Genomic DNA, 57,671 nt, shown 5'->3' on the forward strand with positions numbered 1-57,671 from the left:
GTCGCCGTGCAAAAACCGTTTTCGTCCGTATCATCCCAGTTTTTCATAAAGATTCCGATTACATCGTAGCCCTGCTCCTTCAGCAGAAGGGCCGCCACGGAAGAGTCCACGCCGCCGGACATGCCGACTACGACTCTTGTATCCTCCGGCCGTTTTTCCATTTGCATTCACTCCATTAAAAACGTAAGTCCGCCGTTTTAAGCAAGCCGTTTAACGACGGCGGCAAGCTTTTCGGCGGCTGTTTCGATTTGTTCCGCCGTATTGCCGAGGCCGAAGCTGAGGCGGATTGACGAAGTCAGCCTGCCGCTCTCACTTCCGAACATGGCCGTAAGCACATGGGACGGAAGAACGGATCCCGCTGTACAAGCAGATCCGCTGGAGACGGCAATGCCTTCCATGTCAAGATTGACCAGCAGCGCTTCCACCGGCACACCGGGAAAGTAAAGGTTTAAAATATGAGGCAGGCATTTCTCGGCATCTCCGTTCACCTCCGCTGTGACGCCGGATTTTTCCAGCGTACTCATGATGATGTTCTTAAACTCCTTATACTTCGCTGTTTTCTCTTCCCTCTCACGGTTTGAAAGGACGACCGCTTCTTTTAAGCCGGCGATGCCCGGTACATTTTCCGTTCCCGCGCGGCGCTTTCGTTCCTGCTCTCCCCCGAGAAGAATCGGTGACAGCTTCACCTCTTGATTTACATATAAAAAGCCTGTCCCTTTAGGCCCGTTAAGCTTGTGACCGGAAACAGACAGCATGTCAATTCTGCTTTTTTTCACGTCAATCGGCATATAACCGAATGCCTGGACGGCATCTGTGTGAAAATAGGCCTGATGCCCGCTTAACAGCTCTCCGATTTCGTCAATCGGCTGAATGGTTCCGACTTCGTTATTGCCATACATGACGGTAACAAGGATTGTATCATCACGGAGCGCTTCTTTCACCTGATTTGCACTGATCCGTCCTGAAGGGCCGGGGATGAGGTATGTCACCTCAAAGCCGTCTTCTTCCAGCTTTTCGCAGGCGTGCAACACAGCATGGTGCTCAACAGCGGTCGTAATGATATGCTTTCCTTCATTCTTCCGGGCGGCAACCGTTCCGAAAATCGCTAAATTATCAGCCTCCGTGCCGCCGCTTGTGAAAATAATTTCCTGTTCTTTCGCACTGATTTCGCGCGCGATGTCCGCTCTCGCTTCATCGACCCATTTCCGGGATTCTCTCCCGAATGAATGAATGCTTGACGGATTGCCGAAACTGCCGAAGAAATGGGGCTTCATCTCTTCGAGCACACGCTCATCCATCGGGGAAGTCGCGGCATGATCTAAATAAATCCGTTCCATTGTCTCTACACCTCTGGTTTAAATATAGAACATATAAGCTTCCTGCTCGCCGTCCGTGTAGCTCGCAAGGTCTTCTAACGTCGTGCTGTCCAGCACGTCTTTTACAGCGTCGCGGATGCGGATCCATAACTCCCGCTTGGCAGGCTCTTCATCCTCAAGCACTTCTACCGGGCTGATCGGCCCTTCCAGCACTCTGATAATATCTCCGGCCGTTATCTCTTCAGGCTGGCCCCCGAGCACGTAACCCCCGTAAGCGCCTCTGATGCTTTTTACGAGTCCGGCGTTTCTAAGCGGTGATACAAGCTGTTCCAAGTAATGCTCAGAAAGGCTGTTTGTTTGGGCGATGCTTTTGAGCGACGTCGGACCGTCTCCGTGCTTTTTCGCCAATTCAATCATAATGGTGAGCCCGTATCTTCCCTTTGTCGATATTTTCAATATGAACACCCCAGTCAATTCTAATTGTTAATTTATACAAGTAAATGGATATGAATAATCTGTTTAGTATCTTATAGACCAACTGTTATTATAACATAACTTATCCTAATTTTCATTGAAACACGGGGCCCGCCGCAATTCGCTTTTCTAATCGTCCGTTTTCCGTTACCCTGTATATGTAAGGAGAGATGTTCATGAAACCACTGGCGTATCGGATGCGGCCTGCCAATATCGAAGACATTATCGGCCAGGAACATTTGGTCAAAGAAGATAAAATCATCGGCAGAATGGTGCGTGCAAAGCACTTATCATCCATGATCCTGTACGGACCGCCGGGCATCGGAAAAACATCCATCGCCACAGCGATCGCAGGATCGACAAGCATCGCATTCAGGAAATTGAATGCCGTCATTCATAATAAAAAAGACATGGAGATTGTCGTACAGGAAGCGAAAATGTCAGGCCAGGTCATTTTAATCCTTGACGAAGTGCACAGGCTTGATAAGGGAAAGCAGGATTTTCTGCTGCCCTATTTAGAAAACGGCATGATTATTTTAATCGGCGCGACGACCGCCAACCCTTATCATGCCATTAACCCGGCCATCAGAAGCCGAACCCAGATATTTGAGCTCGAACCGTTAACACCCGATCTGATCAAGCAGGCATTGAAAAGAGCGCTCACAGATGAACACCGGGGACTCGGTTCTTACAGCGTTTCGGTGGACGACGACGCGATGGATCATTTCGCACAAGGGTGCGGGGGAGACGTCCGCTCCGCTTTGAACGCACTGGAGCTTGCCGTGCTCTCCACAAAGGAATCAAGCGACGGCACGATCCGGATTACACGGGAAACGGCGGAAGAATGTCTGCAGAAAAAAAGCTATACTCATGATAAAAACGGCGATGCGCATTATGACGTCTTATCCGCCTTCCAAAAATCGATCCGAGGCTCGGACGCAAACGCCGCCCTTCATTATCTGGCCCGTCTGATCGAAGCCGGCGATCTTGAAAGCATATCAAGAAGGCTTCTCGTGATCGCCTATGAAGATATCGGCCTCGCAAGCCCGCAGGCAGGCCCCCGGGTGCTGAGCGCGATTCAGACCGCAGAACGGATCGGCTTTCCGGAAGCGAGAATTCCGCTGGCCAATGCGGTAATCGAATTATGCCTCTCGCCAAAATCAAACTCCGCCATCTCAGCCGTTGATGAGGCGCTCAAAGACATCAGGACGGGTAAAATCGGCGATGTGCCGAAACATTTAAAAGACGCCCACTATAAAGGGGCCCAAGAGCTCGGACGCGGGATCGGCTATCAATATCCTCACGATTTCGAGAACGGATGGGTCGAACAGCAATATTTGCCCGATCCGTTAAAAAACAAGCAATACTATAAACCGAAACAAACGGGGAAATTTGAAGCCGCCATAAAGCAAGTGTATGAAAAACTGATGAAGCAGAAAAAATAACCGGACAAGGACACCCTATGTGTTCTTGTCTTTTTTGATACCGGCCAAAATCTTTCGTGTAAACGGCGGATTCAAATAAAAAACAGCCTTTCCTGAAGAAGGCTGTTTTTCTTTTTATTTATCTTTAACCCGTTTAATGTCGATGTCCTTTAAGAGCTCCATGACAACATGTCCGCCCATAATCAGACCGGCCACTGACGGAACCCAGGCGTTGGAAGACGGCGGCATTTGCGCTTTGCGGATTTTCGCTTCATCATTCCCGACTTCTTTTCTGACGTCTTCACGGATGACGATCGGGCTTTCATCAGAAAAAATGACCTGTACGCCTTTTTTAATGCCCTCTTTACGAAGCCTTGTGCGGACGACTTTGGCAATCGGATCGGTATGGGTTTTTGAAATATCAGCAATCTGAAAGCGTGTCGGGTCTGTTTTATTCGCCGCTCCCATGCTTGAAATCAGCGGAACATTCCGTTTCAGACATTCTTTCATCAGATGAATTTTATAATGAATCGTATCCGACGCGTCAATGACGTAATCAAGCGGATACTCAAAGAACTGCTCATATGTCTCTTCTGTATAAAACATTTTTAAGGCGACGACATCGCAATCCGGATTAATATCCGCGATCCGCGCTTTCATCAAGTCTGTTTTCGGCTGTCCCACCGTCGACAAGAGCGCATGCAGCTGGCGGTTTACGTTTGTAATGTCAACATCATCTTTATCGACAAGCACGATCCGCCCCACTCCGGACCTCGCCAATGCTTCGGCTGCGAATGAACCGACTCCGCCGACGCCGAGAACGGCCACCGTGCTGTTTTTTAACGTGTCCAGCCCTTCTTTTCCAATCGCTAGCTCATTTCTGGAAAACTGATGTAACAAGAACCTCACTCCACATTCTGGTTTTATAAACTCGGCTTGTCAAAAAGCCGCTGGTTTTAGCGCACAAAAAATAAAGTCCCAATTGTGCCGTTGCAGCTTTCCTTCGTTTTGAACCCGCTCTCAGCAGGTGGGTGCCCTTTTTTAAATCTTGTAAGTCCTCTTAACGAATGAAAAGAGGCATGTACGCCATTTAAAAATACGGGCTCCCAAATCAAAAAAATGTTCGGTCAAAACTAGGTGTACAACTAACACATCAGGACTTTATTTAACTTGTCAAAATCATATCACAGCAGATTTTGATTTTCAAGAAACAAACTGCTGATCTTTACTGTTTCACTTTTCTTTTGACAGAAAGGTGAAGTTCTTCAAGCTGGGCCTCGCTCACTTCGCCGGGCGCTTCCGTAAGAAGGCAGCTTGCGCTTGCCGTTTTCGGGAAAGCGATCGTATCCCTTAAGTTTGTCCGGCCCGCGAGAAGCATAACCAAACGGTCTAAGCCGAGCGCGATTCCGCCGTGCGGAGGTGCGCCGTATTCAAAGGCTTCGAGAAGGTATCCGAACTCCTCCTCCGCTTCTTCTTTTGTAAAGCCGAGAAGCCCGAACATTTTTTCCTGAACGTCTTTTTCAAAAATACGGATTGAGCCTCCGCCGAGTTCATAGCCGTTTAAGACAAGGTCGTAAGCCTGCGCTTTCATATCTTCAGGCGCCGTTTCAATCAGGTCAAGATCTTCACGGACAGGCATTGTAAACGGGTGGTGAGCCGCATAGAAACGGCCTTCTTCCTCGTCATGCTCCAGTAGCGGCCAGTCCACAACCCACAGGAAGTTGAAGAGGCTTTCGTCAATCAGGCCTCGTTCTTTGCCGAGCTTTAAGCGAAGCGCGCCGAGGGATTGAGCCACAACCTCAAACTTATCAGCGCCGAACAGGAGCAGATCGCCTTCAGAAGCATCAAGCGCTTCAGCCAGTTTTGCCTGCTTCTCTTCATCAAAGAATTTCGCAATCGGGCCTTTTACGCCGTCAGCTTCAACTTTCACCCAAGCGAGACCTTTCGCGCCGTAATTTCCGGCAAAAACGCCGAGCGCATCGATATCTTTTCTGGAATAGTCGCCGGCAGCGCCTTTGACATTGATCGCTTTTACAACGCCGCCGTTTGCCACGGCTGATGAGAACACCTTAAATTCAGTATCTTTCACTATGTCTGACACGTCCGTCAGCAGCATGCCGAAGCGGGTGTCGGGCTTGTCGGAACCGTAGCTGTTCATCGCTTCTTCATATGTCATTCGCGGAAGCGGAAGCGGTACTTCAACACCTTTTGTTTCAAGCATGACTTTCGCCATCATCTCTTCCGCCAGAGCCATGATGTCCTCTTGACTCATAAAGGACATTTCAATATCAATCTGCGTAAATTCCGGCTGGCGGTCGGCACGCAAGTCTTCATCGCGGAAGCAGCGGGCCACTTGATAATACCGTTCAAAGCCCGACACCATCAGAAGCTGTTTAAAAATCTGCGGCGATTGCGGAAGGGCGTAAAATTCTCCTTCATGCACCCGGCTCGGCACTAAGTAATCACGGGCGCCTTCGGGAGAGCTTTTTGTTAAAATCGGTGTTTCAATATCAAGAAATCCGTTTTCATCCAAGAAATGGCGGATGGATTTTGTGACTTGATGCCGCATTTGCAATGTTTGAAACATCGCCGGGCGGCGCAAATCCAAATAGCGGTGTTTTAACCGGACGTCTTCAGAAACGTCAGCCGCCTGGTCACTGATCGGAAACGGAGGCGTTTTCGCCGTACTGAGCACCGTCACCGCTTCAGCTTTGATTTCAATTTTACCGGTTTTCAGGTTGGGATTCACCGTGCCTTCTTCACGGGCAGAAACCGTGCCTTCGATATCAAGCACATATTCGTTTCTGATTGCTTCCGCTGCGGCAAGGGCTTCCTTCGATACGTCAGGGTTGAACACGACTTGCACAATACCCGAGCGGTCACGCAAATCAATGAAAATCAAGCCGCCGAGATCGCGCCGCTTCTGCACCCACCCTTTCAGTTTGACGGTTTCGCCAATCGCTTTTTCAGTTATCTCGCCACAATAATATGTTCTTCCAAACATAGCGTTCCTCTCCTTCACTGCTTTTGATCTGCCTTTAACACTTGTATCAGCTCGTCTAACACCACTTCACGCTGCTCTCCTGTTTCCGCATCTTTTACATTGATTTTATTCTGGGCAAGCTCATCTTCCCCTAAAATCGCAATAAAACGTGCGCCGAGACGGTCAGCCGTTTTGAATTGGCCCTTCATCTTTTTATTTTCATAATCGATTTCACTTGAGATGCCCGCTTCTCTCAGTTTGTACACGAGGGAAACGGAATAATCCTTCGCTTTTTCTCCGAGCGTCACGATGTAGCAGTCAATCCCCTGATTGACGGGAAGCTCTGTTTTCTCAGCGTCAATGGCTGCCAGCAGACGTTCGATGCTCATCGCAAATCCGATACCCGGCGCTTCAGGTCCGCCGATCTGTTCAACAAGCCCGTCATAGCGGCCCCCGCCGGCAAGTGTTGTAATCGCTCCGAATCCTTCGGCATTGCTCATAATTTCAAAAGCGGTATGGTTATAATAATCAAGCCCTCTGACAAGGTTCGGATCTATTTCGAACGGGATGCCGAGATCGTTTAAGTATTGTTTTACTTTCTCAAAATAAGCGGCTGATTCTAAATTTAAGTAATCAAGAATGGACGGAGCCGTTTTCATCAGTTCATGCTCTCTGTCTTTCTTGCAGTCAAGAATTCTGAGCGGGTTCGTGTGCAGACGCGACTGGCAGTCTGAGCAAAATTCTCCGATGCGCGGTTCAAAATGTTTGACGAGCGCTTCCCGATAGGATTTGCGGCTCTCCTGGTCACCAAGGCTGTTCAGCACAAGCTTGACATGTTTCAAACCGGCTTTACGGTAAATACTCATCGCAAGCGCAATGACTTCTGCATCCACGGCCGGATCTTTGGAGCCGATCGCTTCAATTCCGAATTGATAGAATTGGCGGAAACGCCCCGTCTGCGGACGTTCGTAACGGAACATCGGTCCGACATAATAAAGCTTCGTCGGCTGCACCGGGTTCGCAAATAATTTATTTTCATTGAACGCGCGGACTGCGGCAGCCGTTCCTTCCGGCCGAAGCGTCAGGCTTCTCCCTTTACGGTCTTCAAACGTGTACATTTCTTTCTGCACGATATCTGTAGACTCACCGACGCCTCTTGCGAACAATTCCGTATGTTCGAAGATCGGCGTGCGGATTTCTTTATATTGATAAGTGCGGCACGTCTCCCTCATAATTTGTTCGACGAACTGCCATCTGTCTGATTCACCCGGCAGTATGTCCTGTGTGCCTCTTGGAATGTGATATGCCATGTTACAGGCCTCCTTAATGTCTTTCTTCAAATAAAAAAACTCCCGCTCCTACTATACATGTATAGTAGGGACGAGAGTTATACCCGTGGTGCCACCCTAGTTGGAATGCCGAAGCATCCCCGCTCTGACCTTTAACGCAGGTTCACGTCCGCTGCCTAATGACTTGCTAAAGCGTTCAGCAGGGAACCTCCGGAGTGTTGTTTCGAGAAAGATGCAGTGCGGATCCGCTTTCAGCCCGGGACGGTTCCTCTCTTCTCCATGCATTCTGACCTACTCTTCTCCATTATCGGTTCAAAATCGTTATCATGACTTATGTACATCAATTTCTATTATAATAATGGGATTGCACTCCCCTGTCAAGTTTTATTCCGTCTGTTTTTCCTTGCGACCGCTTCTTTCGATAAGAGACCGAACTCCGTCGCCGTCTCTTCAAGAAACCCCGCCTTTTCTCTATCGCTCTGATCACTGAAATGCAGATTTCCTTCCGCATCGTGCAGCGCGCGTCCCATTTTTGGTTGATATTTCATGATTTGCACACCTTTTCGCTGTATTTATGACTAGTATAAACAAACCATTTTATTTTTATTTAACATTCAGCAAGGAAAATACGATATTATACAAGAATGTATTTTAGTTAGTTCAGAAAGGAGGACAGCCATGAAGAAGAGAACTCTTGCTCTTATTTTATGCGGCGTCATCATCACAGCGCTTCTTCCGTCATTCCACACCGCAATCGCCGCAGAGGGAGAAGCGGTCATCGCGACAGACAAGATCAATGTCAGAGGCGGTCCCGGCCTGAGCTATGGAATTAAGGCTGAAGTAAAAAAAGGGGAAAGATACCCGATCGCTAAAGAAGAGGGAGACTGGGTGCAGCTTCAGCTGAGCCCCGGTAAAACCGGATGGGTCGTTTCCTGGCTGATATCAAAAACAGCCGGGGGAGCAGACAATTCATCCGCAACAAGCGGAACGGTCACTTCCACCGATCCTGACCTCCGCATCAGAAAAGGCCCGGGGACATCATATGAAGTCATCGGCAAACTTCCGCAAGGCGCACATGCATCCGTGCTGGACAAGAACAGCGGATGGGTGAACATTTCTTATCAAGGCACAACCGGATGGGTTTCTTCCGAATACGTCACCGCGGACAGCGGCGGATCGGATACGAAAGCAACTTCGGCCCGAAGCGGGTCAAAAAACGGGACGGTCGGCGTTTCTTCATTGAATGTCAGAAGTGCAGCGTCACACGATTCAGCGATTATGACTAAATTATCACGCGGAACAAAGGTTTCCATTTTAAGTGAAGACCACGGCTGGCTGAAAATTGAAGCAAACGGGCAAAAAGGCTGGGCAGCAAGCCACTACATCATAAAGGATTCTGACTCATCGGACAGCGCATCCGGCTCGGGAGACGGTTCTGCGGGCTCAGGCTCCTCGAAAAAAGCGTATATTGTGTACGGCGGCACCAACTTAAGGAGCTCGGCCTCGACTTCCGCTTCTATCGTAAAAAGAGCAGATAAAGGCGCAGCCTACCCGATTGTCGGCTCAAGCGGCAAATGGTATGAAGTCCGGCTTGAAAACGGACAAACTGCATATGTGGCAAACTGGGTCGTACAAACGTCAAAAAGCGGTGAGGAAACAGGCGAAGCACCTTCTCCCAACACGTCAGGCGGCAGCGGCTCACTTAAAAACAAAACGATCGTCGTTGATCCCGGACACGGAGGAAAAGACAGCGGAACGATCGGCTACTCCGGAAAGTTTGAAAAAAACGTAACGATTAAAACCGCTAAGCTGCTGGCCCAAAAATTGCGGGCATCCGGTGCAAACGTGTATATCACCAGACAGGATGATACTTTTATCAGCCTGCAGGCCAGGGTTTCAACCTCTCATTACCGGAATGCGGATGCCTTTATCAGCATTCACTATGACAGCTATGCCGATACGTCAACGCGGGGAAGCACGGCTTATTATTACAGTCCGTCTAAGGATCGCCAGCTTGCCTCAGACGTCCATTCTGAAGTAGTGAAGCGTTCCCCTATCCCGGATCGCGGCGTTCTGTTTGGCGATTATTACGTCCTGAGGGAAAATAAACGGCCTGCCATGTTGTATGAGCTCGGCTATCTCAGCCAACCGCAAGAAGAAACAATCATACATAGCGGCTCTTATCAGGAAAAAGTGACAGACGGAATTGAAAGCGGATTGGAACATTATTTTCAATCATAAAAAAAAAGCTGCCGAACGGCAGCTTTTTTATTGTTTAGAATCCATAATCAATGTAATCGGCCCGGAATTCGTCAGCTGAACATCCATCATGGCTCCGAATATTCCGGTTTCCACTTTGACTCCTTTTTCCCGAAGGAGCTCGTTCCACTTTTCATAAAGGAGCACTGCCTGATCCGGTTTAGCCGCATTCATAAAATTCGGGCGTCTCCCTTTCTTCGTTTCGCCGTAAAGCGTAAACTGGGAAACGGATAAAATCTCCCCGCCCGTATCCAAAAGCGATAAATTCATCTTGCCGGTTTCATCATCAAAAATCCGGAGATTCACGATTTTATCCGCCAAGTAAGCGGCATCTTCTTCTGTATCTTCATGAGTGATGCCGACAAGCGCCATAATGCCGGGTCCGATCCGGCCGGCGACAGCGCCGTCAACCGTCACACTTGCTTCTGTTACACGCTGAACAACTAATTTCATAGCAAGCTCCTTTTAGTTCATTACCCGCCGGACTGAATAGATGTCTCTGATCTGCTTAATCCGCTCGACCACTTTATGCAGATGGTTGATGTTTTGAATAAAAATCGCCATATGAATCGTAGCGACTTTATTGCGGTCGGATTTGCCGGAGACAGAGGAGATGTTGGTTTTCGTCTCATTTACGGCTTGGAGCACCTCATTTAAAAGCCCGAGACGGTCATACCCCAAAATCTCAATCTCAACGTTATATTCTTTGCGTCTTTGAACCTGTGATTCATGCTCCCATTCAACAGGGATCAGACGTTCCTGCGCTTCATTCGTTTTGACGTTCGGACAGTCATCCCGGTGAACGGATACACCGCGCCCTTTTGTAATAAAACCGACGATATGGTCGCCAGGAACCGGGTTGCAGCATTTCGACAAGCGGACGAGAAGGTTGTCAATGCCTTTTACGCGCACACCCGCTTCCCGTTTTCTCCCTTGCGGATAATGTTTCGGCTCGGAAGTGACTTCCTGAACGATTTTTTCCTGCTCTTCCTGGTCACGCAGCTTCCGCTCTTTTTCGGTGAGCCTGTTGGCCACCTGAAGAGCGGTAATGCCGTTATACCCGACCGCCGCATACATATCCTCTTCATTAGAGAAATTGAACTTGTCGGCAACTTTTTGAAGATTTTCGAGTGTTAAAACATCTTTCACTTCAAAATCAAGATTTTTAATTTCTTTCTCGACAAGCTCACGACCTTTTTCGACGTTTTCTTCACGGCGCTGTTTCTTAAAGAATTGGCGGATTTTGTGTTTCGCCTGGGACGTCTGCGCCAGTTTGACCCAGTCTTGACTCGGACCGTATGAATGCTTGGACGTCAGAATCTCGACGATGTCGCCCGTCCGGAGCTTATGGTCAAGCGTCACCATTTTTCCGTTCACTTTCGCCCCGATTGTTTTGTTGCCGATCTCCGAGTGGATTCTGTAGGAAAAATCAATCGGCACAGAGCCTGACGGCAGTTCAATGACATCGCCTTTTGGCGTAAATACGTATACCATGTCAGAAAACAGATCGATTTTCAGCGATTCCATAAATTCTTCCGCATCGGTAGACTCGTTTTGGAATTCAAGAATTTCACGGAACCAGGACAGTTTTTTCTCAAATGTCGCTTCTTCGTTTGCAGCCTTGCCTTCTTTATATGCCCAGTGTGCGGCCACCCCGTATTCAGCGATCTCATGCATCTCAAACGTTCTGATCTGCACTTCCAGCGGATCGCCTTTAGGCCCGATTACGGTCGTATGCAGCGACTGATACATATTCGGCTTAGGCATTGCAATATAATCTTTGAATCTGCCCGGCATCGGCTTCCAGCACGTATGAATAATGCCGAGTACGGCGTAGCAGTCTTTAATGCTTCCGACAAGAATACGGACGGCGAGCAGATCATATATTTCATTGAACTGTTTATTTTGCAGCGCCATCTTGCGGTAAATGCTGTAGATGTGCTTCGGACGTCCTGAAAAGTCCGCTTTGATATTCACTTCTTCGACGCGTTTTTTCACTTCATTGACAACCTCTTCGACATAAAGTTCGCGTTCCGCGCGCTTTTTCTTCATGAGGTTGACGATTCTGTAATATTGCTGAGGATTCAAATAACGGAGAGCGGTGTCTTCCAGCTCCCATTTGATTTTAGAAATCCCGAGCCGATGGGCCAGCGGAGCGAAAATTTCCAGCGTTTCGTTTGAAATTCTCCGTTGCTTTTCCTGCGGAAGATGCTTTAACGTCCGCATATTGTGAAGGCGATCCGCCAGCTTGATCAATATGACTCTGATATCCTGAGCCATAGCGACAAACATTTTTCGATGGTTTTCCGCCTGCTGCTCCTCTTGAGATTTATACTTAATTTTACCGAGCTTCGTCACGCCGTCGACAAGCATCGCCACTTCTTCAGAAAATGCTTCCTTCAGGTCGTCGAGGGTGACATCCGTGTCCTCTACCACGTCATGCAGAAATCCGCCCGCAATTGTGGAAGGGTCCATTTCCAGATCGACGAGGATCCCCGCCACCTGAATCGGATGAATGATGTACGGCTCACCTGATTTGCGGTACTGTTCGCGATGCGCGTTTTGCGCATACAGGTAAGCTTTCTCAACAAACGCAATCTGCTCCTCCGGCAGATAAGTGCGCGCTTTATCTATTACTTGCTCGGCAGTCAATACTTGTTCGTTCGCCATGGAATCACCTTTTTTAAATGTAAACTGTATTAGTTTATTATCAAGAAAAAAACGAGAGATGTAAAGGGCAGAAGTTCAAAACACCTAAAGAATCTGTCAGGATGATGAAATAATAGGAAAAAAGCACCCTGACACGAGTGCTTTTTTCCATATGCGGTTAATATTTCATTAATGTTAAAATATCGTAATCGTCAAGCTTGTCTCTGCCGTCAAGGTAAGAAAGCTCGATTAAGAACGCAATACCGGCTACAACGCCGCCCAGTTCTTCGACAAGCTTAATCGTTGCTTCGATCGTGCCCCCTGTTGCCAGCAAATCATCAGTAATCAGCACGCGCTGTCCCGGCAGAATCGCATCTTTATGAATTGTCAGTACGTCTTTTCCGTACTCCAAACCGTAATCGACTTTAATGACCTCACGCGGAAGTTTTCCTTCTTTCCGAACCGGCGCAAAGCCGACTCCGAGAGCGTATGCAACCGGACAGCCGATAATAAAGCCGCGCGCTTCAGGCCCGACAACTAAATCAATTTCTTTTTCTTTTGCATATTCAACAATTTGGTCAGTGGCGTAACGGTATACGTCGCCTTTGTCCATCAATGTCGTAATATCTTTAAATTGTACGCCTTCTTTCGGGTAATCGGGCACAATTGTTACGTATTTTTTAAGATCCATCTGTTCTATGTCCTCCTCGTACTTTCATAAGCTTCTGAACCTTGGTTCATTAGCTTATTCAGCCATTCCTTCAGCTCATGGGCTGCGGAATAATTGAGCTTCTGGTCTAATTCCATCAGCTGCTGTTTTACCTGATAGGTTTGCGAATCTGCCAGGTCGCGTTTTTTCGCGCCGCTCACGACAGACAGCACACCATCTTCTATTTTAACAAAACCGAGATCAAAAAACACCTTTGTCATGAAATTGATTGTGTCAATTGACCATCCTCTGTGTCTCGCAAGCTCTGAACCATGCTTGCCGAAGTCAAAAGCGCCCCTTTTCAAGAGAAATGCATAAAACCACTTGAAATCATTCCGCGATGGAAATGAGGACAGGAAATGTTCTTCATGATTGATAAAAACAAAATAAATCCGTTCCGGCTTCTTTCCGTCAAGCAAATGCTGCAGACGATCCGCTGACGGCGGCACATCCAGAAAAACGGCATATTTTCCGTCAAGCTGGAGAGCTTTCGCCTCGGATTCCGAAGTGATCCCGGCAAGCTCGCCCGACAGCTCTTTTTCACGGAGCTTCTGAGCGGTTTTTTCGTTAAAGCTGATGAGCACCCGTTTTTCCTTCGGCAGCGCGGTGACCGTGTCTTCCCACGTCCGCTTGCCCCTGATATCAAAAAGCTGCCATTCCGGCACCGCAGCATCTTTAATCATCAGCTGGGGCTTCTTTCTGTTGTTCCATTCATTAATGGACATCTCGCCGACAATGGAAATCGTTGATCCGGGGACAACTCCGGCTTCAAGCTCTCCTTTGTTAAAGCCGACGCAGTCAAGGACGGCGGAATCACTTTTCACCGTCATTTTCACGTGGTTTTTATTCGCTCCGATCAGGCGCACATCATCAAGCACGGCATTTTTCACCATCACATGCGGTTTAGGGTTAAGCATGCCGAACGGCGACAGCATATTCAATTCTGTAATGCTTTCAACGGTTATGTCTTCTACGCCGCAGACAAGATCAACCTCCTGAACGGGAATAAAATCCTCTTCCGTAAGGGTTTCTTCAGCCATTTGATTCAACCTGTCCCTTAATTCCGCCACATCTTCAGCCTTCAACGTCATTCCTGCCGCCATCGGATGCCCGCCGAAATGAGGAAGAATGTCTCTGCACTGTGAAAGGCTCGTAAACAGGTTGAAGCCTCTGATGCTTCGCGCCGACCCTTTAGCGATTCCCTGCTCCTCATCTATCCCAAGCACAACAGCGGGCCGGTAAAAACGTTCAGCCAGCTTCGATGCGACAATACCGACGACTCCCGGATTCCAGCCGGCTTTTGCCACTACAATGGCAGACGGGTTTCCGCCTTGCTGCTGAACCATTTCAACAGCCTCTTCGGTCATGGTTTTCACCATTTTCTGCCGCTCTTTATTCAGCCGGTCAATATCCGAAGCCAGTTCCTCCGCTTCAAACTGATCTTCAGTCATCAGCAGGTGCACGGCGGGATCGGCCTGTTCTATTCTTCCGACGGCATTGAGCCTCGGCGCGACCTGAAATCCGATCGTTTCCTCATCAGCTTGTCCGATATCTCCGCCGGAAAGCTTAATCAGAGCTTTGAGGCCCGGCCGATTTGTCGTCCGAAGCCTTTCGATCCCGAGTGACGCAATTAATCTGTTTTCATCATGAAGAGGCACCAGATCTGCAACCGTACCGATTGCCGCCAAGTCCAGCATAGCTTCCGGCAAAGAACCCGTAAGCGCGTGGGCAAGCTTAAACGCCACACCGACGCCGGCCAATTCTTTAAACGGATAGCCGCATCCCGGCTGCTTCGGGTGGATGATCGCAAATACGTCAGGAAGCTCGGGTCCCGGCTCATGGTGGTCGGTAATAATGACGTCTAAGCCCAGCTCTTTTGCGACTTCAGCTTCATGGACGGCGGCGATTCCCGTATCCACTGTAATGATCAGCGAAAATCCCCGCTCTTTTATGGAGCGGAAAGCTTGTTCATTCGGGCCGTAGCCTTCTGTAAAACGGTCGGGAATATAAAAGTCAACGTCTGCCGACAGCTGTCTGAGTGCCGTCAGCATCACCGACGTGCTTGTAACGCCGTCCGCATCGTAATCTCCGTAAATCATAATCGGTTCCCCTTGAGAAACCGCCAGTTTTATCCGATCAACTGCTTCCCGCATTCCCTTTAATTCATACGGGTCATAAAAGTCTGCATCCTTTGTATGTAAAAACAGCCTTGCGCTTTCGGCAGTATCAAAACCTCTTTTTACAAGCAGTGATGCCACAAGAGGTGTTATGTCCAATTGTTCTGTGAGTGATTTGACTTTTTCCTGATCCGGCTGCTGGATTTCCCAGCGCATTTTTGACGCTAACATAAATTCACCCCTCAACCACCCTATTATACTAGAGCGGACTGAGGGGTTTCAAATGTTATTCTGATCCTTTTTTCTCTTCAAGCATTTCTTCCGGCGGCGCGGCTGTTTTTTGGCCGTCCGAATCAGCCGTCAATTCACCTGCGGATCTGTTTTCTTTCCGCAGCATTTTAATTTCGCGCTTCAGTTTCATCACTTGAAAGATACCGGCTGAAAACACGATCAGCGCTCCCATTAACACAGAGCCTAAAATGACTAAAATCAGCGGCCATTCAGCGGTTCCGAACAGATAATCAACCTCAACCGCCCGCACGTTAATGACAGCAAAGATGGCGACAATCAAAGTAAATAGTAAAGCGAATATAATAGTCCATTGTTTATTCATGCGTCTGCCCCCAATTGTTCATTCTTATCTTTTCCCCCATTTTCCCGGGAGTAAACCCCGGTCTCAGGAAATCCGGGCCGTTAACTGCTCGCGGATCAGCTTTTTCAGTCCGCTTCTTTCTCCCGATATAACGAGGGTGTCCCCTGCTTCAATTACGGTATCAATGCCGGGGCTCAGCTGTTTTTGCCGGTTTTTCTTTACGATCGCAATAATCTGGACGTTGTAATGTTTCTTGGTCTCCAAATCTCCGATTGTACGGCTGACAGCCGGTGCATGAGATTCGGCTTTAAACCACTCAATGACGAGCTCATCAAGCGCAACTTCCACAGATTCCAGCGCTTTCGGCTTATACGTCATCCCGCCTAAAATAGCGGAAATCTGTCTCGCCTCTTCGTCGTTAAATTCAACGGATGCCAAGCATTCGTCATGATCATTCTCATCGAAGTAATAGAGCTCTTTTCTGCCGTCATCATGAAGAATAATACTGATTTTATCGTGATTTTTCGTAATGACTTCTACTTTCTGGCCGATGCCCGGAAGCTCCGACTCACGAACGTTCATAAGAACCCTCCTACATGTTTTTACAATGATGATTGATTATGTAAGCGTATGTCATTATAGCAAATGCAGGTTTTAAGTTCAATGCGGCCTGAAAAAACAGGCTGCCTTCTGCAAGACAGCCTGTTCCCATTTTACTCTTCGATTGATTTTTTCCCTTTAAATTCTTTTCCTTTCCATACAAGCCACAGCTGCGCGGCGATGTAAAGAGAGGAATAAACGCCCGTCAATAAACCGACCAATAAAGCGACGGAGAAGTTTGTAATTGACGATGAGCCCAAAATGAGCAGCACGACGACAACAATCACAACGGTCAAGACCGTATTGATCGAACGTGTAAAGGTTTGCTGCAAGCTCAGATTCACGATATGTTCCAGATCGGCAAATGACTTCGGCTTACGTTTTTTCATCTGCTCACGTATCCGGTCAAATGTAACGATCGTATCATTTATCGAGTAACCGATAATGGTGAGAATTGCGGCGATAAAGGTGACATCGACCTCCAGCCTGGTAATGCTGAAAAACGCGACGATAAAGAAAGCGTCATACAGCAGGGATACAATCGCGGCGACAGCCATTCTGTACTCGAAACGGATTGACACGTAAATAATGATGCCGATTGATGCAATGGCGACGGCATATAAGGCATTACGGGCCAGTTCTTTTCCGACTGTCGGCGATACCGTGCTGACGTTCGGCTCAGATCCGTATTTGTCCTTAAAGTACGTTTTGATTTCAGCGATTTTTTCTTTAGATGGCTCTCCGACAAACCGGGCCGCGGCAACATGGTTCTCTTTACCAGAAAGCACGATGTTTTCCGGCTCCATGCCGAGAGAGTCAAAGTCTTTTTCAACCTGCTGCGCCGTCAATGCATGATTGCTCTGCACGTCAATCCGCGCACCGCTTGCAAAATCGATTCCGAGGTTGAGCTTAAAGACCAGTAAGATGATAATTCCCGCAATGGTTACAGCGCTTGAGAAAATAAAGAAATATTTTCGCTTGCTCGTGAAATCCCATTTTTGGAATGCCGTATGCGGTTCAGTATTTTCATCCGTTTTTTGAATGTCCATAATATGTTTTTTCTTGACGCCGAACCAGCCTTTTTTCCGGTCAAGCCATCTGCTTTCCACAAGAAGGGAGAGCAGGAATCTCGAAAGGAAGACAGCTGTAATAAAGCTTGTCAGAATTGACAGAATCAGCATCGTCGCAAACCCTTTTACAGAGCTTGTCCCGAAAATAAAGAGCACGACCGCTGCGATGATCGTTGTGATGTTCGCATCGAAAATCGTCGCGAATGACCGTCTGTTCCCTGAACGGAAAGCTGAGCGGACGGATTTGCCGAGTTTCAGTTCTTCTTTTATCCGTTCATAGGTGATGATGTTGGCGTCAACCGCCATCCCGACACCCAAAATGAGCGCCGCAATACCCGGAAGCGTCAGCACCGCCTGCATCCAGTCGAACACTTGAAGCGTAATATACACGTATACAGAAAGCGTAATTACCGCTATGAGTCCAGGCAGTCTGTAATAAAGCAGCATAAATAAGAAAACAATTGCAATACCGATGATGCCAGCCTCTACCGTATCATGCAAAGCCTGCTGTCCGAATTGCGCCCCTACTGAAGTAGAGTATTTTTCGGTCAGTTTCACAGGCAGCGCGCCCGCGTTTAAAATATTGGCCAAGTCCTTCGCTTTTTGAACGGTGAATTGACCTTCAATCGTGACATCCTTCGTGTTTAATTCCTGGCTCACATTCGGAGCGGATACATATTTCGGATGTTTTTTGCCGACTTCTTTTTTAAATGAATCGCCTTTTTGGTAATCAAGCCAGATCACAAGCTGATTATTAGGCGCCATTTTCTTGACTTTTTTCGTCACTTCTCCGAACTTATCTGCATCCTTCAGCTTAACGCTGACAATCGGTTCGTTCGTCGTCGGATCAAAGGTTTGCTTCGCGCCGTTTTCCACGAGATCAGAGCCGTTTAACAGCTCTTTATCATTCGTATCCCTGAACGAGAGCTGCGCTTCCGTTGACAGAATTTCGCGCGCCCTGTTCTGATTCGTGACGCCCGCCAGCTGTACGCGGATGCGGTTATTTCCTTCAATCTGAATGTTCGGCTCGCTTACGCCGAGAACGTTAGCCCGGCGGTTCAGCGCCTGCACCGTGCTGACGAGCACGTCTTTTGTGATTTTATCGCCTTTTTTGACGGGCTGCACATCGTACAGAACTTCAAACCCGCCGCGTAAATCCAATCCTAACGTAATATTATTGGCAGCCGGTTTTGTAAAATACCCCAGCCCTGTGCCGATCAATAATACGATCAGGAAAAACGCAATCAAGCGTCCTTTTTTCATTATGTATTTCCTCCTTAAACCTATGCCGTCAAATCATTATCTCAGCAGTTCATCTAAAGCTTCCTGACCCTCATCGCTTTCCAGCCAATTAGACGACTTAAAAGCTTCAACGGTTGCATAGTTCATAAAATCGCCAATTTTAACTGATAAAATATGACCGGCCAATTCATGCAGCGGCAGTTCCTTTTTCTGTTTCCACTTTTTATGTATTAAGTATGACCATAAACTCTCGTGCTCAACATCATCGTATCCGAGGATTTTGAACTCTTCAAGTTTACTGTACAAGAAAGGCCGCAAATGATCTTTGTACATTTCGGCGGGATGTTTCTCCACTGGGCGCTCGCTCCTTTTTCCATTTTTCTCGAAGACTTGTCATGCTCGGACGACATCGGCGCATATCTTTATTGTATATGATTCCAGGTAGTTTGAGAAGGCAGGGGTTTATAAAATGGCAAAACAGACTTTTTTAAGGGGCACTCTTATTCTCATCGCAGCCGGGATGATTACGAGAATGCTCGGCTTTGTCAACCGGGTGGTTATCGCCCGGTTTATCGGTGAAGAAGGGGTCGGTTTATACATGATGGCTGCCCCGACATTTTTCTTGGCCACCACTTTGACTCAATTCGGCCTCCCCGTTGCCATCAGCAAACTTGTCGCTGAAGCAAGCGCGCGGGGGGACCGGCAGAAAATGAAACACATTTTAGTGATGTCGCTTACCGTCACCGGGATATTAAGTCTCATCTTCACGCCGCTGTTTTTATGCTTTGCGCCGATTATGTCCGAAACGATGCTGACGGATCAGCGCACGGTTTACCCGCTTCTGGCGATTACGCCTGTCGTACCGATTATCGCGATCTCCAGCGTGCTGCGCGGTTACTTTCAGGGCAGGCAGAATATGAACCCGCTGGCGTTTTCCCAAGTGCTTGAGCAGATCGTGCGGATTTCACTTGTCGCAGTCTGCACGACGGTGTTTCTGCCGTACGGGATTGAATATGCCGCAGCCGGAGCCATGATTTCGTCTGTCATCGGGGAGCTTGCCTCTCTTATTTATTTATTCATTTGTTTTAAAGCAAATAAAACAATCAGAATCAGAAAACAATTTTTCAAGTCGATTGCAAATGGAAAAGAAACCTTCCGCCAGCTGATGAGCGTGTCACTCCCGACAACCGGAAGCCGCTTCATCGGAAATTTATCTTGGTTTTTTGAACCTATTGTCGTCGCGCAGAGCCTTGCGATTGCAGGAGTGGCCACCGCTGCCGCCACCAGCCAGTACGGGGAGCTGACCGGATTTGCCATGACGGTTTTGACGCTGCCCAGCTTTATAACCTATTCTCTGTCAACGGCGCTTGTTCCTGCGATCAGTGAAGGGATGGAGCAAAAAAAGCTGCAAGTTGTCGAATACCGTCTGGAACAGGCGATGAGGCTGTGTCTTTTAAGCGGAGGCATTTCGGTGGTTATTTTATTCTCTTTCGCTGATGAACTGATGTCCGTCATGTACGGATCAACTAATGCGGCGGTATTTGTTAAAGTGATGGCGCCGTTTTTTCTGCTTTACTATTTTCAGGGGCCCCTTCAGGCGGTGCTGCAGGCTCTCAATTTAGCCGGGGCCGCCATGATGAACAGTTTTATCGGCGCCGCTGTCAAAACCGGCCTAATTTTTGTTTTGGCGACCAGGCCTTCCTTGGGCATCATGGGCGCCGCACTTGCGATTGTAACAGGGATGGTCCTTGTCACCCTGCTGCATGCGGCCACCGTAAGCAAGGTGCTTCCGATCAGCATTAAAATAAAAGAATACGCGCTCTGTTTTGCCGTCATATTCATTTGCGGTTATGTCAGCCGCATCATCAAACACGCCGTTCATTTTTCAGGGTCAGAGGCTGTTAATCTCACAGGCTGGATTGCAATGACCGCGATTTTGTACATAGCGCTTCTTCTGTTATTCAGGCTGATTAAAAGGGAAGAGCTGATCCGTATTCCGGTCATCGGCAAGTTCGTGACGCGGTAAAACCCATTTATGGCTCCCCTTTTTCATCTTTAAGATCAATAAAAAAAGCGCCGTCCGTAAACGTGCAGAATGATATAACCGAAAGATCGCGATATCCTCTTTTTGCTAAATTTTTTTCGAGCCAGTGTTTATCTTTCCCGATTCTGTCCAGGTGCTCGTTCTGAATGACCCCGTCAACGATAAGCGATGTTTCCATCTGCTTACCCTTATTGTTTTTCTTTTTGACGATCGACAGTTTGCCTGAAGACTCCAAAATGGCGTATGACACGTCAGAGATTCTATCGATGTTATTTTCCCTCAGCTGCATAAGAAGATCGTCAAAATTGTAGCGCTGCGATCTCATCGCCCGTTCATCAATTTTTCCCTGTTTTATAATAATGGTGGGTTTTCCGTCAAGCAGCTGCCGTATTTTTTGGCTTTTGAGCGAAATAAAAGCAAGGCTTACTTGAATAATCATTAAAACGACAATCGGCACAATTGTATGCAAAAGCTTATCTTTTACATTTTCAATTGCCAATACGGCAATCTCGGCAATCATAATGGAGACGACAAGGTCTAAAATGCTCAGTTCTCCGATTTCCCGTTTTCCCATCAGTCTGAAAATCACAAGAATGATAAAATAAAGCACAATCGTACGAAACGTAATAATGATAATATCTTCCATATCGCACCTCCAACGGTCATAGCATTTGCCATCGGCTCTGAATTATGTAAGAAACGGGCTGAACATCATGCATTTACGTCTAATTCGAACATTCAGAGAATACATTTAGAAAAAGACGGGCTCCGGCTTGTCATATATCAGGCCGCAGGGGCGGAGAGGAGATAAAAATGGAAGAAACGAAACAAGTGGGAAGAGGCGTCTTGTATGGCTTAGTGGCTATCTTTGCGGTGATGCTTCTTACGAGTTTGGCGATTTCGCTTTTACTGACGGTTACCTCAATGGAAGAATCATCTTTCAGCTGGCTGATCACCGCGCTTTCCTTTCTTTCTTTATTTGCGGGCGGTTTTATATCGGGCGGCAAAGCGAAGGAAAAAGGCTGGATGATCGGGGCTTTAACCGCCGTCTGTTTTTCATTAATCATCTTGCTGTTTCAATATTTAGGTTTCGGAAAAACGTTTACATCCGGTCAGCTTTTGTTTCATCTCGGCTTTTTGGGAGTCAGCATGCTGGGCGGCATTTTCGGAGTGAATTTGAAAGGAAGCAGATCAGCGTAATAAAAAAAGAGCGGATTCTCCGCTCTTTTTTTGTATGTATGAGCTTCGCTGTTATTCAGCGGAAGCTTCTCTGATTGCGCGGCGGTCAAATGTTAAACGGGTGTTATCACCTGTTTTAATGACGACCTTGCTTTCATCAATTGAATCAACAGTGCCGTGCAATCCTCCGATTGTCACCACTGTATCCCCTTTTTTCAGCTCTTCCTGCATCTGGCGTACGGCCTTCTGCTGCTTTTGCTGCGGACGGATGAGCAGGAAATAAAGCACTGCAAACATTAAAATAATAGGAACGATTGTGCCTAAAGTACCCATCTGTTTCCCTCCTTTCATGAATGGTTTTATTTAGAAGCTTTTCGCATTTGGCTTATTATAGCCGTAACGCTCAAAGAACTCTTCTCGGAAATCACCAAGACGATCCTCCCGGATGGCTTGTCTGACCTGCTCCATTAAGTGTAACAGAAAATGAAGGTTATGGTAAGTTGTTAATCGAATTCCAAACGTTTCATTACAGCGGATCAAATGTCTGATGTAAGCGCGGGAGTAATTTTGGCATGTATGGCAGCTGCACTCTTCGTCAATCGGACAGAAATCACGCTCATATTTGGCGTTTTTCATATTCAGACGTCCTTCATTCGTAAACACCGTGCCGTTTCGGGCAATCCGGGTCGGCAGTACGCAGTCAAACATATCCACGCCGCGGATGGCGCCGTCAATTAAGGCATCCGGTGAACCCACACCCATTAAATATCTCGGCTTGTCCTTCGGTAAAAGCGGAGTTGTAAACTCAAGCACTCGGTTCATGACGTGCTTCGGCTCGCCGACAGATAATCCGCCTATGGCATAACCCGGAAAATCAAGCGAAACCAAGTCTTTTGCACTTTGTGTCCGCAGGTCTTCGTATTCTCCGCCCTGTACGATTCCGAACAGCCCCTGCTCATCTGAGCGCCCGTGCGCCTCCAGGCAGCGTTCCGCCCAGCGGCTGGTCCGTTCCACAGAGCGTTTCATGTAATCATACTCTGCCGGATACGGCGGACACTCATCAAACGCCATCATGATATCAGAGCCGAGGGCGTTTTGAATTTCCATCGCTTTTTCCGGAGATAAAAACAGCTTGTCTCCGTTTAAGTGATTGCGGAAATGAACGCCTTCTTCTTCTATATTACGAAACTTGCTCAATGAAAAGACCTGAAAACCGCCGGAATCCGTTAAAATCGCGCGGTCCCAGTTCATAAACTTATGAAGCCCGCCCGCTTCTTTTACAATGTCGTGTCCCGGGCGGAGCCATAAATGGTACGTATTGCTTAAAATAATGCCCGCATCCATAGATTTCAGCTCGTCCGGAGACATCGTCTTTACCGTAGCAAGCGTGCCGACCGGCATAAATACAGGCGTCTCAAAGGAGCCGTGGGGCGTATGGACTCTGCCCAGGCGCGCTCCCGTTTGTTTGCATTCCTTTATAAATTCATAACGTATCGGTTGTTCAGCCACTTTGTATGAGGCCTCCTGTCATTCAAATTAGATAATCAGCATGGCGTCGCCAAAGCTGAAGAAACGATATTCCTCTTCTACCGCATGACGGTAGGCGGAAAGAACATGCTCTCTGCCGGCAAGCGCAGAAACGAGCATGATAAGCGAAGATTTCGGCAGATGAAAATTGGTGATCATGCCGTCAATCGCTTTAAATTCATATCCCGGATAAATGAAGATGGACGTCCAGCCGCTTGAAGCTGTAAATACGCCGTCATGTTCGCCGGCAATGGTTTCCAGGGTGCGCGTTGATGTCGTCCCGACCGACACGATGCGCCCTCCCGCCTTTCTGACCTCGTTTAAAGAGGCGGCGGTTTCTTCCGTCATTTCATAAAATTCAGCGTGCATGTTATGCTCTTCCACATCATCAGCACTGACCGGGCGGAATGTGCCGAGTCCCACATGAAGTGTGATAAATTCAATCCGCACACCCTTTTGCTTCAGCTCGTCCAGAATCTCTTCCGTAAAATGAAGTCCGGCCGTCGGAGCTGCGGCAGATCCGATTTCTTTTGAAAAGACGGTCTGATACCGTTCTTTATCATCAAGCTGCTCTTTAATATAAGGAGGCAGCGGCATTTCACCGAGTGATTCAAGCACTTCGTAAAAAATCCCCTCATACCGGAATTCTATTTTTCTGCCTCCGTGATCAAGCTCCTCGGTGCAGACCGCTGTCAGCCGGCCGTCGCCAAATGTCAGGACTGTTCCTTTTTTTACGCGTTTCGCCGGCTTTACGAGCGTTTCCCATGTATCATTTTCTTCCTGTTTTAATAACAGAAGCTCCACTTTCGCCCCCGTATCTTCTTTTGTGCCGAATAATCTTGCAGGCAGCACACGGGTATTGTTCAAGACGAGGCAATCCCCTTCATTAAAAAAGCTTACAATCTCTTTAAATGAACTGTCCGTCAGCCCGCCCGTCTGTTTGTCGAGCACCATCAGCCGCGATGCGTCACGCTCTTTCAGCGGCACTTGGGCAATGAGGCGTTCAGGCAGTTCAAAATCAAATAAATCGACTTTCATCATTTCACCTTAATTCTGTCTATTGTTATTTCATTCTGCCGAAAAAATTAAGCAGAATGGATAGTATCACACTGATCACAATACAAGTGACAACGGGAAAGAAAAATGTAACATTTCCCTTCTTAACGAAAATATCTCCGGGCAGCCTTCCGACAAAGTGCCAGACTGCGCCGGCAATAAGCAAAACGGCACCGAGAACCATGAGAACCTTCGGAAAGTCAGTCACGGGCGGGCGCCTCCAATCGAAAATGTTCATACACAGCGGGAGTCACGACCCGTCCCCTCGGCGTCCTCTGGAGAAATCCGATCTGCAGCAGATACGGTTCGTACACATCCTCTATTGTATGCGGTTCTTCGCCGATTGTCGCGGAAATCGTATCAAGGCCGACGGGACCGCCGCTGAATTTTTCGATCATGCCCATCAGCAGCTTATGGTCGATATGATCGAGGCCGAGTGCATCGACTTGAAGACGTTCGAGCGCATCGTGAGCGATTTCTTCCGTGATGCGGCTGTCGCCGAGCACCTGGGCAAAATCTCTCACCCTTCTGAGAAGCCGGTTTGCAACCCGCGGCGTTCCCCTTGACCGTCTGGCGATTTCCAGAGCCGGGGCTTTTTCGATATCCACTTCAAAAACGTCAGCCGTTCTTGACACGATATCTGTCAGCTCTTCCTGCGTATAGTATTCAAGGCGCGACAGCACCCCGAACCGGTCTCTGAGCGGTGCGGTCAATAATCCGACCCTTGTCGTCGCTCCTACAAGCGTAAAAGGGGGAAGGTCGAGACGGACGGAGCGGGCGGACGGGCCTTTTCCAATGACGATATCAAGGCAGAAATCCTCCATCGCCGGGTACAGCACTTCCTCAATTGAGCGGTTCAGCCTGTGAATTTCGTCTATAAACAGCACATCCCCTGGTTCGAGCGCCGTCAAAATGGCTGCCAAATCTCCCGGTCTTTCGATGGCGGGACCTGACGTCGTCCGCATCTCCACACCCATCTCATTGGCCACGATAGACGCAAGCGTTGTTTTCCCGAGACCCGGAGGCCCATATAAAAGAACGTGGTCCAGCGTTTCCTGCCTCATTTTCGCCGCATCGATAAACACGCGCAGATTTTCTTTCACCTTCTTTTGGCCGATATACTGGGCGAGATTCTGCGGCCTGAGGCTTTGCTCGATTATTGATTCATGGCTGTCTGCTTCACTTGAAACGAGCCGTTCATCCATGAACATCACCTTACTTTAATAATTTTTGCAATGCTTTTTTCACATATTGATCTGTTGAAAGCGCCGTTTCCTCTTTTAAGTGAGGAAGCACTTTTTTAATTTCTTTTTCGGCGTAGCCGAGAACCCGGAGCGCTTCAAGCGCCTCGTCAAGCGCCGTTTCAGCCTCTTGTTTTTCAATGCGCGCTTCATGATTGAACAGGTTGTCAATCATTTCAGGCACGACGTCGGCCAGTTTGCCTTTCAGATCAAGAATAATCTGCCGCGCCGTTTTTTTGCCCACACCCGGAAATTTCACCAAAAAGGCTTCATCTTCCTGTTCGATCGCTTCGATGACGGCTCCGGGATCACCGGAACCGAGGATGGCGAGGGCCCCTTTAGGCCCGATGCCGGTGACGTTCAGCAGCTTTGTGAAAAGCGCTTTTTCTTCCCGGGTTGAAAAACCGTACAAAGAAAAGGCGTCTTCTTTTATATGATGATACGTAAAAATGGTCTCTTGATTGCTTACCTTATAAATAAACGGATTCGGAGTGAAGACCTGATAGCCGATTCCGCCGTTTTCAATCACGATGTATTGGGGAGATACATAATCAATCGTCCCCTTCACGAATTCAATCACACCTATTCACCTCTTTGACTGCTTATCATTGTAACACAAAAACAGCCAAAGTCTTATAGAAAAGTTAACGTATGTTCGCTTTGACACCTTCCATTCAGAAAAAAAAAAGACATGTGTCACATGTCTTGCGTCAAAGTCAGCCGCTGTAAGTCTTAATATGATCGATCACGCTCTCAAACTCCGCTTTTGTCCTGTACGGTATGCCGTGTTCCAAGTGCTTTTGCAATCGACTTTCCAGCCTTTCTATATCAATCTGAAAGAAAGACTGAATCGGCTCGGCCAGCGATCCGGGACGGCCGTGAAAAGTGGAGATGACGCCTCCGTCCGTGACGCCGATATAACCGTTAACCTTACTGAGCGGAGAAATGTCATCAACATGCTTACGGAAAAGGACGAAGCCTTTTTTCTGCTCAACGAGCGTCCAGCCGGAGTATGCGGCCCAAAAATCCTCCATCGCTAAAACGGTTTCATCCGTATGTTCAATGCCGACATCACCGTCAAGATAGACCTTTTCCAGCTGGACATGCACCCGAAGCGGCCCGTAATGCTCGACCTCAGCCCCGTATGCGCCTTTTCCTCCGCAAATCAGGGCCGCAGCTGATAAGATAAGCATAAACAATAGACGCGCACCGCAAATTCGTTTCACCAATAACACCTCTTTATTCAATCAAACTCTTGATGCTAGTTTGACCAAAGATGCCGGTGCTTAATCGTTTTCTTTCATTTGTCTGTTTCAGGCCGAAAAAAAGCAGCCTCTATATGAGGGCTGCCTCGATGATTATGCCCGGCCGGCTGAAATCAGTTTCATTTGTCCGGGCGTCAGTTTGAGCCGGTATCCCCTTACGGTCAGATACACAGTTTTTGCTCCGCGGCTTTTGTCATGCTCCGTTTTTTTCATCCCGGCCCCTCCGTTACGTTTTATTAGTTTTATGTTAACACCGCAATATAAAGAGCGTTTTAAGAATATGTAAAGAAATGATGAAGATTTATCCATAAAAATACTGCCGGATGAAATCATCCGGCAGTCCGTTTAACGGCTGTTTCTGTTCATGTCTTGCAGCTTTGTAAAAGTAGCGTTGTCGGTAAACACTTGAATTGTACGGTCGTCCGCGAACTTTTTGGCCGCATGTTTGACATGTTTATCATCATTTTTCGTAAAAGGATGATTTGTTCTGACTGCAATAACGACTCTCGTGTCAGTCACGATGACCTGGCTATCCTGTACGCCTTTTACTTTTTTCACACGGTTTGCAACTTTTGCTGCCAACCTGATGTTTTCGGCGTTGTCATACCCATTATAAGACATTGCTGCCGGCGGCGTATTGACATTTCGGCCGTTATATGTGCCGTCCGTCGTTAACGGAACCCCGTCATTAGGCGCGTACTGGTCGGACACATTTGTCGTATTATGACGGCCGTTTCGGTTTTCCATCATTTCAGAAACGGGTCCTTGATGGTCCATTCCGTACTGGCCTCTGCCGTTACCATTATCATTCGAATAATATCCGACCGGACGTGTTGACTGATTGTTGCGTCCGTCATTCATGGCATTATTTGCTCCGCATGCCGTTAAGCTTGCCGTCACGGCTAAAACGCCCGCGATCGTCATCAGTTTTTTACCCAATGGAAAAACCCCCCGTGGATTCATCGCTGTTTGAGCGTTTTCCGCTCATGTTTAGGATGTGCGGCGGGCGGCGGGTTTAAGCTTGTCAGTTATGTCCATTCCTCAGTTGGACATAAAAAAAGGAACGACATACATCGTCCCGAAACATTAATCTTCTTCTTCCTCCGGCCGTCCGAATACTTGATTTGGACTCGGCTGATTCGGCGCGACATTGGGATTTGCTCCGCCGTAAGGCATAAAATGTCCTGCGTTTGCACCCATATTCGGATACGGCTGCACAGGCATATTTGCGTGATGGTGATGTGAACCGTGGTGATGGTGGTGGTGGTGATGTGAATCATGGCAGCCGCAATCATCATCCTTATATTTTCCATCATGATGAGGCACGTTTGCGTAATGTGACGAATATCCGCCGTAATACGGCATTTGACCGTAAGGAGCACCGCCGAAACCAGATGCAGAACCATCATAATGCTCTGCATTTTCATGGGCCTGGTTTTCATATTCACCGTAACCCGCTTGCGGCCCAAATCCCGGATGATGGAATCCGTACGGTAACGGCATCGGCATTACCGGAAAGCCTCCAAAACCTCCTCCAAAACCGCCGAAACCTCCGCCTACCGGGAAGCAAGGGTGGCATAATCCAGAACCCGGCAGCATCGGTGTCACCGGAACCGGACAAGGACAAGGCATGCACGGCATCGGGTAATGCATAAAAGGCGGTTCAACGGCCGGCATATTCGGAAACGGGACATTCGGAATGTTTGGCATATTCGGCAGATGATAAGCGGCGTTTTCTTCTTCCATCTTTCCGGCTTCAGGCGCCTTTGGCATATTCGGGTAATTCGCGTTTTCCATGTTGATCATTTCCTCCTGTTGTGGAATGTTATTGTCATGCTCTTTTTCTTTCGGCTCGACAAAATGTGTCACCGGTTCCTCCGGCTTAGGAGGCGACCACGGCTGAAACAGCTGATTGGACGGGTAATATTGGTTCATATCAGCTTCCGGCAGCACATTTTCATGCTTTTCAGGGATTGGCGGCACATACGGAATTGACGGCTTTGGTTCTTCCGGTATGGTGTCTTCAATGTCCACAACTGATTTCGGTTTTTCTTTGGCATATGGATGCCCATGCTTATGCGCAGACGTTCCGAAGCCGGCCTTAGGTTCTTTTCTGACCGGAACGGCTTCTGAAGGCACCTTTATCTTCATTCCAGGCATAATTAAGTCTGGATTGCTAAGCTGATGATTCAGTTTTTTTAGCTCTTCAAGATCAACTCCGTATTTTTCAGCTATTTTCCAGAGCGAATCGCCTTTTTGAACGATATGAATTTTCAACGTTTTCCCCTCCTATGCACAAAACGTGAACGGTACATTTGTCATTACAATACGTTTCTTCACACTATATGCCGGTGGACTGGGCATGATGATAAAAAATTTTGGGAAGGAGGGGAATTTTTTATAATTACGTATGACTCAGCATTCTGTTCAAAGCACGAAGCGCTTCTGTCCGAACCGCTTCCGGAACTTTAATGACACCCTTCGGCTCGCCTTTTTCAAGCTGCTCAAGCGACCACAATAAATGCGGCAGGTCGATTCTGTTCATTGTCAGACACGGACACATATCGGGATTCAATGATTCAATCTGTTTATCCGGATGCGATTGAATGAGGCGCTGAACAAGATTCATTTCCGTGCCGATCGCCCATTTGCTTCCCGGTTCAGCCTGTTCGATCGTATCAATAATGTATTTGGTAGACCCGCTGTCGTCACTGAGCGAGACCACTTCCCGCGAACATTCCGGATGAACAATAATGCGGATGCCGGAATCCCGCTGCCGCAGCTGAGAAATATTTTCCGCTGTAAACTTTTCGTGTACGGAGCAATGCCCTTTCCAAAGGATAACCTTAATGTTTTCCGGATGGTCAGTAAGCAATCGGTTCTGCACCGGGTCCCATACAGCCATTTCTGTCAGCGGAATGCCGAGGTCATAGGCCGTATTTCTGCCTAAATGCTGATCCGGCAAAAATAAAATTCTCTCTTTTTGTTTAAAAGCCCATTTCAGCACACTCCGGGCATTTGAAGAGGTGACGGTCGCTCCCCCGTGCCGTCCGACGAATGCTTTAATTTCCGCCGTCGAGTTAACATATGTTAATGGAATGATGGTGTTACCGTACAGTTCTTGAAGCTCTTGCCATGCTTTGTCCGTCTGCTGAATATCTGCCATATCAGCCATCGAGCATCCGGCGCGCATGTCGGGCAAAATGACGGTTTGGTTATCATCAGTCAGCATATCAGCGGTTTCCGCCATAAAATGCACGCCGCAAAACACAATATATTCCGCCTCTTTATTTTTTTCTGCCACTTGAGCAAGCTGCAGGGAGTCACCTGCCGTATCGGCGAATTGTATTACTTCGTCTTTTTGATAGTGATGCCCCGGAATGAACAGACGCTTTCCGAAAGCCCGTTTAATGGCGGCGACCCGCTTTTCCATTTCTCCGGTGCTCATGTCTTTATAATGGCTCGGCATCATTTCGGCTGATGCAGTTAGCACGTCAAAAATAGACATCTTAAAAATCCCCCTGTTCCGCAGCCTCAACATCCATGCTGATGTCGGCGCTTTTTACTGAATGAGTCAGAAATCCGAGTGAAATATATTGGACGCCCGTTCCTTTATAAGCGGGCAATGTGTCGAGCGTTATGCCTCCGGATGCTTCCGTTTTGATATGTCCCGGTGTCATGGCTGCAAAACGCCGGACGGACTCAGGCGGACAGTTGTCAAACATAATAACGTCTGCGCCCGCTTCTATTGCCTCGAGCAGCTGCTGTTCGGATTCGATTTCGACTTCCACCGCAAGCATCTGCCCCGCCGTTTTTCTTGCCCGCTCCACGGCCGCCTTTATCGATCCGCAGGCGGCAATATGATTATCTTTTATCATGATGCCGTCATATAAGCCGAAGCGATGATTAAAGCCGCCTCCGACCCGAACGGCGTATTTTTCCAGCATTCTGAGCCCGGGTGTCGTTTTTCTCGTATCACAAATCTTAATGGACGGATCATCAAGACGCCTTTTGGCCTCATCCGTCATTGTCGCAATGCCTGACATTCTTTGTATGAGATTCAGAATGACCCGCTCCCCCGTAAGAAGAGCCGCCGCCTGGCCTTCCATTTCAGCGAGCACGTCTCCTTTTTTCATCCGTTCTCCGTCTTTTTTCAGGGAGCGGATGCGGATGTCATCGTGTAAAAGCTTCCATCCTTCACGGATAACGGCTTCTCCGGCAAACACGCCGTCTGTTTTTGCGATAATTCGCGCTTTACATTGCTGATCAGAAAAAATCGCTTGTGACGTCGCATCACCCGTTCCGATATCTTCCTGAAAAAAATGAGTCAGCATTTGTTTCAGCTGCAGAATGTCCATAGTTCCCCAATCCTTTCGTTTTTTCTGATAACTGTTCCAGATGTTGAATGAATGATTTGTTTTCCGTGCCACTCTTTCTCCGTCCCGGGAAAATCAGCGCGAAAATGAGCGCCCCTGCTTTCTTCCCGAATAAGGGCTGAGGTCACAACAAGTTGCGCAGTCTTCCATAAGCAGGATAGCTCGGCTTGTTCTATTGTGATATCCTTCACATTTATATGACGCACAGATACGTTGTTAAGCCAGGATGCCAGCGCCTGCATGTTTTCTTTATCCCTGACGATGCCCGCTCCGGTTGTCATTTTGGCTTGAAGCACATGAAGCGTTGTGTCCGGCACTTCTAAGATGACGTCAGATTTCTTCGGGGTTTTTTTATATCTTCCGTTTAACGGCGTTTGAGTGATATGTTCAGCACATCGTTGCCCGCTTGCCAGCGCTTCCAGCAGTGAGTTGCTCGCAAGGCGGTTCGCCCCGTGCAATCCTGTGCAGGCGGTCTCGCCTATGGCGTACAAATCAGGCACGGACGTTTTTCCCCATGTATCGGCTTTTACTCCGCCCATTAAAAAATGCATTCCGGGTGCTACAGGAATCCCGCTTTCAAGATCAACACCGGCTGTTTGACAAATACCTGTTATGGTCGGAAAACGTTTCTTAAAATCGGCTATTCGGCTGCAATTTATAAAAACAGGATTTTCTTTCATCATTTCTTCATAAATCGCCCGCGAAACCACATCCCGGGGCGCCAAATCTTCTAGCGCGTGTCTGCCAGCCATGATCCTGCGCCCGAAGCGATCCGCTAAATATCCGCCTTCTCCTCTCACTGCTTCAGAAATCAGGCCGTATACAGTCCCGTTTTTCACAAGGAGGGTCGGGTGGAACTGGGTGAACTCCATATCCGTGATCTCAGCTCCAGCGCGGAAGGCAAGAGCGATGCCGTCTCCCGTTATGGCGGAATCATTTGTGTGATATTGGTACAAACTGCCGCAGCCGCCTGATGCAAGCACTACACAATCCGCTCTTCTGTAAGAAACAGCGCCTGAAGCATCCATTACGGCAACGCCTGCGCATCGTCCGTGTTCAATCAGAAGATCAACAACCGTCTCGTGTTCAATGATCCGTATGCCGTCCCTCAGCTTCTGAACCAGAAACTCAACCAACATCCGTCCGGTCGCATCTCCCCCGGCGTGCAGAATCCTCCTTTTGGAATGAGCGCCTTCCCTGCCGAGACAAAACGTTCCGTCCGACTTCGTATCAAAAGGGAAATGGCCTTCTATCAGCCTGTTTATCATGCTCTGTCCGCTTTTCAGCAAATGCCGCACGGCTGTCATGTCATTGTGTCCGCATCCCGCATACAGTGTATCGTTCACATGGGATTCTATAGAGTCATCTTTTGCGTATGAAACAGCAATCCCGCCTTGAGCATAATGCGAATTGCTGTTCGTTACGCTTCTCTTTGTGATGACGGTCACTTGGTATGACGGAGGAAATGAGGAAGCACAGGCAAGGGCCGCCGTCCCCGAACCAATGACGATAATTGTTTTTTCAGTCATACATCACCCTCCTGTATATTTACACCTGTCTTGACACCTATATTTACACAACGATAAAATAAACTCAAGCTTTTTTTTAAACATAAACGGATAGGAGACGGGCTGTATGATTTATCTTGATTACGCGGCGGGAGCGCCTTTAAGCAAAGAAGCCGCGAAAGTCTTTCAGCATCTCAGCACAGAGGTATACGGCAATGCAAGCAGCCTTCATGACGCCGGAGGAAGAGCGGCGGACGTGCTGGAATATTGCAGACATTCTGCAGGAAAATTGATCGGCGGAGCGGCAGACGGCATTTACTTTACAAGCGGCGGAACGGAAGCGAACATCTTGGCCGTCCAATCATTGCTGCACGGTCTGCCCGATCACAAAAAACACTTTATTACGACCGCAATGGAACACCATTCGATCCATAATGCCGCGGCGTTTTTAGCTGACTGGGGAATTGATGTCACCATCATATATCCCGACGAAAACGGCCTTATAACCGAAGACATACTGGCGGCTCATATCCGTCCTGACACGGGGCTCGTTTCCATACAGCACGCCAATTCAGAAACCGGCCTCATCCAGCCTGTGGATCGCCTGGCCGCTTTTCTTCACCAGAGAAACATTTTGCTTCATTGCGATTGTGTTCAAAGTTTCGGCAAACTGCCGATTGATGCGGATCAGGCGGGAATCGACGCCCTTTCCGTCTCCGGTCATAAAGTATACGGCCCGAAAGGCACCGGGGCTGTTTACATTCGGCCCGGTGTCAGCTGGAATCCGGTTTATCCGCATACCGTGCATGAAAACGGGTTCAGGCCCGGTACGGTGAATGTGCCGGCCATCGGCGCTTTTACCGCTGCTGCGGAGTATGCAGTGAAACATATGGAGGAGCACCGTGAGCATGCTGACAGGCTGAGGAATTATTTGTATGACCAGATTCGGCGTCAAGGCCTCCCCATTTCATTTTCAGAGGAAGAAACCGGCGGTGAATGCCTGCCCCACATTGTCGGGTGTTTTTTTCACTCCTTTGAAGGACAATATATTATGTTAGAATGTAATCGTAACGATATTTGCATCTCAACCGGGAGCGCATGTTCCGCCGGCAGCCACGGCCCTTCTTCAGCTATGAAGGCGCTGAGAAAAACCGAACGGGAAGCGCGGCAGTTTTTCCGGATCTCATTCGGAAACGAAACAACATGTGAACAGCTCGATATGCTGATACATACATTTACGGCGCTATGGGAGCAAAAGAAAGGAGAATCAGCAATTTGACAGAAGGAACGAAGCTTACTGGGGAGAAAAGACGCGACATGCTGCTTCATTGGCTGAAAGAAGCCGGCTCGCCATTAACAGGAGGCGAATTGGCTAAAAAAGCAAATGTCTCAAGACAGGTGATCGTGCAGGACATATCACTCTTGAAAGCAAAAAACGAGCCGATCATCGCGACGAGCCAAGGCTACTTATACATCAGCATGAATGCCGGCGGCGGAAATAACGCCGAACGGATTGTCGCCTGTCTGCACGGCCCGGAGCGGACGGAAGAAGAGCTTGAACTCATTGTCGATGAAGGCGTCACCATAAAGGACGTCATTATTGAACACCCCGTATACGGCGATTTAACCGCCGCCATAAGAGTCAGCACACGGAAAGAAGTCAAACAATTCATGGATCACATTAATTCGACAAATGCCGCTTACCTTTCACAGCTGACCGAAGGCGTGCACCTCCATACGTTAAGCGCCCCGACAAAAGAGCGGATTGACCAAGCCTGCCAAGCGCTGGACGACGCGGGTATTTTAATAAAAGATTAAAAAAAAGCCCCCTGAAGGGCTTTTTTTATATCGAATAGGATTGATATGTTCCCAGAAGCTTGACCCGGCAGCCGAGGGCTTCCATCTCTTGAACGGCACCGGGAATGAGAACCTGATCCATCGCCTGTTCAATATCAATAATAAAGAAATAGTTGCCGAGACCCGTTTTTGTCGGGCGCGATTCGATCTTTGATAAATTCAGGTTTCTCCATGAAAAAGCGGACAGCACCCTGTGCAGTGCACCTGATTGGTCATCTTGGGGAAGCGTTACCATCATCGTCGTTTTCGGCCGTGAAGACAGTTTCGCATTCACTTCGAATGAGACGTCTTTTTCAGGCGAAAGAATGACAAATCTCGTGTGGTTGTCCTGATAATCCTGAATATCCCGCTTCACGATGCTCAATCCGTATGTAGCGGCGGCCATTTCATTTGCAATCACGCCGATCGGAAGGTCCGAATGCTCACTGACATACTTGGCAGCCGCACCTGTTGACTTCGCATACTCATAAGGAACGGACGAAAAATGCCGGTGAAGAAATTTGTGGCATTGCGCAATCGCATGGGAATGAGAATAAATTTTCTCAAGCTTTTTCCACTCATTTTCTCTCGAAGGGTGAACGAGCAGATGCTGGTGAATCGGCAGCGTCATTTCCCCCACGATCGCAAGAGGCTGCTCATGAATCAAGTAGTCAATCGTTAAGTTAACCGAGCCCTCCAGCGCGTTTTCCAAAGGAACAAATGCAAGATCAACTTCTCCCGCAACCGCCGCATCCATGCATGCCGGTATTGTTTGATAAGGTGCTTGTGTCACGCTGTTTTGAAAGCAGGAACTGACTGCTAGATGTGTAAATGTGGCTTCTGGCCCTAAATAACCGACTTTCATGTCTCTTCTCTCCTTACGCGCCTGACCCTAAGATCTCAACTTTTTCTATAAAATCAAATTTTCTCAGTTTATTCATTAACGTATGAATGTTTTCTTCCATTGCGGAAGTACTGATTGAGAGCGTGACATTCGCTCTGCCCTGAAGCGGAATCGTCTGGTGAATGGAAAGCACGTTGCTTCCTGAGTCAGCCACCGCCTGCAAAAGCTGGGATAACGCGCCTGACCGATCCTCCAAATGAAAGAAAAGTGTGATTATTTGTTCTTTAACCATCGTGTAAAAAGGGAAAACCGCATCTCGGTATTTGTAAAAAGCGCTTCTGCTTAAATCAACTTTCTGCACGGCATCTGCAACCGATTCAGCCTTTTTTCTGTCCAGCAGCTTTTTGACTTCAAGGGTTTTCCGCATCGCATCAGGCAGAACGTCTTCACGCACTAAATAAAATGTCTCTTCTTTCACCTGCACCCCTCCCTTTTACATCAGAGAGCCTGCAATGCAAGCTCTCCGTTTTTTTTTAATCAATAAATTCAAATTCAAATTCCAGAAGCCGGATGATATCGCCGTCTTTCGCACCGCGTTCTCTGAGCGCTTCATCAACGCCCATACCGCGCATCTGTCTTGCAAAACGCTTGACGGATTCGTCACGGGAGAAGTCAGTCATTTTAAAGAGGCGTTCCAGACTGTCACCTGAAAGCACAAACGCACCGTCCGGATCACGGGTAATGTTAAATGGAATTTCTTCGTCTTCCATCGTGTACATTACGCGGTTTTCCGCCAGTTCTTCTTCATCATACAGCGGGAATTCAGGCGTTGTTTCCAGCTGGTTGGCGACTTCAAACAGAAGATCGCGGAGCCCTTCTCTCGTCACCGCGCTGATCGGGAAGACAGGATGGTCATCCTGAAGCTTTTCTTTAAACGCTTTAAGATTTTCAGCCGCTTCGGGCATGTCCATTTTATTCGCAACGATAATTTGCGGACGCTCCGTCAGCCGCAGATTATATTCACTGAGCTCCTGATTAATGGTCACATAATCCTCATACGGATCACGGCCTTCCATCGCTGACATGTCAATGACGTGAACGATGACGCGCGTCCGTTCGATATGGCGGAGAAATTGGTGGCCTAAGCCGACTCCTTCATGCGCTCCTTCAATCAAACCGGGCAGATCCGCCATGACGAAGCTTCTTCCGTCATCCGTTTCCACCATGCCCAGATTCGGAACAAGCGTTGTAAAATGATAATCGGCGATTTTCGGCTTTGCCGATGAAACGACAGACAGAAGCGTAGATTTTCCGACGCTCGGGAAGCCGACGAGACCTACGTCTGCAAGCACTTTCAGTTCAAGCACGATATAGCGCTCTTTTCCGGGCTCTCCGTGCTCTGACAGCTGCGGTGCCGGGTTGGCCGGTGTCGCAAAGCGGGTATTTCCGCGTCCGCCGCGTCCGCCTTTTGCGATGACGGCGCGCTGCCCGTGCTCAGTCAGATCGGCAATGACCTGTTTTGTATCGTCATCCGTTACGACTGTGCCGGGCGGAACTTTAACAACCATATCGTCCGCATTTCTGCCGTGCTGGTTTTTAGACATGCCGTGCTCGCCGCGTATCGCTTTGAAATGCCGCTGGTACCGGAAGTCCATGAGCGTGCGCAGTCCTTCATCAACCTCAAAAACGACGTCGCCTCCATTACCTCCGTCACCGCCGGCAGGCCCGCCTTTCGGCACATATTTTTCACGGCGGAACGCAACCATTCCGTTACCGCCGTCGCCGCCTTTTACATATACTTTCACCTGATCTACAAACATAATATCCTCCGTTCTAAACCGTAAAAAACCGCTAGTTCATTCCAATTTCGGCCACACATTCATGGCCGGTCAGCTCAAATTGCATGACATCAAAGTCCTCATACCGGGATTTGCGAAATTCATCAAACACATCTGCATTTGCAATCGTTCCATGAAAATCGAGATATACAATAAGCTGTCTGTCAGGGTGATCCGTCTGCAGCGATACGGTCAGATGATTTTCACTTTCATTGCTTACTGCCAGACCGAACAGATGAAACAGTTTTCTCATCAGGTTCGACAGCTTTTGATCATATGCCGATAAATCTTTAATTTCTCCGAGCACTTCGTATTCGAGTCTCATATAACGGGACTTCCAATTAAATGTAAGAAAGTCAAACGCCAAGTGCGGGGCTTTCAGGTTTGAGAGCTTTGATTCGTGCTTTGCATCTATGACCATTTCGTCAATAATTTCAACGACCCTGTCATACTTCTGCAAACTTAAGTTTCCTTTTATCAGCTGCAGCTTATTCATCCAATCATGACGGAAATGGCCCATTAATTGGATCAGCTCATTGATCAAAGCCGCATCGCTTACAGGTTCTTCTTGTTTCTTCGATACATCCTTCATTTTCGCACTCCCAATCGTTTAATTTCTTTTTAGGAGTCTTGATAAGTGTGTACTATGAATTATAACAGAGAAGGCTTTGTTAAAAAAACACTTGTTTTTCCTGGTTCATCATGTTCCTTTTTCGGATCGCATACAATGCGGATGCCAGGCAGAAACATTTTTGGTATCACTGCTTGGGGAACATATCCAGTGGGTATGGGAAGCTGATGTCCTCATTCAAGGCGGGGTTCACTCACGCATCCTCTGCTTTTCATTCTTGATGTTACTCCGCTTACTGCAAAAAAAACTCCAGTCAACGACCGGAGTTTTTTGTGTCATTATTGAGCTACAGGATATACGCTCACTTTTTTGCGGTCACGGCCGAAACGTTCGAATTTAACAGTTCCGTCGATTTTAGCAAAAAGAGTGTCATCTCCTCCGCGGCCCACGTTTTCACCTGGGTAGATTTTCGTTCCGCGTTGACGGTAAAGGATAGATCCGCCTGTTACGAATTGACCGTCTGCACGTTTAGCGCCTAAACGTTTAGATTCAGAGTCACGTCCGTTCTTTGTAGAACCTACACCTTTTTTAGAAGCGAAAAACTGAAGATCTAATCTAAGCATGTAACTCACCTCCTATATTTGGTTTGCAGTCAACCGTAAGTGTTCACTGTAATCCCGCTCGATCGTTTCAAGAGAAACAATCATGCCTTCAATCAGCAGCTGCGCTTTTTGCAAAGCTTCCTGATCAGCGGCTTCAGGGAATTCAAAGTAGAAATAACCCCCGTCCTCGCCTATATCAAGAATCGGTTCGAGAGGAGCCAGCGCGATAACCGCATTGACCGCTCCGAAAACGACAGCTGTGACCCCGGCGCATACGAGATCTCGTCCATGTTCAGCAAAATCGGCATGTCCCGTCATTTCAAAGGACAAAATGCCCCCGTCATTCCGGGATCTTCGAATTGTTGCCTCAATCATGCTTACGCGTTGATTTTTTCGATTGTCAATTTAGTATAAGGCTGACGATGACCTTGTTTTTTATGAACATTTTTCTTTGGCTTGTAACGGAAAACAGTGATTTTTTTCGCACGGCCTTGTTTTTCAACTTTAGCTGTAACTGTCGCGCCTGCAACTGTTGGGTTGCCGACTTTCACGCTGTCTCCGCCAACAAACAATACGTCTTCAAACGTCACTGTTTCACCTGCTTCAGCAGCAAGTTTTTCGATGTAAACAGTTTGACCTTCTTCAACTTTGATTTGTTTTCCGCCTGTTTTAATGATTGCGTACATTCTCTGCACCTCCTATTAGACTAAGACTCGCCAGCAACAGGGGGCTTTAAAGCTCTTATCACCTGTCCCGAGCGGTTGTAGCATTGGTGCTACATCCATAACATTAAAAAATATATCAGAACCAAAAGGATATGTCAATCTATTTCTAGTAAGGCAGCAGCAGGTCTTCCATAGAAGAATCTGTCCGTTTATCGGCAAAATACGCATGAAGCACTTCATTTTCATCGAGCTGGCTGAGCTTTTCTCCGGCTTTTTCAATGATAATAGGGTGCTTGCATCCCCGTTTGAATTCGGCCATGACATGCTTTACTTTGGCATCGGCCGCGACCGTCAAAGGATGCAGCATGGCGACATCGCGGTTTTTGCCGTAGTATCGCTCCAAAAGAAACCTCAGCTGAATATAGTGCCGCTTCCGGTATTCATCCCATAAAGAAGCGGTGAGAAAGACGAACAGCACCCATGCGCTGACCTGAAGGGGGACGGCCAGCACAATCCAGCAGCAGAGCAAAAGCGCGGAAACGGCCGATGTCTGCAGGCTGAGAAGATGCGCTTTTTGAAAAGCCATTTGTTTAGAGAAGTATAAAAACACAAACTTTCCGCCGTCAAGCGGCCAGATCGGCAAAAGATTGATGAAAAGAATGGAGAGATTATAAAAGGTAAACATCTCAAATGTCTGCTCACTTGCAAAACCTGACATGAAAAAGAGCCAGGCTGCCGCCTGAAGCCACACATGCTGAAGCGGGCCCGCCAGGATGACCGCGAATTCCTCTTTAAGCGGCCGGTTTCCGTGCTCCTCCACCTCAACCGTCCCGCCGAAAGGGAGCAGAAAGATTCGTTTAATGCGCCACGAAAAAAACTCAGCCAGAGCAGCATGCCCCAGCTCATGAACGGATACGACCAGCAAAAGACACAGCAGCGCTTTGATGTGCCCCGTCATAAGACCAAGCCCCATGATAATCCAAAGAAAAGGATGGACATGAACTTTGAAAAGGAGGCTGAGCCATTTATTCATCAAAAGTGATCACCTGGATCGGATCTATGAATTTATCGCCATCCTGGATCGCGAAATAGTACTGGCCTTTACTTTTATCGTTGAGCTTGATCGAACCGATCTTTTTCCCTTTATCGACAAAGTCGTACAATGAAACGTTAACATCTTTTAGCCGGCCGTAAATGCTGCTTGTATTGTCGGCATGCTGCACCTTCACCGTCAGGCCTGTTTTTTTATCTTTGCTCACTTCCATAATGTAGCCTTCTTTTACGCTGTCAATGGCTTCACTGGCAGTTTCGACGACGACGCCTTCTCCGTTATTTTGAAAGTCCTGCTGGATTTTCCCCGCGGCAGGAACGGCCATATCCTGACTGACCGCCACCTGACCGTCCTTCTTTTTCGTTCCCGGCGTAAGAAAAGCGAGCGGGTTTCCGAAGGAAGATACGAACCAATTGCTTACGGCAGCAAACTGAAATTCTTTTTGAAAGGTTTGTGCGATCGCCGGTTTGATCTGACTCAGCGGCTGTTTGTCAGTTTTATAGGCAATAGCGGAGATCAGTACGAGACAGGCGGCCAGCAGGCATTTTAAAATAATAGAATGAGCGCTGATCAATGGATGCCGTCCGTTAAATTCGGGCGGGTGTTCCGTTTGATATTCGTAGTCCGGTAGAAGCTTGTGCTTTTCCTGCTCCTTGACCGTCTGCCACGCGGGAAAATTCTGCGTTTGGGCGTTTTGAACGAAAGTCCGTTTTGATTCAGGCCGCTGTTTTCTTCTTTTGGCCAGTCTTTTTCTAATTTCATCAGCTCTGTGACTCATCGCCATCATCCTTTGCAATCGTTGGGTTTGTACATCCTATGTCTTGTCCATTGCAAATATGCGCTCTTGAAAAACAAAAAAGACCTGATAAGCTGGGCTTCATCAGATCTTTGTATTCTGGTATATATTATGAACGCACGCCGAAAAATGACTTGATTTTCGCCATCATCCCTTTTTGCTGCTCTTCAAGCACCTGCAAAGGAACGGATTCTCCTAAAATGCGCCGGGCGATATTGCGGTACGCAATGCTGGCGCGGTTTTTGGAATTCATGGCAATCGGTTCGCCGATATTTGAAGCCCTGATCACTTCATCATCGTCAGCAACGATTCCGAGGAGATCAATAGACAGATGATGAACAACTTCATCCACATCCATCGTGTCACCGTTTTTCACCAGGTGATTTCTGATGCGGTTCACGATAAGGCGCGGCGGTTCAATATCTTCCTGCTCCAAAAGTCCGATAATGCGGTCAGCGTCCCGCACCGCTGATATTTCCGGCGTCGTCACAACAATCGCCTTATCAGCTCCGGAGACGGCATTTTTATAGCCTTGTTCAATTCCGGCCGGACAATCAATAATGACATAATCAAATTCCTGCTTAAGCTCCTGCACAAGCGATTTGATCTGCTCAGGGACAACAGCCGTCTTGTCGCTTGTCTGGGCAGCCGGCATTAAATGAAGCAGATCATCAAAACGTTTGTCTTTGACAAGCGCCTGATGCGTCTTGCATCTGCCTTCAATTACATCTACTAAGTCGTAAATAATTCTGTTTTCAAGACCCATTACGACATCAAGGTTGCGCAGTCCTATATCTGTGTCTACCAAACAGACGCGCTTCCCTAAAATGGCTAAGGCGGTACCGAGGTTTGCAGATGTTGTTGTTTTACCTACTCCGCCTTTTCCCGAAGTTATTACGATAGCCTCACCCAATTTCACATTCCTCCCTCAAGCCTTGTTAGATCAGGTCTTAAATGAGCCAATTGCTGAAGGCGTTCAATGACCATATTTCCGTCAGTATCTAAATAAGCACATTCCATGTCGTTCCCTTTTTGAATGTGGTCTGGGGAGCGATTTAACACGTGATTGATCCTCAATTGTGTCGGCATCATTTCGGATGCGGCGATCACAGCCCGGTTATTTCCGTTATAACCCGCGTGGGCAATCCCTTTTAATGAACCGAGAACAAATATATTTCCTCCGGCTCTGATCGTACCGCCGGGATTCACATCTCCGATTAAAAGCAAATCTCCCGTCACGTGAAGCACCTGGCCCGAACGGACGATTTTGCAAACAGAAACAATTTCCTGCTCCTCTTTCATCCGCTGCGCTTCTTCTTTGGCGATGACTTCACTGTCAATTGAATGCACGACTAAATCTTTCTTTGACGCGATCAGATCAGTCAGCTGCTCTGCCTGTTCCTGATACAGATACCGATGCCCGAGTTTAATATGAACACTGATTTTTTGGCCTTTGCCATCAGTATATTGTTCAATCGACAGCATGTTTTGAAGACCATCGAGAAGCTCATCAAAAGAACACGCATCATCCAGATGCAATGTTAAGCCGTTTTTTGTTCCTTTTATTGTTACATATTGCTGCTTTTTGGTCTTCATCAATGTTCACCTCAACAACATACTCTTTTCGTCAAAAAAAGATAAAATCCTTTTTACTCATCTCTTAATTCTTTCTTCAGACTTATATAAAACAGCCTGAAGGGCAGGACTAATATAACGGCTCCCGCAATATTCAGCAAAGCGGTGGGCAAGAACCGCTGAATGACAAAATCGTTAAACGTCATTGTGCCGCTGCGGATTAACGTCTGAATGCCGTAAACGTAAAATTCAAGCACGCATACGCTCAGCACCGCGACCAAAATGACCATCAGGGCGTTTGTCTGAAGCACTTTAAACGCTTTGGCCGCCAGATAGCATAAACCGGCAAAACCAAACATATAAACGCCTAAAACACCCGTATAATTAATGTCATAAAGAAATCCGAAAATCAAACCGTAGATCACCGCATGCTTTTGGTTGATATAAGCGGACATAAAAATCAGCGCAAGCAAAAGAAAATGCGGAACGACCTGCTGCTCGACGGAAACGAAAGGAAAACGCACCAGATCGGTATAGATGCTTTCCGCACAAAAGACCAAAATCATAATCAAAGGGAGAAGGAAACGTTTCACGATCCTTCCTCCCCTGTTGCTACGCTTCGGTTCACGACGATGACATGGTCAAGATCGTACAGGTCGGCAGCCGGTTTCACGTAAGCGATTTTCGTCAGGCCGTAAGCATCTGATTCTACATCGGTCACTTCCCCGACCGTAAGCCCTTGAGGAAATACGCCGCCCGTTCCGGATGTCTCCACGAGGTCGCCTTTTTTCACTTCGCGTTTTTCATCCGGCTCAAGGATGGTCATTTTCAGAGTCTGTTTCTTTTTATCATACCCTTCAATTAAACCGTAGCCTTTGCTTCCCTTTTTGCCGGAGATTTTGGTGGCTACTCTGTTATTGCGGTCAACATCGCTCAGCAGCTGAACGGCGGATGTGAAACTGTTGAGTCCGCTGCTTTTGATCTTCCCGACCAGCGCACCCTTTTCGTTCGTGACAGCCATGTCTTTGGCCACTTTCTGCTTCGTTCCCTTATTGATCATGATCTGCTTGTACCATTGATCAGGGTTTCTGGCGATAACGGTCGCTAAAATCGGATCATAGTCGGAAATTGATTTGACATGTCCGAGTTCATCACGCAGCTTCTTGTTTTCATCTTTGAGTTCTTGGAGCTTCGCTTCATATTGTGTCTGTCCGTCCAGCTTTTGTCTTAAGCGTTCGTTTTCCTTGTACGTGTTTTTCAGGTCTTTTATGTCCCCGAAGAACCCTGCAAAATATTCGGCAGGCGTGTGAAAAATGTTTTGAAATACTCCCGTCGTATCACCGATCAGCTTTTCAGGCCAGGTGGTATTACGGCCGTTCTTCAGCGAGAATCCAATCATAGCCACCAATATGATAATACACAGAAGTAATAGCATTAACCGTTTGTTCGGCATCGTGATACACCTCTTCTATTTAACTCCTGATTATCTTGTTTTTCCTTTGAAAAGATGGATGTGTTCCAGTGCTTTTCCAGTGCCGATCGCAACACAATCCAGCGGATCTTCAGCGATAAGAACAGGCATTTTCGTTTCGTCGCTGATGACTTTGTCGAGATTGCGCAGCAGGGCGCCTCCCCCTGTTAATACAATACCTCTGTCCATAATATCAGCGGCCAGCTCAGGCGGTGTTTTTTCAAGCGTGCTCTTCACCGCGTCAACGATTGAGAGAACTGTATCACGCAGTGCATTTGCAATTTCCGTTCCCGTGATTTCGATCGTTTTCGGCAGACCTGTCAGAAGATCGCGGCCGCGGATTTCCATTGACGCATTTTCTTCACCGGTTTCTGCTGAACCGATTTCCATTTTAATAGCTTCCGCCGTACGGTCACCGATCATCAGATTATATGTTTTTCTGATATAGCTGATGATTGAGTCGTCCATTTCGTCACCGGCTACGCGGATTGACTGAGACGTAACAATGCCGCCTAAAGAAATGATCGCCACTTCAGTTGTTCCGCCGCCGATATCAACGACCATGCTGCCCGTCGGCTCCCATACCGGAAGATTCGCGCCGATTGCTGCCGCAAACGGTTCTTCAATCGGATAAGCGTCACGTGCGCCCGCTTGTCTTGTCGCGTCGATGACCGCCCGTTCTTCAACGGCCGTAATACCTGACGGCACACACACCATAACGTAAGGCTTTCTCGCAAACAATCCTTTATTTTTCACAGCCTGATTAATGTAGTATTTCATCATTGTCGCAGTTGTTTCATAGTCAGCGATAACGCCGTCTTTCATCGGACGGAGCGCAACCACGTTGCCCGGAGTTCTTCCGATCATGTTTTTCGCATCGTTACCGACCGCAACGATGGACTTCGTATCCGTTTGCAGAGCAACGACAGACGGCTCTCTCACTACAATTCCTTTTCCTTTAACAAACACAAGCGTATTCGCGGTTCCCAAATCTATACCAAGGTCTCTTGTACCAATTCCGAACATATGTATGTATCTTCCTTTCTTAAAGCAAAAATACCCTAAAGGGAAAAACTCATAAAATCTATTATATCTTAAATCAACGAAAAAAAAAGTGTTACAAATATCCTTTTTCCTTTAAACTCACAAATTTTTTGTCACCAATGACCAAATGATCCAGCAGCTCGATGCCGATTAAATTTCCGCACTCAAAAAGCCGCCTGGTTACCTCTATATCTTCCCTGCTCGGTGTAGGATCTCCTGAAGGATGATTGTGAACACAAATGAAGGACGCGGCGGATCGTTTGAAAGCTTCTTTAAACACCTCCCGCGGGTGGACAATAGATGAATTCAGACTTCCGATAAAAACGGTGCGTTTATGAATGACTTGATTTTTGGTATTTAAATATAAACAGACAAAATGCTCCTGGGATAAAAAGCGCATATCCTCCATCACATACTTCGCCCCGTCTTCCGGAGAGCGGATGACGCAATGCTCCCCGGCGGATGTCTTATGAATGCGGCTCCCCAGCTCAATTGCGGCAAGAATCTGAACGGCTTTCACCGTGCCGATTCCCGGAATGCTGGAAAGCTCCTGGGCAGAGGCGCCTTTTAACAGTCGCAGCCCGTCAAACGTCCGCAGCAGCCGGTGAGCGAGGTTCATGACGGACTCATGTTTCGTTCCCGTCCGCAGCAGGATGGCGAGCAATTCATTGTTAGAGAGATGTTCGGCTCCGAAGTGCAGAAGCCGCTCTCTCGGTTTTTCTTTTTCGGGGAAATCTCTTAATTTTAACGGCAGATCACGGATGATCAACCCCTCCTTGTTCCCCTTCCCGGTTTGAACATCAAGCTTTTATATTAAATTCTTTCAAGGCTCTCATTGTTTTAGCGACAGGAAGCCCGACGACAGAATAAAAATCACCGTCTATTTTTTTCACTAAAAGCGCGCCTTTTCCTTGGATGCCGTATGCACCTGCTTTATCCATCGGTTCTTTTGTTTCAATGTAGAGCTGTATGTCGTCTTCACTGAGCGGCCAAAACGTCACTTCCGTCGTGTCACAGAACGTTTCTTTCCGGTCATGCGTCTGAATGCTGACCGCCGTAATGACTTGATGGCTTCGGCCGGAAAGCCTCCGCAGCATGTGTGCCGCTTCTTCTCTGTCATGCGGTTTGCCGAGGCATTCGCCGTCTATGCACACCATCGTGTCAGCCCCGATAACGACTGCATCGGGATTTTCGGCCAATACAGCACCAGCTTTTTGCTCGGCCAAACATTGGACGTTTTCTTCCGGCGAAAGGTTTCGATTTAATTTTTCTTCTGTGCGGCTTGCAATAATGCTGTAAGGAATCTGAAGAAGATTAAGGAGTTCTTTTCTTCGCGGAGATTGTGATGCGAGTATTAAGCGTTTTGTCATGGTTGTCATCCTTTCAGGGTTTGCTTAAGAAAAAAAGATACTTGTCTATCCTACCAAATCTAACGGGCAACCACAATTTCAGAAAAATAACTTTTTGATGACAAAATAAAAAATCCCGCCGGATGACGGGAAATAAGATACTATTTTACAACACTTAAAAGCTCTTTTTGGGCTTTCCAGCCGGATTCTGAACCCGACGTTTCCAGTTCTTTCAGCGCTTGAAGCACGGCCTCTTTCTGCTTTTTGTCAGCGGCGTCTGCACCGTCTGCCGCTTTTGCCGCTTCAGCCACTTCCGTTTTTGAAAGATCTTTGCCGGTAATCGCTTTGGCGGAGAGCTCAGATGCTTGTTTAAAAGAGTCTTCCAGTCCTGAATCGACCGCAAAGCTGAGCTCTTTTCCGCCCCAAGCCTCAAAATCATGGTCTATCAGCGTCTGTCCCAATTGCTGTGATAAGCTTTTTTCCGCTGCAAGCCCGGCGATCACGTATGTGTATCCGTCTTCTTTTGCCAGAGAGACGGCCGAGTATCCTTTTTCAGTCAGCTGGTCAACAAGCGTTTGCGCTCCTTTTTCTGATGAAAATTTTCCGGCCTGCACCGCATATGTTTTATAGTTTCCCTCTGAAGATTCCGCATCTCCTGTGCCGGCTGTTTCAGATTTGTCTTTAGAAACATCTCCCGCTTTCGCCGTCTGCCCTTGTGAACCTTTGTCAGCTGATGCCGGAGCGGCGGCTTCTTTACTTCCCGACATATTTAAGGCGACAAGGCCGAGCCCGGTGCCTAAAACAGCCGCAACGGCAATTGTCGTGACCGCTTTTTTAACTGGAGAAGACGGCTGCTTTTTTTTCGGAAAATGAGGGCCTGTTTTTTTCTTCTGGTATGGCGGCACGACTTTCGGGTCATCTTCAAATACCTCAGAATTCTTCTCATGGTCCCAATTGAAATCTTCTTCTTTCGGATCTTCATGGGATGCGGCGGTCTCCTGTTCCGCCTTTTTTGTTTCTTCCCAATTTGAAAATGTGACGGTCTTCTCCCCGCCTTCTTTCACATCTTCTTGTCCATACATCGTTTCTTCTTGTCCGTTAATGGTTACTTTAAGGGCATTGTTTTTGGCTTTGCTGTGCTTTTTGCTCTTCCTTTTTTTCAACGTCTCTTCCCCCTTGCATTCGTCTTGGCCGTACCTTGAACTGATCATGGTTCACACTTTAGCATAGGCGTAAAAAAAAAGAACAAGACTTTTGTCGTCTTGTCCAAAAAACGTTCGCCAAATTTTTCAAGCCCCGCCTGAAGCGAGCTTGATGTAAAACGAAAACAGCTCTTCACCGTATAAATAACTCAAAGCGCTCCCGGCTGAGATGGCCGGCGCAAACGGAAATGGCTGCTTTTTACCAAGCCTGCCCCGGGCTGCGGCGCACATACCGTATACGGCTCCGATCATAACGGAAAGAAAGAATGCAATGAGCACGAGCTTCACGCCGAGCGTCAGACCGATCACCCCAAACAGTTTCACATCACCTGCGCCGATGCCTCCTTTACTGGCAAACATGATAAAAACAAGCAGAAAAAATCCGCAAACGGCTCCGGCAAACCCTGCATACCATGAATCCAGCGGAGAAAACATACGCCCGGCGATGAAAAGCGGAAGAAAAAACAGCAGAACTTTGTCAGGAATCAGCATAAATTGCAGATCCGTCATAGTAACAATCATGAGCAGAGACAGAAATAACAGCGCGACTAACAGTTCTTTTGAGAAACCGAAATGAATGCCTGCAGCCGTGAATAAACACGCCGTCCAGCATTCCGCCGCCGGATACATAACCGACAGCTTTGCACGGCAGTTTCTGCATCTGCCTCTTTGCAGAATATAGGAAACGACGGGCACAAGCTCCCCCCAGGAGAGCGGCAAGCGGCAAAACGAACAGGCTGAACGCGGCGAAATAACCGAGATTCGAAGCGGGATACGGCACGCTGCTGTATAAAAAAAAGAACCGAAAATTAAGCCGAGAAAAAACAGAATCAAAAGCACTCAGACCACACCTTTACTATCAATCTGGCTCAGATTATAGCAAAGAAAAACAACCTGACTGAAATGGCTGAAAATATATTTTCAGCATAAAAACACCCGGCAAAACCTGAAAAGGGTCTGCCGGGCATCCCGAGGGGCTGTCAGATAAGCCGCTTTCTCATTTCTGAAATAAAATATAAGGAACCGGTAATGATGATGACATCATCCGCACCATCTTTTTGTTCAATCCACTCTTTCACACTGTCCGGGTTTTCATCGAAGCTCTTATCCGCTAGACTGCTTGCGTTATAAAGGGCTTCAGCGCTTGAAGCACGCGGAAAGTCAAATGATACAAAGTGAATAGAGTCTGCTTCGTTTTCAAGCTTTTTAATCATTTCCTGATACGGTTTGTCTTTTAATGCGCTGAATACGACATGGACGTTTTTATCGGCAAAGCGCTGCCTGATCGTTTCTGTCAGCGTTTCAACGCCCTCTTCGTTATGTGCGCCGTCCGCAAACACTAAAGGGCGGCTTTGAAGACGTTCAAACCGGCCCGGCCATGATGCTTTTTTCAGGCCGTTTCGCATTGCTTCTTCAGAAATGGCTGCGGCTCCCAGACGATTCATCCATTCAGCGGCCAATATCGCCAATGCCGCATTCTGCCTTTGGTGAATGCCGATCAGCGACGTTTGAATGTTTTCATAGCATTTCGTTTCCGTTTCCAGCGAAAAGCTTTCACCGGACGGAAGCGCCGCTTCATTAAACAGTCTGCACGTTTTATATAGTGACTGATACGGAGCCTGCTTTTTTTCGGCTTCCGCTTCAATAACGCCGAGTGCTTCCGGCTGATTGACGCCCGTAATGACCGGAATGGAATTTTTAATGATACCGGCTTTCTGCCCGGCGATCTCCTCGATGGTATTGCCTAAAATCGCCATATGGTCATGTCCGATACTTGTAATGACCGACAGGAGCGGTTTCACAATATTGGTTGAATCAAATGTGCCGCCGAGCCCCGCTTCAAAAATGACAAAATCGATATCAGCCCGCTTCGCAAAATATAAAAATGCACACGCTGTAATGATTTCAAATTCTGTCACCGTTCCGGAATCGGTCTTATCGAGTTCATCCACTATCGGTTTTATGTCATTAACGAGCGTTCTCCATTCCTCATCAGAAATCGGCGTGCCGTTGACGCTGATACGCTCATTAAACGTAATGATGTAAGGCGATGTGAACGTGCCGACCGTATAACCGGCTTCTTGAAGCACGGAACGGATAAAAGCGACGGTCGATCCTTTGCCGTTTGTGCCCGCCACATGAATAGCGCGAATGTTCTTTTCCGGGTGTTCCAGTTTTTCCATCAGCTTTTCCATACGGAGAAGGCCCGGCTTAACGCCGAACTTGAGTCTGCCGTGAATCCAGCTGATCGCTTCTTTGTACGTATTAAACAATGAAATCCCCTCTTTTATACGACAAGGCGGTTTCTTAGGAAACCGCCCCGCTGTTTTATCAGCCTTTCAGCTCTGCAATCCGCTGCCGGACAGCTTCGCGTTTTGCCGTGTAGTCTTTCTCTTTTCCGCGTTCTTCTTCAATGACATGTTCAGGAGCTTTTTTAATGAACCCTTCGTTGCCGAGTTTTTTCTGAACGCGTTCGACCTCTTTTGTCAGCTTGTCGAATTCTTTTTGCAGACGGGCGATCTCCTCATCAATGTTAATCAGCCCTTCAAGCGGCAGAATGACTTCCGCTCCGGTGACGACCGCTGTCATCGCTTTGTCTGCCGCAGTGATATCCGTCCCGATTTTCAGCGTGCTCGGATTCGTAAAGCGTTCAACGTAAGAACGGTTCTTTTCCAGGCGGCCGGCAATGTCTTCGGTAGCTGTTTTAATGTAAAGCTCAACCTGCTTGCTCATCGGCGTGTTGACTTCGCTCCGGATATTGCGGACAGAACGGATTAATTCAACGAGCAGTTTCATATCCGCCGCTGCCTCTTTATCCGTATGCTCCGGCACCGGAACCGGCCAAGAGCTGATCGTGATTGACTCGCCTTCATGAGGAAGATGCTGCCAGATTTCTTCCGTTAAGAATGGCATAAACGGGTGAAGAAGACGCATCGTCTGGTCAAGCACGTATGCCAGAACAGAACGGGTTGTTTTCTTCGCCGCTTCATCTTCACCGTACAGCGGAAGCTTCGCCATTTCGATATACCAGTCGCACACATCGTCCCAGATAAAGTTGTACAGGTGGCGTCCGACTTCACCGAATTCATAACGATCCGCAAGCTGTGTTACGTCTTCTATCGTTTCATTCAGTCTTGTGAGGATCCACTTATCAGCAACTGATTTTTCACCGGACAGATCAAGCTCGTCATACGTCATGCCGTCCATGTTCATTAATGCAAAACGGGAGGCGTTCCAAATTTTATTTGCGAAATTCCATGTGGATTCCACTTTTTCATAGCTGAAACGGAGATCCTGTCCCGGTGAACTTCCGGTTGCCAGGAAGTAGCGCAGTGAATCCGCTCCGTACTTGTCGATGACATCCATCGGGTCCACGCCGTTCCCAAGGGATTTACTCATTTTTCTGCCCTGCTCGTCACGGATTAAGCCGTGAATCAGCACATCTTTGAACGGACGCTCGCCGGTAAACTCAAGGCCTTGGAAAATCATCCGGGATACCCAGAAGAAAATGATGTCATATCCCGTTACAAGAACATCGGTTGAGTAATACCGCTTAAAGTCTTCAGCGTTTTCATCAGGCCAGCCCATTGTAGAAAACGGCCAAAGCGCGGAGCTGAACCATGTATCAAGCACGTCTGAATCCTGTTCCCAATTTTCACTGTCCTCAGGCGCCTCAAGGCCGACGTACACTTCTTTTGTTTCTTTGTGATACCAAGCCGGGATGCGGTGGCCCCACCACAGCTGACGGGAAATACACCAATCACGGATATTTTCCATCCAGTGCAGGTACGTTTTCTCGAACCGGTCAGGAACGAAGTGAACTTTCTCTTCTTTTGACTGAAGGTCAACCGCAGCATCGGCCAGCGGCTGCATTTTGACAAACCATTGTGTGGACAGGTACGGCTCAACAACGGCGCCGCTTCTCTCACTGTGGCCGACAGAATGCATATGGTCTTCGATTTTAAAGAGAACACCGGATTCCTGAAGATCTTTGACGAGTTTTTTGCGGCATTCAAACCGGTCCATGCCGTTATATTGCAGCGCTTTTTCATTCATTGTTCCGTCTTCATTCATGACGAGAATCCGCTCTAAATTGTGGCGGTTTCCGAGTTCAAAGTCATTCGGATCATGGGCAGGCGTGATTTTAACGGCGCCTGATCCGAATTCCATATCAACATAATCATCGCCGACGATCGGAATTTCGCGGTTTGTAATCGGCAGAATCACCGTTTTGCCGATTAAGTGCTTGTAGCGCTCATCTTCAGGATGAACCGCGACAGCCGTGTCGCCAAGCATCGTTTCCGGACGGGTGGTCGCGATTTCAATTGAGCCTGAACCGTCTGCTAACGGGTAGCGCAAATGATAAAACGCGCCCTGTACGTCTTTGTAAATCACTTCAATATCGGATAAAGCCGTTTTTGTGGCAGGGTCCCAGTTGATGATATATTCGCCTCTGTAAATCAAGCCTTTTTTGTACAGCTTGACGAATACTTCCCGCACGGCTTTGTTCAGCCCTTCATCAAGAGTGAAACGTTCACGTGAATAATCGAGTCCAAGTCCCATCTTGGCCCATTGGCTGCGGATGAAATCAGCATACTCTTCCTTCCACTTCCACGTTTCTTCCAGAAACTTTTCACGGCCGAGGTCATAACGGCTTGTGCCCTGTTCGCGGAGTTTCGCTTCGACTTTTGCCTGAGTGGCGATGCCGGCGTGATCCATGCCCGGAAGCCAGAGCACGTCATAGCCCTGCATGCGTTTCATACGCGTAACGATATCTTGCAGCGTCGTATCCCACGCATGTCCGAGGTGCAGCCTGCCCGTCACATTCGGCGGCGGAATGACGACAGAATACGGCTGTTTCGTTTGATCGCCGCCCGCTTCAAAATATTTTCCTTTCAGCCAAAAATCATAGCGGCCTTTTTCAATCGCAGACGGATCATATTTTGTCGGCATTGTTTGTTCATTTGTATCCATGATAACCCTCCAGCATGTTTAGAAATGGCTGAGCAACTAAAAAAGAGCCTTCATCCTGATAAAGGACGAAAAGCTCTTTCGCGGTACCACCTTTTTTCATGAACAGATTTGTTCATGCACTTAAACGGATAACGGGTGCGGCCCGAATTTCTCTACTGTATGTTCAAGAAATTATGCTCCCGGGCGACCTTCCAATGAGACGGCATAAGAAGCCTTTCAGCACAGTAGCTTCTCTCTCTTCATGCGTCTTTCTTGTACTCTTCCCGTTCAAAGCAGGTGTATTTATATCAGCTCATGATCTTATTTATTATGTTCTTTATTATAGTAAAAGTGTTTTTGATTCGTCAATCATCTTTTCCAAAAACCGCTGCCGTCATACATAAATGGGCATGCACCCCGCCCTTTCCCTTACATACGATACATAGAAAGGCGAATGTGAGGAGGAATTGCCCGTGAGAAAAAAATTCAATTCTTATTCGCTCCCCCAGTGGGCCAGACAGGTCCGCCTTGTATCCGCGCAAGTCATAATCCCGATTACGATCTTTCAGGGGATCAGGACGATTTTCTTTCCGACCACTTTTGATGTCCTGCTGCTTGCCATCCTGCTGTTTTTAGCGTGCGCCCTGCATTTGGAATGGATATAAAAAAACGAGTCCCGTTATGAAGAGGACTCGTTTTCCGCTTTTATTTTTTTCTCCCGTTCAATCTGATGAACCTTCATGAGAAAAGGCTCAACATTTTTCATCTGCCAAAACGCTCTTAATAATTGCGTGCACTCTTCTTTTTCAGAGCCCCTTTGGCCGGTCTGATACCGTTTCAGCACTTTGTACATGGCGGATGGATAAGCCATATAGCTGAGAAATAGGCTGATTTCCGCTTCACGGAGCGGGAATGATTTGTGATACGTATAAAACCAGTCCAGACATTCCGGGCATGCTTTCGGATAGCTTCTGAACATTCTGGAGTAAAAGCCGAGCAGGTCGTTTTGCGGAGGGCCCAGCGCAGCTTTCTCGAAATTCGTGAAAAAGCCCGATCCCGCATCATTATACAGAAAGTGGCGGCTCGATAAGCTGCCGTGGTTGATCACCGCTCTCGTCTTGTCATGATCCTTTGCCGCGTCAAACCATTCTTCCAGACGCTCCAGAGCAAAATTGACGGCGGAAACCGTTTCTGTAAGATACGTAACAGCCTGCAGTTCAAAAGGTGAAAGATACCACTCTTTTTCCGCCCGGTCGGCGAATTGTTCATAGACAAGCTTATCATTTTCCCAATCTCTTTTCGTTGCTTCATAAAAGCCGCTGATATCTTCAGTCCGGATTTGGATGTCCCGCACAGTCGCAGAATGGAGCTTCGCGACCTCTTTAAAAAGGTAAACATGTTTTTGATCCCGTTCCTCTTCCTGATCGTACTGAAGCCAAGGCATTAAATAATAAGAATTCTCCGTCTGTCTTCCGGCAAAAAAATCGCCGGCATACGTGCGGCAGATCGGCACAAATGATCGGTAGCCTTTCTCCTCAATCTCAATCATAAGATCCGTAAATTCACCGCTGCGGGCCGGCTTGAGCTGTTTCAAAGCAAAAATGCCGTAGTTTGAGTAGACCTTCCAAACATGCGGGCTGACAGGCTCAATATACTCAGCCGCCAGCCCGTAATCCTGAAGCACTGATTGGACTGCTTCCATTCCATTCACCACATTTTTACGGCCTCTTTGTGCTTACGCATGGCTGTTATTATATTCAGGTATATACAGAAGCTGACCTTCTTCAAGCTCGTCATCAAACGATAAAGCATTCGTTCTGATGAGCTGCTGGGATGTTATGTCATATCGTTCACACACCCGGTCGATAGTATCTTGCTGCTGTACGATACAAATTTTCATTCTTGAAAACTTTTCTTCTTCCCTTGTAAATAATTTTGTCAAGTAATGAGAGTTGTCATTTTCCTTCTGCTCGGTTCCCGGTGCCGCTTCTTCATTCTTTCTTTCAGGCTTAAGCGGCTCAGGCTGTTCAGCTTGCGCCGGCTCCTCAGGCGGCAGTTTGGAAAACTGAAAAGACAAATCGAGAGGCTTCCCGGTTTCCTCCTCCGGCGGCGCCATCTTCCTTACCTCAATTTCGAACCCTTCTTCATCATGAGCCTCTTCTTCAAGCAGCTTAGGAGCGCTGTAAAACTCCTCTTCCTGCTGTTCCGGAACGAACTCGCGATAAACGGGCGCCTGCTCTTCTTGAAAAACCGCAGGCTCATCTTCGTCTTCTGCCGCCTCATGATCGCTCTGACGGAGAAGCGGCTCGGCCTCTGGCTGCTCTTCTTTTTGAAGGAAGGGCTGTTCCGCAATTTTTGGTTTTTCCGCATGCGGAGTCAGAGTGAACGCAGGGAAAACCGGTTCGATATCATCTTTTGGCTCTTCCTGCACTTCTGCTGAATCATCCTCAAATACAGGTTCATTCCTCACAGCCGACATGATTGCAGGCTCCTCAGCTTCTTCCGGCTCTTCTTCGTGTTGGAAGGAAACAGGAGGAGGAGGCTCAGTAAATGAAACAGGTTTCGGCACCTCTTCCTGCTCCCTCAGAATCGGGGCAGTTTCTTGCTCTTCTTCTACCCGCTCCCTCAAAATCGGGGCTGCTTCCTGCTCTTCTTCCCGTTCCCTCAGAATCGGAGCTGCTTCCTGCTCTTCTTCTACCCGCTCCCTCAAAACCGGGGCTGCTTCCTGTTCTTCTTCCTGCTCCCTCAGAATCGGGGCAGTTTCTTGCTCTTCTTCTTCCTGCTCCCTCAGAATCGGGGCAATCTCCTGCTCTTCTGCTTCCTGCTCTTCTTCTTCCCGCTCCCTCAGAATCGGGGCAGTTTCCTGCTCTTCTTCCCGCTCCCTCAGAATCGGGGCTGCTTCCTGCTCTTCTTCCTCCAGCCTGATTAAAGGCGGGATTTCTTCCTCGTTCTTCTCGGTTTCTTGTGCTGCTTCTTCTGATACAGTCAAAGGTATTTCAGGCTCATGGCGTATCATTAATTCTGGTTCGTTTTCGTCCTCAGAATGCTGTCCGGCAAGATTGATCATTTCTTCTCTGGCAAATTCAGGCGCCACGTACAAAGGGATCTCCGGCTCTTTTGGCTCGGATTCCTCAAGCAGCCCTTCAATTGCCAAATCAGCTTGAATGGTTAAGATCCTTGAATCCGTCAGCTGATAATCAAAGGCATCGATAAATACGAAAACATCATTGAGGTGGCTCACTTTATTTTTCGGAATCGTAATGTCCACCGGGAAACAATGAATGAGCTCGGCCGTGCCATCCTCCCTCGCCCTCACTTCCTCTACATGCCTCAGCTCCCTATCAAGCTCTTCAAAATGACTGCTGTGATCTATGTTGTACTCGCCAGTAAGTTCTAGTGATCCTTTAATTGAGACATAATCATTTACTTCCTGCACCCTGATGTCAGGGTCTAATGAAATCGAAAGTAATTCAGAAACTTCCTGTCCTTTTTGGAAACAGATTGATTCTTCAACAGAAAATTGCAATCGGTGATTATGCGGCAAGTTCATATCCTCCTTTCATCTAATCCATACAATTAGATGTCACTAAAGGTGTATGCCGCAATCCGGGAAAATATGATAATGGAGGCATTGAAAAAAGCCGATACAAGTCTTGCTTGCATCGGCTTTTCGGTATCAGCGGCTGATCGCCTGGAACACTTTCTCAGCGGCTTGAATGGTTTTTTCAATATCCTCCATTGTATGCGCAGTGGAGAGAAACAATCCTTCAAATTGAGACGGCGGCAGAAATACGCCTGCATCAGCCATCCCTTTATAATATTTGGCGAACAGCTTTAAATCAGAAGATTTGGCTGCTTCATAGTTAATGACAGGCTCATTTGTGAAAAAGAAGCCGATCATTGAACCCGCCCGGTTAAACGTGTGCGGAATGCCATGTGCTTCAGCTGCTTTTGAAATGCCTCCTTCAAGCATATCGCCTTTTTTCACAAATTCTTGGTAAGATTCAGGTGTGAGCTGCTGTAACGTCTCAAGTCCCGCTGTCATGGCAAGCGGATTTCCTGACAATGTTCCCGCCTGGTAGATCGGACCGCTCGGCGCGATTCGTTCCATAATATCCGCTTTTCCGCCATACGCACCGACAGGAAGACCGCCGCCGATGACTTTGCCGAGACACGTTAAGTCAGGCGTCACGCCGAAATACCCTTGCGCACAGTTATAATCCACGCGAAAACCGGTCATGACCTCGTCAAAAATGAGCAGCGCGCCATACTGTTCCGTAATGTCGCGAAGTCCTTGTAAAAAGCCTTCCTGCGGCGGAACAACGCCCATATTGCCTGCTACCGGTTCAACAATGACCCCGGCAATATCTTCACCGTACTCCCGGAATGCGAGTGCAACGCTTTCCAAGTCGTTGTATGGAACGGTAATCGTATTCATTGCTATTCCTTCCGGCACGCCCGGGCTGTCCGGAAGGCCGAGTGTCGCCACTCCGGATCCCGCTTTGATCAGCAGCGAATCACCATGGCCGTGGTAACAGCCTTCGAATTTCAAAATTTTGTTGCGGCCGGTATATCCTCTTGCCAGACGCAGGGCGCTCATTGTCGCCTCTGTGCCGGAGCTGACCATCCGCACGATTTCAACAGACGGCACACGGTCAATGACCAATTTGGCCAGTTCGTTTTCCACTTCAGTAGATGCCCCGAAACTTGTCCCGTTCTCGGCTACTTTTTTCAGGCTTTCAACGACCCGGTCGTTCGTGTGGCCCAAAATGAGCGGCCCCCAGCTCAGGACGTAGTCGATATATTCATTGCCGTCAATATCAAAAATTTTCGATCCTTTTCCGCGCTGCATAAAGATCGGATCCATATCAACTGATTTAAACGCGCGCACCGGGCTGTTCACTCCGCCCGGCATCAGTTTCTGCGCTTCTTTAAAAGCGGCTTTTGATTTTTC

At 47.8% G+C, this 57,671-nt stretch carries 59 protein-coding genes, 1 other RNA gene and 3 other annotated features (2 of these 63 only partly in view); of the genes, 7 read left to right on the forward strand and 53 right to left on the reverse strand.

What is annotated here, in order from left to right:
* The 3 genes in view from mnmA to cymR are tightly spaced (at most 36 nt apart) and all read right to left on the reverse strand, a layout consistent with a single transcriptional unit that may run on beyond the window.
* Positions 1-161: the 5' portion of a tRNA 2-thiouridine(34) synthase MnmA gene (gene mnmA, locus SB847_RS08560; protein WP_082998784.1), read on the reverse strand. The gene continues 955 nt to the left of window position 1, outside the view; only the first 161 of its 1,116 coding nucleotides appear in the window; its start codon is at positions 159-161; its stop codon lies beyond the left edge, outside the window.
* Positions 162-197: 36 nt separating this feature from the next.
* Positions 198-1,337 (reverse strand): cysteine desulfurase family protein, encoded by a 1,140-nt coding sequence (locus SB847_RS08565; RefSeq protein WP_038459347.1) that lies wholly within the window; start codon positions 1,335-1,337, stop codon positions 198-200.
* Positions 1,338-1,355: 18 nt separating this feature from the next.
* The gene (gene cymR / locus SB847_RS08570; RefSeq protein ID WP_003152730.1) at positions 1,356-1,772 is read right to left on the reverse strand and encodes a cysteine metabolism transcriptional regulator CymR; all 417 of its coding nucleotides are present in this window, start codon (positions 1,770-1,772) and stop codon (positions 1,356-1,358) included.
* Between the two features lie 194 nt (positions 1,773-1,966).
* On the opposite strand from cymR, the gene SB847_RS08575 reads away from it, so the two are divergent.
* Positions 1,967-3,235: a replication-associated recombination protein A gene (locus SB847_RS08575; RefSeq protein WP_003152729.1), complete on the forward strand. Its 1,269-nt coding sequence runs from the start codon at positions 1,967-1,969 to the stop codon at positions 3,233-3,235.
* Positions 3,236-3,349: 114 nt separating this feature from the next.
* On the opposite strand, the gene SB847_RS08580 is transcribed toward SB847_RS08575, so the two are convergent.
* The 5 genes from SB847_RS08580 to SB847_RS08600 form a co-directional block, all read right to left on the reverse strand.
* Positions 3,350-4,114, reverse strand: coding sequence for a tRNA threonylcarbamoyladenosine dehydratase (locus SB847_RS08580; protein ID WP_012118080.1), 765 nt, complete (start codon positions 4,112-4,114; stop codon positions 3,350-3,352).
* A gap of 71 nt (positions 4,115-4,185) precedes the next feature.
* Positions 4,186-4,377, reverse strand: a non-coding RNA gene (gene ssrS / locus SB847_RS08585) — 6S RNA.
* Positions 4,378-4,439: 62 nt separating this feature from the next.
* The gene (gene aspS / locus SB847_RS08590; RefSeq protein ID WP_032873853.1) at positions 4,440-6,218 is read right to left on the reverse strand and encodes an aspartate--tRNA ligase; all 1,779 of its coding nucleotides are present in this window, start codon (positions 6,216-6,218) and stop codon (positions 4,440-4,442) included.
* Positions 6,219-6,232: 14 nt separating this feature from the next.
* Positions 6,233-7,507 carry a histidine--tRNA ligase gene (gene hisS / locus SB847_RS08595; RefSeq protein ID WP_410577517.1) on the reverse strand — a complete coding sequence of 425 codons (1,275 nt, stop codon included), beginning with the start codon at positions 7,505-7,507 and terminating at the stop codon, positions 6,233-6,235.
* A gap of 63 nt (positions 7,508-7,570) precedes the next feature.
* Positions 7,571-7,803, reverse strand: a binding site (T-box leader).
* A gap of 60 nt (positions 7,804-7,863) precedes the next feature.
* On the reverse strand, positions 7,864-8,034 hold the full coding sequence (locus SB847_RS08600) for a YrzK family protein (RefSeq protein WP_003152722.1): 171 nt from the start codon (positions 8,032-8,034) through the stop codon (positions 7,864-7,866).
* Positions 8,035-8,164: 130 nt separating this feature from the next.
* On the opposite strand from SB847_RS08600, the gene SB847_RS08605 reads away from it, so the two are divergent.
* Positions 8,165-9,727, forward strand: a complete 1,563-nt coding sequence (locus SB847_RS08605; RefSeq protein WP_101670093.1) for an N-acetylmuramoyl-L-alanine amidase family protein — start codon at positions 8,165-8,167, stop codon at positions 9,725-9,727.
* A gap of 27 nt (positions 9,728-9,754) precedes the next feature.
* Here the strand turns inward: SB847_RS08605 and dtd are convergent, their stop codons facing one another.
* The 8 genes from dtd to SB847_RS08645 form a co-directional block, all read right to left on the reverse strand.
* A complete protein-coding gene (gene dtd / locus SB847_RS08610) occupies positions 9,755-10,198 on the reverse strand; it encodes a D-aminoacyl-tRNA deacylase (protein ID WP_410577519.1) in 444 nt (147 codons plus the stop codon).
* 12 nt (positions 10,199-10,210) lie between these two features.
* Complete coding sequence (gene relA / locus SB847_RS08615) at positions 10,211-12,415, reverse strand: GTP diphosphokinase (RefSeq protein WP_003152716.1); 2,205 nt, start codon at positions 12,413-12,415, stop codon at positions 10,211-10,213.
* A 157-nt stretch (positions 12,416-12,572) separates the two neighbouring features.
* Positions 12,573-13,085 carry an adenine phosphoribosyltransferase gene (locus tag SB847_RS08620; protein ID WP_003152714.1) on the reverse strand — a complete coding sequence of 171 codons (513 nt, stop codon included), beginning with the start codon at positions 13,083-13,085 and terminating at the stop codon, positions 12,573-12,575.
* A gap of 5 nt (positions 13,086-13,090) precedes the next feature.
* Positions 13,091-15,451, reverse strand: a complete 2,361-nt coding sequence (recJ, locus tag SB847_RS08625; protein WP_224223707.1) for a single-stranded-DNA-specific exonuclease RecJ — start codon at positions 15,449-15,451, stop codon at positions 13,091-13,093.
* Positions 15,452-15,506: 55 nt separating this feature from the next.
* A complete protein-coding gene (locus SB847_RS08630; protein WP_014418528.1) occupies positions 15,507-15,833 on the reverse strand; it encodes a LapA family protein in 327 nt (108 codons plus the stop codon).
* Between the two features lie 63 nt (positions 15,834-15,896).
* Positions 15,897-16,394 carry a cation:proton antiporter regulatory subunit gene (locus SB847_RS08635; protein ID WP_410577522.1) on the reverse strand — a complete coding sequence of 166 codons (498 nt, stop codon included), beginning with the start codon at positions 16,392-16,394 and terminating at the stop codon, positions 15,897-15,899.
* A gap of 131 nt (positions 16,395-16,525) precedes the next feature.
* Positions 16,526-18,745, reverse strand: a complete 2,220-nt coding sequence (secDF, locus tag SB847_RS08640) for a protein translocase subunit SecDF (protein ID WP_032873841.1) — start codon at positions 18,743-18,745, stop codon at positions 16,526-16,528.
* A 36-nt stretch (positions 18,746-18,781) separates the two neighbouring features.
* Positions 18,782-19,078, reverse strand: a complete 297-nt coding sequence (locus SB847_RS08645) for a post-transcriptional regulator (protein WP_007408189.1) — start codon at positions 19,076-19,078, stop codon at positions 18,782-18,784.
* Between the two features lie 115 nt (positions 19,079-19,193).
* On the opposite strand from SB847_RS08645, the gene spoVB reads away from it, so the two are divergent.
* Positions 19,194-20,750 carry a stage V sporulation protein B gene (spoVB, locus tag SB847_RS08650; RefSeq protein WP_007408188.1) on the forward strand — a complete coding sequence of 519 codons (1,557 nt, stop codon included), beginning with the start codon at positions 19,194-19,196 and terminating at the stop codon, positions 20,748-20,750.
* Positions 20,751-20,757: 7 nt separating this feature from the next.
* Here the strand turns inward: spoVB and SB847_RS08655 are convergent, their stop codons facing one another.
* Positions 20,758-21,414, reverse strand: coding sequence for a DUF421 domain-containing protein (locus SB847_RS08655; RefSeq protein WP_410577524.1), 657 nt, complete (start codon positions 21,412-21,414; stop codon positions 20,758-20,760).
* 167 nt (positions 21,415-21,581) lie between these two features.
* Here SB847_RS08655 and SB847_RS08660 point away from each other — a divergent pair, with 167 nt between their 5' ends.
* Positions 21,582-21,968 carry a TIGR04086 family membrane protein gene (locus SB847_RS08660; RefSeq protein ID WP_003152697.1) on the forward strand — a complete coding sequence of 129 codons (387 nt, stop codon included), beginning with the start codon at positions 21,582-21,584 and terminating at the stop codon, positions 21,966-21,968.
* 51 nt (positions 21,969-22,019) lie between these two features.
* Here the strand turns inward: SB847_RS08660 and yajC are convergent, their stop codons facing one another.
* The 13 genes from yajC to nadB form a co-directional block, all read right to left on the reverse strand.
* Positions 22,020-22,280 (reverse strand): preprotein translocase subunit YajC, encoded by a 261-nt coding sequence (gene yajC / locus SB847_RS08665; protein ID WP_007408187.1) that lies wholly within the window; start codon positions 22,278-22,280, stop codon positions 22,020-22,022.
* Positions 22,281-22,310: 30 nt separating this feature from the next.
* Complete coding sequence (gene tgt, locus SB847_RS08670) at positions 22,311-23,456, reverse strand: tRNA guanosine(34) transglycosylase Tgt (protein WP_410577526.1); 1,146 nt, start codon at positions 23,454-23,456, stop codon at positions 22,311-22,313.
* 27 nt (positions 23,457-23,483) lie between these two features.
* A complete protein-coding gene (gene queA, locus SB847_RS08675) occupies positions 23,484-24,512 on the reverse strand; it encodes a tRNA preQ1(34) S-adenosylmethionine ribosyltransferase-isomerase QueA (RefSeq protein WP_029326052.1) in 1,029 nt (342 codons plus the stop codon).
* Positions 24,513-24,537: 25 nt separating this feature from the next.
* A complete protein-coding gene (locus SB847_RS08680) occupies positions 24,538-24,738 on the reverse strand; it encodes a DUF2905 domain-containing protein (protein WP_003152687.1) in 201 nt (66 codons plus the stop codon).
* Positions 24,731-25,735, reverse strand: coding sequence for a Holliday junction branch migration DNA helicase RuvB (gene ruvB, locus SB847_RS08685; protein WP_007408185.1), 1,005 nt, complete (start codon positions 25,733-25,735; stop codon positions 24,731-24,733). Before ruvB ends, SB847_RS08680 begins: the two co-directional genes overlap by 8 nt.
* Before the next feature lie 10 nt (positions 25,736-25,745).
* Entirely contained in the window at positions 25,746-26,351 is a 606-nt protein-coding gene (gene ruvA, locus SB847_RS08690) for a Holliday junction branch migration protein RuvA (protein ID WP_003152683.1), read from the reverse strand.
* A gap of 136 nt (positions 26,352-26,487) precedes the next feature.
* Positions 26,488-26,997 (reverse strand): intercompartmental signaling factor BofC, encoded by a 510-nt coding sequence (locus tag SB847_RS08695; protein WP_044801625.1) that lies wholly within the window; start codon positions 26,995-26,997, stop codon positions 26,488-26,490.
* A gap of 132 nt (positions 26,998-27,129) precedes the next feature.
* Positions 27,130-27,249 (reverse strand): hypothetical protein, encoded by a 120-nt coding sequence (locus SB847_RS08700; protein ID WP_007612850.1) that lies wholly within the window; start codon positions 27,247-27,249, stop codon positions 27,130-27,132.
* Positions 27,250-27,381: 132 nt separating this feature from the next.
* Positions 27,382-27,975: a YhcN/YlaJ family sporulation lipoprotein gene (locus SB847_RS08705; RefSeq protein ID WP_410577528.1), complete on the reverse strand. Its 594-nt coding sequence runs from the start codon at positions 27,973-27,975 to the stop codon at positions 27,382-27,384.
* 147 nt (positions 27,976-28,122) lie between these two features.
* Entirely contained in the window at positions 28,123-29,313 is a 1,191-nt protein-coding gene (safA, locus tag SB847_RS08710; RefSeq protein WP_410577530.1) for a spore coat assembly protein SafA, read from the reverse strand.
* A gap of 127 nt (positions 29,314-29,440) precedes the next feature.
* A complete protein-coding gene (gene nadA / locus SB847_RS08715; RefSeq protein WP_029326050.1) occupies positions 29,441-30,544 on the reverse strand; it encodes a quinolinate synthase NadA in 1,104 nt (367 codons plus the stop codon).
* A gap of 1 nt (position 30,545) precedes the next feature.
* Positions 30,546-31,394 (reverse strand): carboxylating nicotinate-nucleotide diphosphorylase, encoded by an 849-nt coding sequence (gene nadC, locus SB847_RS08720; protein ID WP_410577532.1) that lies wholly within the window; start codon positions 31,392-31,394, stop codon positions 30,546-30,548.
* On the reverse strand, positions 31,376-32,941 hold the full coding sequence (nadB, locus tag SB847_RS08725) for an L-aspartate oxidase (protein WP_410577534.1): 1,566 nt from the start codon (positions 32,939-32,941) through the stop codon (positions 31,376-31,378). The genes nadC and nadB overlap by 19 nt, the downstream gene beginning before the upstream one ends.
* 106 nt (positions 32,942-33,047) lie before the next feature.
* On the opposite strand from nadB, the gene SB847_RS08730 reads away from it, so the two are divergent.
* Both SB847_RS08730 and SB847_RS08735 read left to right on the forward strand, forming a co-directional pair.
* Positions 33,048-34,199: an IscS subfamily cysteine desulfurase gene (locus SB847_RS08730; RefSeq protein WP_410577536.1), complete on the forward strand. Its 1,152-nt coding sequence runs from the start codon at positions 33,048-33,050 to the stop codon at positions 34,197-34,199.
* The gene (locus tag SB847_RS08735) at positions 34,196-34,738 is read left to right on the forward strand and encodes a transcription repressor NadR (protein WP_038459375.1); all 543 of its coding nucleotides are present in this window, start codon (positions 34,196-34,198) and stop codon (positions 34,736-34,738) included. The genes SB847_RS08730 and SB847_RS08735 overlap by 4 nt, the downstream gene beginning before the upstream one ends.
* Before the next feature lie 25 nt (positions 34,739-34,763).
* Here the strand turns inward: SB847_RS08735 and pheA are convergent, their stop codons facing one another.
* The 20 genes from pheA to SB847_RS08835 all read right to left on the reverse strand — a co-directional run bounded on the left by pheA (position 34,764) and on the right by SB847_RS08835 (position 52,738).
* On the reverse strand, positions 34,764-35,621 hold the full coding sequence (pheA, locus tag SB847_RS08740; protein WP_003152668.1) for a prephenate dehydratase: 858 nt from the start codon (positions 35,619-35,621) through the stop codon (positions 34,764-34,766).
* Positions 35,622-35,634: 13 nt separating this feature from the next.
* Positions 35,635-36,078: a transcriptional regulator ThrR gene (gene thrR / locus SB847_RS08745; protein ID WP_007408173.1), complete on the reverse strand. Its 444-nt coding sequence runs from the start codon at positions 36,076-36,078 to the stop codon at positions 35,635-35,637.
* A 55-nt stretch (positions 36,079-36,133) separates the two neighbouring features.
* Entirely contained in the window at positions 36,134-37,420 is a 1,287-nt protein-coding gene (gene obgE, locus SB847_RS08750) for a GTPase ObgE (RefSeq protein WP_007408172.1), read from the reverse strand.
* Positions 37,421-37,451: 31 nt separating this feature from the next.
* The gene (locus SB847_RS08755; protein WP_032873815.1) at positions 37,452-38,030 is read right to left on the reverse strand and encodes a sporulation initiation phosphotransferase B; all 579 of its coding nucleotides are present in this window, start codon (positions 38,028-38,030) and stop codon (positions 37,452-37,454) included.
* Positions 38,031-38,347: 317 nt separating this feature from the next.
* Positions 38,348-38,632 (reverse strand): 50S ribosomal protein L27, encoded by a 285-nt coding sequence (rpmA, locus tag SB847_RS08760; RefSeq protein ID WP_003152662.1) that lies wholly within the window; start codon positions 38,630-38,632, stop codon positions 38,348-38,350.
* A 12-nt stretch (positions 38,633-38,644) separates the two neighbouring features.
* Entirely contained in the window at positions 38,645-38,986 is a 342-nt protein-coding gene (locus SB847_RS08765) for a ribosomal-processing cysteine protease Prp (RefSeq protein WP_012118103.1), read from the reverse strand.
* Between the two features lie 2 nt (positions 38,987-38,988).
* On the reverse strand, positions 38,989-39,297 hold the full coding sequence (rplU, locus tag SB847_RS08770; RefSeq protein ID WP_003152660.1) for a 50S ribosomal protein L21: 309 nt from the start codon (positions 39,295-39,297) through the stop codon (positions 38,989-38,991).
* 13 nt (positions 39,298-39,310) lie between these two features.
* Positions 39,311-39,384, reverse strand: a sequence feature (ribosomal protein L21 leader region).
* A gap of 58 nt (positions 39,385-39,442) precedes the next feature.
* Entirely contained in the window at positions 39,443-40,309 is an 867-nt protein-coding gene (locus SB847_RS08775) for a M50 family metallopeptidase (RefSeq protein ID WP_088461173.1), read from the reverse strand.
* Positions 40,302-41,105 (reverse strand): M23 family metallopeptidase, encoded by an 804-nt coding sequence (locus SB847_RS08780; RefSeq protein WP_007408168.1) that lies wholly within the window; start codon positions 41,103-41,105, stop codon positions 40,302-40,304. The genes SB847_RS08775 and SB847_RS08780 overlap by 8 nt, the downstream gene beginning before the upstream one ends.
* A 127-nt stretch (positions 41,106-41,232) precedes the next feature.
* Entirely contained in the window at positions 41,233-42,036 is an 804-nt protein-coding gene (minD, locus tag SB847_RS08785) for a septum site-determining protein MinD (RefSeq protein WP_003152655.1), read from the reverse strand.
* 2 nt (positions 42,037-42,038) lie between these two features.
* Positions 42,039-42,719 carry a septum site-determining protein MinC gene (gene minC / locus SB847_RS08790; protein ID WP_088461174.1) on the reverse strand — a complete coding sequence of 227 codons (681 nt, stop codon included), beginning with the start codon at positions 42,717-42,719 and terminating at the stop codon, positions 42,039-42,041.
* A gap of 53 nt (positions 42,720-42,772) precedes the next feature.
* Positions 42,773-43,291, reverse strand: a complete 519-nt coding sequence (gene mreD, locus SB847_RS08795; protein ID WP_007408167.1) for a rod shape-determining protein MreD — start codon at positions 43,289-43,291, stop codon at positions 42,773-42,775.
* On the reverse strand, positions 43,288-44,151 hold the full coding sequence (gene mreC, locus SB847_RS08800) for a rod shape-determining protein MreC (protein ID WP_007408166.1): 864 nt from the start codon (positions 44,149-44,151) through the stop codon (positions 43,288-43,290). Before mreC ends, mreD begins: the two co-directional genes overlap by 4 nt.
* Positions 44,152-44,181: 30 nt before the next feature.
* Positions 44,182-45,195 carry a cell shape-determining protein MreB gene (gene mreB / locus SB847_RS08805; protein WP_003152647.1) on the reverse strand — a complete coding sequence of 338 codons (1,014 nt, stop codon included), beginning with the start codon at positions 45,193-45,195 and terminating at the stop codon, positions 44,182-44,184.
* Between the two features lie 91 nt (positions 45,196-45,286).
* Positions 45,287-45,982 carry a RadC family protein gene (gene radC / locus SB847_RS08810; protein ID WP_007408165.1) on the reverse strand — a complete coding sequence of 232 codons (696 nt, stop codon included), beginning with the start codon at positions 45,980-45,982 and terminating at the stop codon, positions 45,287-45,289.
* A gap of 31 nt (positions 45,983-46,013) precedes the next feature.
* On the reverse strand, positions 46,014-46,583 hold the full coding sequence (locus SB847_RS08815) for a Maf family protein (RefSeq protein WP_012118105.1): 570 nt from the start codon (positions 46,581-46,583) through the stop codon (positions 46,014-46,016).
* A 140-nt stretch (positions 46,584-46,723) separates the two neighbouring features.
* The gene (locus SB847_RS08820) at positions 46,724-47,725 is read right to left on the reverse strand and encodes an SPOR domain-containing protein (RefSeq protein WP_052827693.1); all 1,002 of its coding nucleotides are present in this window, start codon (positions 47,723-47,725) and stop codon (positions 46,724-46,726) included.
* Between the two features lie 126 nt (positions 47,726-47,851).
* The gene (locus tag SB847_RS08825; RefSeq protein ID WP_410577539.1) at positions 47,852-48,604 is read right to left on the reverse strand and encodes a prepilin peptidase; all 753 of its coding nucleotides are present in this window, start codon (positions 48,602-48,604) and stop codon (positions 47,852-47,854) included.
* A 140-nt stretch (positions 48,605-48,744) separates the two neighbouring features.
* Positions 48,745-50,037, reverse strand: coding sequence for a bifunctional folylpolyglutamate synthase/dihydrofolate synthase (locus tag SB847_RS08830; RefSeq protein ID WP_410577541.1), 1,293 nt, complete (start codon positions 50,035-50,037; stop codon positions 48,745-48,747).
* 58 nt (positions 50,038-50,095) lie between these two features.
* Positions 50,096-52,738 (reverse strand): valine--tRNA ligase, encoded by a 2,643-nt coding sequence (locus SB847_RS08835; protein WP_020956152.1) that lies wholly within the window; start codon positions 52,736-52,738, stop codon positions 50,096-50,098.
* 58 nt (positions 52,739-52,796) lie between these two features.
* Positions 52,797-53,018, reverse strand: a binding site (T-box leader).
* 172 nt (positions 53,019-53,190) lie between these two features.
* Here SB847_RS08835 and SB847_RS08840 point away from each other — a divergent pair.
* A complete protein-coding gene (locus SB847_RS08840) occupies positions 53,191-53,382 on the forward strand; it encodes a hypothetical protein (RefSeq protein ID WP_007612879.1) in 192 nt (63 codons plus the stop codon).
* A gap of 14 nt (positions 53,383-53,396) precedes the next feature.
* Here the strand turns inward: SB847_RS08840 and ysxE are convergent, their stop codons facing one another.
* The 3 genes from ysxE to hemL form a co-directional block, all read right to left on the reverse strand.
* The gene (gene ysxE / locus SB847_RS08845) at positions 53,397-54,419 is read right to left on the reverse strand and encodes a spore coat protein YsxE (protein WP_410563132.1); all 1,023 of its coding nucleotides are present in this window, start codon (positions 54,417-54,419) and stop codon (positions 53,397-53,399) included.
* A gap of 33 nt (positions 54,420-54,452) precedes the next feature.
* Entirely contained in the window at positions 54,453-56,261 is a 1,809-nt protein-coding gene (locus tag SB847_RS08850) for a LysM peptidoglycan-binding domain-containing protein (protein WP_410577544.1), read from the reverse strand.
* 132 nt (positions 56,262-56,393) lie between these two features.
* Positions 56,394-57,671, reverse strand: partial view of a glutamate-1-semialdehyde 2,1-aminomutase gene (gene hemL, locus SB847_RS08855; protein ID WP_410561360.1) — the 3' portion only. The gene runs 12 nt beyond the window's last position; 1,278 of the gene's 1,290 nt are visible here — the last part of the coding sequence; its start codon lies off the right edge, out of view; it ends in the stop codon at positions 56,394-56,396.

The organism is Bacillus sp. SIMBA_026 (assembly GCF_046535335.1).
GTDB classification, from domain to species: domain Bacteria; phylum Bacillota; class Bacilli; order Bacillales; family Bacillaceae; genus Bacillus; species Bacillus velezensis.

Excerpts from the sequence above, each read along its gene's own strand:
- SB847_RS08565 (WP_038459347.1), bottom strand. The coding sequence starts at position 1,337 with ATGGAACGGATTTATTTAGATCATGCCGCGACTTCCCCGATGGATGAG.
- SB847_RS08575 (WP_003152729.1), top strand. The coding sequence starts at position 1,967 with ATGAAACCACTGGCGTATCGGATGCGGCCTGCCAATATCGAAGACATT.
- aspS (WP_032873853.1), bottom strand. The coding sequence starts at position 6,218 with ATGTTTGGAAGAACATATTATTGTGGCGAGATAACTGAAAAAGCGATT.
- hisS (WP_410577517.1), bottom strand. The coding sequence starts at position 7,507 with ATGGCATATCACATTCCAAGAGGCACACAGGACATACTGCCGGGTGAA.
- SB847_RS08600 (WP_003152722.1), bottom strand. The coding sequence starts at position 8,034 with ATGAAATATCAACCAAAAATGGGACGCGCGCTGCACGATGCGGAAGGA.
- SB847_RS08605 (WP_101670093.1), top strand. The coding sequence starts at position 8,165 with ATGAAGAAGAGAACTCTTGCTCTTATTTTATGCGGCGTCATCATCACA.
- dtd (WP_410577519.1), bottom strand. The coding sequence starts at position 10,198 with ATGAAATTAGTTGTTCAGCGTGTAACAGAAGCAAGTGTGACGGTTGAC.
- relA (WP_003152716.1), bottom strand. The coding sequence starts at position 12,415 with ATGGCGAACGAACAAGTATTGACTGCCGAGCAAGTAATAGATAAAGCG.
- SB847_RS08620 (WP_003152714.1), bottom strand. The coding sequence starts at position 13,085 with ATGGATCTTAAAAAATACGTAACAATTGTGCCCGATTACCCGAAAGAA.
- recJ (WP_224223707.1), bottom strand. The coding sequence starts at position 15,451 with ATGTTAGCGTCAAAAATGCGCTGGGAAATCCAGCAGCCGGATCAGGAA.
- SB847_RS08630 (WP_014418528.1), bottom strand. The coding sequence starts at position 15,833 with ATGAATAAACAATGGACTATTATATTCGCTTTACTATTTACTTTGATT.
- SB847_RS08635 (WP_410577522.1), bottom strand. The coding sequence starts at position 16,394 with ATGAACGTTCGTGAGTCGGAGCTTCCGGGCATCGGCCAGAAAGTAGAA.
- secDF (WP_032873841.1), bottom strand. The coding sequence starts at position 18,745 with ATGAAAAAAGGACGCTTGATTGCGTTTTTCCTGATCGTATTATTGATC.
- spoVB (WP_007408188.1), top strand. The coding sequence starts at position 19,194 with ATGGCAAAACAGACTTTTTTAAGGGGCACTCTTATTCTCATCGCAGCC.
- SB847_RS08655 (WP_410577524.1), bottom strand. The coding sequence starts at position 21,414 with ATGGAAGATATTATCATTATTACGTTTCGTACGATTGTGCTTTATTTT.
- SB847_RS08660 (WP_003152697.1), top strand. The coding sequence starts at position 21,582 with ATGGAAGAAACGAAACAAGTGGGAAGAGGCGTCTTGTATGGCTTAGTG.
- yajC (WP_007408187.1), bottom strand. The coding sequence starts at position 22,280 with ATGGGTACTTTAGGCACAATCGTTCCTATTATTTTAATGTTTGCAGTG.
- queA (WP_029326052.1), bottom strand. The coding sequence starts at position 24,512 with ATGAAAGTCGATTTATTTGATTTTGAACTGCCTGAACGCCTCATTGCC.
- ruvB (WP_007408185.1), bottom strand. The coding sequence starts at position 25,735 with ATGGATGAACGGCTCGTTTCAAGTGAAGCAGACAGCCATGAATCAATA.
- SB847_RS08700 (WP_007612850.1), bottom strand. The coding sequence starts at position 27,249 with ATGAAAAAAACGGAGCATGACAAAAGCCGCGGAGCAAAAACTGTGTAT.
- nadA (WP_029326050.1), bottom strand. The coding sequence starts at position 30,544 with ATGTCTATTTTTGACGTGCTAACTGCATCAGCCGAAATGATGCCGAGC.
- nadC (WP_410577532.1), bottom strand. The coding sequence starts at position 31,394 with ATGGACATTCTGCAGCTGAAACAAATGCTGACTCATTTTTTTCAGGAA.
- nadB (WP_410577534.1), bottom strand. The coding sequence starts at position 32,941 with ATGACTGAAAAAACAATTATCGTCATTGGTTCGGGGACGGCGGCCCTT.
- SB847_RS08730 (WP_410577536.1), top strand. The coding sequence starts at position 33,048 with ATGATTTATCTTGATTACGCGGCGGGAGCGCCTTTAAGCAAAGAAGCC.
- pheA (WP_003152668.1), bottom strand. The coding sequence starts at position 35,621 with ATGAAAGTCGGTTATTTAGGGCCAGAAGCCACATTTACACATCTAGCA.
- obgE (WP_007408172.1), bottom strand. The coding sequence starts at position 37,420 with ATGTTTGTAGATCAGGTGAAAGTATATGTAAAAGGCGGCGACGGCGGT.
- SB847_RS08755 (WP_032873815.1), bottom strand. The coding sequence starts at position 38,030 with ATGAAGGATGTATCGAAGAAACAAGAAGAACCTGTAAGCGATGCGGCT.
- rpmA (WP_003152662.1), bottom strand. The coding sequence starts at position 38,632 with ATGCTTAGATTAGATCTTCAGTTTTTCGCTTCTAAAAAAGGTGTAGGT.
- SB847_RS08765 (WP_012118103.1), bottom strand. The coding sequence starts at position 38,986 with ATGATTGAGGCAACAATTCGAAGATCCCGGAATGACGGGGGCATTTTG.
- rplU (WP_003152660.1), bottom strand. The coding sequence starts at position 39,297 with ATGTACGCAATCATTAAAACAGGCGGAAAACAAATCAAAGTTGAAGAA.
- SB847_RS08775 (WP_088461173.1), bottom strand. The coding sequence starts at position 40,309 with ATGAATAAATGGCTCAGCCTCCTTTTCAAAGTTCATGTCCATCCTTTT.
- SB847_RS08780 (WP_007408168.1), bottom strand. The coding sequence starts at position 41,105 with ATGAGTCACAGAGCTGATGAAATTAGAAAAAGACTGGCCAAAAGAAGA.
- minC (WP_088461174.1), bottom strand. The coding sequence starts at position 42,719 with ATGAAGACCAAAAAGCAGCAATATGTAACAATAAAAGGAACAAAAAAC.
- mreC (WP_007408166.1), bottom strand. The coding sequence starts at position 44,151 with ATGCCGAACAAACGGTTAATGCTATTACTTCTGTGTATTATCATATTG.
- mreB (WP_003152647.1), bottom strand. The coding sequence starts at position 45,195 with ATGTTCGGAATTGGTACAAGAGACCTTGGTATAGATTTGGGAACCGCG.
- SB847_RS08815 (WP_012118105.1), bottom strand. The coding sequence starts at position 46,583 with ATGACAAAACGCTTAATACTCGCATCACAATCTCCGCGAAGAAAAGAA.
- SB847_RS08835 (WP_020956152.1), bottom strand. The coding sequence starts at position 52,738 with ATGGATACAAATGAACAAACAATGCCGACAAAATATGATCCGTCTGCG.
- ysxE (WP_410563132.1), bottom strand. The coding sequence starts at position 54,419 with ATGGAAGCAGTCCAATCAGTGCTTCAGGATTACGGGCTGGCGGCTGAG.